Here is a 56,577-nt window from a genome sequence, read left to right on the forward strand (position 1 = left end):
ACGACAAATCGTCCACCGCTTTCGTCGGTCCGTAAACCTTGGTCAATCCCCTCAGTTCAATCATGAGGAGAACTGTGCCCTACCGGCACTGACCAGCACATCGGTCCCGAGGATGACATGAACCCTGAGATGTGAATACGGCAGTTCAGGGAAAACCCTGTGCTCGACCGGAAGTCGGAACTGGCGCGGCATGCGGGTAGGGCGCATCGAAGTCGCCGTCGAACAATCGCCAGTAGAAGTCGTTCATCCTCGCAGCGACGGGCGCGTGCCGTGTCACGATCGCGGCCACCTCTGGTGTCACATCACCTGGAATATGACCTGTGGCGCATCGTCGTACGTACTGGTTGCGGGCGACTGGTCCGCCGCTCGTCGGCCTCGGTACCCCGCAGACCTCGGTCACCAGCCAGTTGACCAGAAGCATGGCGGCGTAGTCGGCGTCATGAGTGGCGTGGCGCCGGACGAAGTCGTGCTCGGCAGTCGACAGGTCGAAGTGTGGGGATGTGGCCAGTCCGAAGTCGGTGAGATAGATCCGCTCCATGTCGGTGCGCATGTTGCCGAAATGTCCGTCCATGTGCAGCAACTGTCGATCGCGCAAGAATGCCACGATCTCCGAAAACTGTCGCTCGACTTCGGCAGCTTTGGCGGACGGGTTGTCTTCCAGCCAATTCGAGATCGGGTGTTCGATGTACTCGCAGAACAGTACGAGGCTGCACGGCGCAGCGGCAAGCGCTTCGAGACGGGTCCGCACTTCACGGCTGGCGCCGGCGGTGTGAACGGAATCGATGTCGGCGTGTTCGGCCGCAACGGGCGAACGTCCGGGAAGTATCCGCCAGTGGTAAAGCATTGGGAACGACTGTGTTTCGCCGGCCAGAACGGCATCGGTGACCACGATGTTCGCGGCCAGTTCTCGCCAGGCGTTGAAGCTTGGGCCACCAATGCCGTACTGGCAGAACGTCGGCAGATCGAAATGGTTGGAAGTAGAGCCCACCTCGGCGATTTCCCGCACGCTCAGTGGGATGCGTTTGGTGAATACCGGAACGCCGTTGAGCCTGTTGTCATAGACCCTGATCACTCCTGCGGCGCCACCTACACCGACACTCGAGATTTGAACGGTGTCGACCAGTCGGGCCAGTTCGACATCGTTCTGGGAAGACAGGAACGCCGACAGCATTCGGTGGCGGTCAATCCTGACGTCTGTCATTCCACGACTGTGCCACAGGCTCGTCCGGCTTCGATTTCGCGGAGCCGCCTGTCGAAGTCACCGATTCTGGCGGTGTCCTCGTAGTAGTCCTCTTGCTCGATGATCTTTCCCACTTGGTCCGAACGAGAAGCACTGTTCGATTTCGATAGATGACGGCGCTGTCGGGGCCGAGGGCTCGGTCGTCGAAACGGGCGAGCAGGGTCATGCGCCAGAGTGGACCACCGAAATACGCTTCGGTGACCGCGCCTTGAAGCCCCGCATCGACAAATTCTTGGAGAAACGTCTCGATTCGGTCCCCATCGTTTCATCTTCGAAGCTTGTCGTGGCATCGAATGCCCTGTCAACGAAATGCCCGGGTCTGCTGATATCTGACAGAGAATTGGATATTGACAGTGACTGTCACAATAGGTGAGACTCGCATTATCGAGAACGGCCGGATCTCGGCCGAGGCGGGAGGACGTTGCTGATGTCACTACGGGAGAGACAGCGGTTGCAGGTGCGAGCAGACATTCAACGTGCGGCATTCGATCTGTTCGCGCGTGACGGTTTCGAGGACGTGACCACCGAGCAGATTGCGGCGGCAGCGGGGGTGTCGGCGAGTACGTACTTTCGGCACGTTCGTAACAAGGAGGATCTGCTGTTGGATCCGGTCAGGCAGGGCGGTGCCGGAATCGTGACGTTGCTCGAGGATCGCCCACCGGCCGAGTCGGCTGATCTTGCGATATCACGGGCAATCCTCGAGCGTTCCAATGCTTTCGAGTCCGCGGAGATCGATCAGTGGCGATCGGCGTTCCGTACCGCGCCGCACCTGATGGATCGTGTCGCTCTGATCGCGCCCGAGCATCGTGATCGGTTGGTCGAGTTGGTGGCGCAACGTATGCAACTCGATCCGGAAAACGACAGCCGCCCAGGACTTCTCGTTCATTTGATGTTGGCGGCGGCGGAGTTCGGTTATCGGCAATGGATACGTAACCCTCACAAGCGCGGGGCATCACTTCCCGTGTGCGTCGAGGGGGCGCTCGACGCTGTTCGAGGATCCCGGTGGCACACGCAGGACGAAGATGACACGAAAGGTCGTGACCAGTGATGGACGAGAACCCTCAGGGCGCCGTGCCGCCCGTAGTGGATGTCGTTGTTGTCGGATCGGGGGCTGCCGGCATGTCTGCAGCCATCACCGCAGCCCGCAACGGACTCTCGACGATACTCGTGGAGAAGTCCGAATACTGGGGCGGTTCGTCGTCCCGGTCCGGGGGCGGCGTGTGGATTCCGGGAAACTCGATACTTCGCCGCGAGGCACCGACAGATGATATCGACTCTGCGCGAACATATCTGAAGAGCATTGTCGGAGAGGATGCAGACGCCGACCGAATCGACACGTATATCGATCGGGGTCCGGAAGCCCTCGATTTCCTGATTCGTCACTCTGCGTTGGAGCTCGAATGGGTGAAGGGGTACTCCGACTACTTTCCCGAGGCACCTGGCGGACGTGCAAGCGGCCGCTCGTGCGAGCCGCGCCCGTTCGACGCGCGAGCTCTGGGCGACGATCTTGCGACACTTCATCCGCCGTACATGAAGGTTCCGCTCAACATGGTTGTCCAACAATCTGATTACCGTTGGCTGAGCACGGGGATCCGGCATTGGCGGGGTCCGGTGCGGATGCTTCGGGTAGGAATGAGATCCCTGGCCGCAAGAGCTCGGAGGAAGAAGCTGATCGGGCTCGGGCCGGCGCTCATGGCCGAACTGATGCTCGGAGTTCGGGACGCCGGAGTGACGGTGGAGCTCGGGACGAGGCTTGTGGATTTGGTGACCGACAGTGATCGTGTCGTGGGTGTGCGACTCGAGTCCGGGGGAGTGCAGACCACCATGCACGCTCGACGCGGTGTCATCCTCGCGTGTGGCGGGTTCGACAACAACGACGACATGCGAGGCGAGTACCAGCGCCGGCCGAGTAGCGCGCAGTGGACTCTCGGGGCACCGACCAATACCGGGGACGGTATCCGTGCAGCTCTACGCGTCGACGCCGCGATTTCGTACATGGACGACGCGTGGTGGGCCCCGTCGATTCCACTGCCCAAAGGCCCGTGGTTCGCCTTGGCGGAACGCTCGTTGCCTCGCAGCCTCATGGTCAACGCCAGCGGTCAGCGCTTCATGAACGAGTCACTTCCCTATGTCGAAGCGGCACACGCCATGTTCGGCGGAAAGTACGGCCGAGGTGAAGGACCCGCTGAGAACATCCCGGCTTGGCTGATCTTCGATCAGACGTACCGTGACCGTTACCTGTTCGCGGGGGTTCCGGCGCGCAGGCCGATACCTCGGTCGTGGATCGAATCGGGTGCGATCGTGCGAGCTGGATCGATTGCCGAACTCGCTGCCGAGATCGGAGTGCCGGGCGATGCGCTGTCCGCGACCATCACACGATTCAACAGTCACGCGCGCGACGGAGTCGATCGCGACTTCGGCCGTGGGACAAGCAGATACGACCACTACTACGGCGACTGCACCAACAAGCCCAACCCCAGCCTCGGAGAACTCACGAAGGGTCCGTTCTATGCCGCGAAGATGGTGCCTGGAGACCTGGGGACCAAAGGCGGCATCAACACGGACGCTCGCGCGCGAGCGTTGCGCGCCGACGGTTCGGTCATCGACGGGCTCTATGCAGCAGGTAACACCAGCTCACCGGTGATGGGTCATACCTATGCCGGTCCAGGTGCAACTATCGGTCCCGCAATGGTTTTCGGATATCTGGCGGCGCTCGATGCGGTCGGACGATCCCACGACGGTAGTGAGCTCGAGACCGAAGGCAGGAATAATGGTTTGGCAGATCGCCGTGGGTAGGGTTCTCTTGACAGCGTGACCCACCTCAACATCGCCGACGTCGACTACTTTCTCCCTGATGGTCGGCAACTGCTCAGCGGTGTCAGCTTTCGGGTCGGCAACGGTGCAAAAACTGCACTGATAGGCCCCAACGGGACTGGTAAGACGACGTTGCTCCGCATTGTCGCCGGAGACGTCGTCGCCGACGAGGGCGCTGTCACTCGATCCGGAACACTGGGCGTGATGCGGCAATTCGTCGGCCAGGTTCGCGACGAGTCCACCGTGCGCGATCTTCTGTTGTCCGTCTCGCCGGCACGGATCCGGGACGCAGCACTGGCGCTCGATACGGCAGAAAACGCGATGATCGAGCGCGACGAGGAATCAACTCAAATGAAGTATTCGCATGCGCTGGCCGATTGGGCCGACGTGGGCGGCTACGAGACCGAAGACTTCTGGGACAAGGTCACTACCGCGGCTCTCGGTGTTCCCTATGACCGTGCGAAGTGGCGCGCGGCTAACTCCCTCAGTGGTGGCGAGCAGAAACGGTTGGTTCTCGAAGCACTGTTCGCTGGGCCCGACGACGCACTCCTGCTGGACGAGCCGGACAACTACCTCGATGTTCCGGGCAAGCGATGGCTGGAAAAGACGATCTCGGAATCGTCGAAAGTGGTTTTGTTCGTCAGCCACGACCGCGAACTGATCGCCAACGCGGCCACCCACATCGTGACGCTCGAGCCCGGAATCAGCGGCGCAACGTCGTGGACGCACGGCGCTGGGCTGGCCAGCTACCACCAAGCCCGCGAGGATCGCAACGCTCGATTCGAAGAACTGCGCCGACGCTGGGACGAGGAGCACGCGAAATTACGGGCCCTGGTTCTGCGATTGCGTGAAAAGGCCAAGTTCAACGACGGCGTCGCTGCGCGGTATCACGCCTCGCAAACCAGGTTGGCGAAGTTCGAGGAGGCAGGGCCACCCGAAGCGATTCCACTTCAGCAGAAGGTGACGGTTCGGCTGGCGGGCGGGCGAACCGCCAAGCGCGCGTTGGTATGTCAAGATCTCGAGCTGACCGGATTGATGAAGCCTTTCGACACCGAGATCTGGTACGGAGATCGGGTTGCCGTGCTGGGCTCCAATGGATCCGGAAAGTCGCATTTCCTTCGGCTCTTGGCGGGTGGGGGGACCGATCCGGGGAGCGAGCATCTGCCTGTCGAGGCGCTCGACATCGCGCCGGTCGAGCACGGGGGTACTGCGACGCTGGGTGCCCGGGTACGTCCCGGATTGTTTGCGCAGACACACTCCAGGCCCGATCTGACCGGAAACACGCTGCTCGAGATCCTGCACATGGGCGACGAACACCGCAGCGGAATGGGACGCGAAGCGGCGAGCCGCGCGCTGGACCGTTACGGATTGTCCCAAGCTGCGGAACAGAAGTACGACGACCTGTCCGGCGGTCAGCAGGCACGATTGCAGATCCTGCTCCTCGAGCTCTCCGGCGCCACGATGTTGTTGCTCGACGAACCGACCGACAACCTTGACCTTCATTCGGCTGACGCGCTCGAGCAGGGCATTGCTCAGTTTGCCGGCACGGTCATCTCGGTCACGCACGATCGCTGGTTCGCGCGCGTGTTCGACAGGTTCCTCGTCTTCGGATCGGACGGGAACGTGTACGAGAGCGAGTCGCCGGTGTGGGACGAGGCCAGGGTCGAACGAGCGCGCTGAGATCGAGCAGCCACTCCCTACCTGGGGAGAGGCGGCAGCTCGTTGATCATCGCGCGAAGGAGGCCCGGATCGCTGCGATCCGATCGAGGCGGGGGACAGCGCGAAAGATCGAGCTGTGTCGGAAAGCGCCACACAACGCGACCTGGATCTACCCTGTTCACCGCCGAGTACCAGTGGGTGAGGGGCTCGGCGAGCGCCGCGTGAAGCTCGAAATGCCGTCGTCGGCGGCTGGGGTCTCCTTCGCGCTGAAGTAGAAGCTGCTCCGGTGACGGTATCGAGATGACGGTCAGATCCGCGAAACCCAGTTCGAGGTGCTCGAAAGCTGTCTCGACTGCCGCGAGCTCGTACTCGAATCGCTCCCGAGGTGCTGCGCCCACCGCAGCGAGACACCAGCTGTAGTGCAGTTTCAGCGGGTCGCTGTCGCAGAGCGCGATACCGGTTCTCGCTTCGAGATCTTCCGCTTGCGACCATCGCTTCGAATTGACCGTTGTCCAGTAACTTGCCTGAAGGTCGAGATCCGTACCGTCCGGCTCGAACCCGGTGGGCTGATACTCGGCGACGAATCTCTCCGCCGCGGATTCGCCACCGAGTTGGGTTCGGCACCAGGTGGTCTTGCCGGCGGCGCTGGGTCCTTCTACTGCGATGATCACCAGTCCATTCTCCATAATGATTGGGGCGGTTGGTTTTTCCCGTTGCCAGGAATCTCTTAACATCCCCAGGATCCTCGTTGGCGGTCCGACACGGCCTGTTTCGGTGTGGTGGGTCACAAAATCACCGTGACGGTTGCCACATAACGGACGGATAACGATCGGTATGGTTGAAGCTCGAATCAATTAGTTGACCTGTGGTTATTGCTCGAGTTTCGACTGAGTCTGGTACAGCAGTGCCGGAAAACTGCCCCGTGACCAATCCGTGACCATCACCTACGGTCGTTGACAGCCCGAAACTACCGGGCAAACACCGACCCGCAACTGCGTGCTTCTGCCCCGCGGGTCCGGTACTCCCGAAACCTTCGCGGGGCAGGAGTGAAACAGACGAGTCGATCGACGAGACGTGAAAGCGTCCGGGCCGACCTCGTCCGCGGTAGCGGAGAGGATTTACCCAATGACCAGCATCACCTTCAAGCGCGCCCTCGGCGCAGTTGCAACCGCAGGCGCAGTCGTCGCGATCCCGCTCGCCATGAGCACCGGCACCGCTTCGGCAGCCGGCCACGACTGGTCCGGAGTCGCAAACTGCGAGTCCTCCGGTAACTGGGCCGCCAACACCGGAAACGGCTTCTACGGTGGTCTGCAGTTCACGCAGAGCACCTGGAACGCATTCGGTGGATCGGGCAACGCTGCCAACGCCAGCCAGGCCGAGCAGATCCGTGTCGCCGAGAACGTTCTCGCAGGCCAGGGCGTCGGCGCATGGCCCGTCTGCGGTCAGTACCTGACCACCGGCACCACCGCAGGCAACTACGAGGCCGCAGCCGCCCCCGTTACCGCTGAGGCTTCCGTCGAGTCGGCTCCGGCAGCAAGCACCGGAAGCGGCAACTACGTGGTCAAGGCAGGCGACACCCTGTCGAAGATCGCTGCTGCACACGGCATCTCGCTCGAGAACCTTGCCAGCCAGGTTCCGAACATCAACCTGATCTTCCCGGGACAGTCCCTCTCGGTCTAGTCTCGTGGCCGTTTAGGTCCTCAATGCGTCGAAATTGTCCGGAGCTGATGCAGCCCCGGACAATTTCGGCGTTTCTGCGTTCGCAATGAGCGTTGCCGCTTCCGTATGGATGGGGTCAAGATCCTGGCGCCACCCAAGAATGTGCAGCGCCGACCCGGCGATGACAGCGGCGTCGGGAATCGGGGTGCCTTCGAGCGCGTCGGCTCGCGCGCTGATCACGCTTTCTACCAGGCGAAACGGAAGCTCGGCCAGGTGCGTTGATGATGGATCGTCAATCGCGTCGAGCACATCCTGGGCGAGTGCCCGGTATTGCTCGCGAAGCCGATCGCGATCGGCTCGGAACGACATGAACCTGTCACTTCTCAGTTCCGGTAAGAGATAAAGGACGCCGAGGTTCCACCGTCCGGTGATCAGTTGTGCCGCGTCGATGTACGAAAGTGCGTACAGCTTGACCTCGGGTGCGGTGTCGAGTGGCCTGAGATTCTCCGCGAAGTCGAGCGCCGGCGTCACGGTGTCGGCGAGAAGTGCAACCAGAATGTCGTCCTTGGTGGCGAAATGGTTGTACAGCGACGCCTGACGCATTCCGACTGCTTCGGCGATGTGGCGTGTGGACGTCGCGGCGAAGCCTCGGATGGTGAACAGTTCAGCGGCTGCATCCAAGATCTCCGCCCGGGCAGTGCCACCCGGGCGTCGGCGAGCGGTCAGGCGGGGTCTTCCGGGGCCGGCGTTGGTCACGCCTTCCATAGTGGCAGGCTGCGGCCTTACGTGCGGGATGGCCGCCGCTGTGAGCATTCGGTCACGTGCTCGAAACGTACTCAACGAGCCTGTTACAGAATCAGGCGAATCGTATACGCGGGCGTCACCTGCGGCGAGTGGATTTCGCGAAAACTATCAATCGACAGTTATTCGCCTCTGAATCGCTTCGCCGAAGGAGTACGCCGTTGAGTGCAACAACCCCGGCTGCGCAGCCCACCACCGCTTCCGCACTCGCCTCTTCGCCTCACGACGACGGTGACCTCGCGGAAATCGGCTACGAGCAGCAGCTGCATCGATCGCTGGGAAAGTTCGCGTCTTTCGCCGCGGGCTTCTCCTTCGTCTCCATCCTCACCACGATCTTCCAATTGTTCGGCCTCGGTTTCGGTTTCGCGGGTCCGGCATTCTTCTGGACGTGGCCGGTCGTCTTCATCGGTCAGTTCATGGTCGCTCTCAACTTCGCGGAACTTGCTGCCAGATATCCGATTTCGGGTGCCATCTACCAGTGGTCGCGGCGGATGGGTGGTGAGATCGTCGGCTGGTTCGCCGGTTGGTTCATGATTCTCGCTCAGATCGTCACTGCATCGGCCGCCGCGATCGCCTTGCAGGTCGTGCTCCCCAATGTGTGGAGCGGGTTCCAGATCATCGGCGAGGACAGCGCACTCACCTCATCGAGTGGTGCCGCCAACGCCGTGCTGCTCGGATCGGTACTTCTGGTTCTGACCACCTTCATCAACTGCATCGGCGTCAACTGGATGTCGCGTATCAACAACATCGGCGTGACCTGCGAAATCGTCGGTGTCATCGCAGTGATCGGGATGTTCTTCACCCACGCTCAGCGCGGACCGGACGTCGTCTTCGACACCGGCAGTGCCGGTGGTCAGCCCGGATACGCCTGGGCGTGGATCATGTCCGGACTGATGGCTGCCTACGTCATGGTCGGCTTCGGTTCGGCAGGCGAACTGGCCGAGGAGACCCGCAACCCCCGACGCGTCGCACCTCGTACGATCCGGCTTGCACTGTCCGCTTCCGCGCTCGGCGGCGGCTTGATGATCCTCGGCGCGTTGATGGCAGCGCCCTCACTCACCGACGGACGCCTGGCCACGGAAGGTTTGCCGTACGTACTGACATCGATTCTCAGTTCCCCGTGGGGCACGGTCTTGTTGATCGACGTCTCGATCGCAGTGTTCGTGTGCACCTTGGCCATTCAGACTGCTGCTTCACGGCTGATGTTCTCGATGGCCCGCGACGGGCGGCTTCCTGCCTCGCAGGTACTGGCAAAGGTCAACCCCCGCACCGGAACACCTATCGCGCCGTCCGTCCTCATCGGTCTGGTCTGCATTGCCGTCCTGGCCGTCAACGTGGGCAACTCGGCAATTTTTGCAACCCTGTCCAGCGTATGCATCATCTTGATCTACTTGGCCTACCTCATGGTGACCGTGCCGCTGCTGGTTCAGCGTCTCAAGGGATGGCCTCGCACGGCAGTCGGCCCCAAGTTCGACGCCGAAGGCAAAAAGCTTTTCTCCCTGGGCATCTGGGGAGTTCCGGTCAACATCGCCGCGGTTGTGTACGGCGCGCTGATGGTGATCAACCTGTCCTGGCCACGAGCCGAGATCTTCAACCCCACCGGGGAGTACCCCATTCTGCAGTGGGCCGCGCCCATCACGGTAGCGCTGGTCGTGGGGCTGGGAGTCGCTTGCTTCCCACGTGGCCGCGCCACCCCGAATCCCGTCACGATCGGAGCCTGACCATGAGTACTCAGACCACCGCCGGAGCGCGCGAGCATGCCCGGTCCCAAGCTGGAACGATCACCGATTCCATGCCCGTATTGCCGGCAACGCGTTGGCCGAACCCACCCGAAGACGTCGCGCCCGAACGTCTGACCTGGGCTGAGACCGTGCCGGGTGGGCGGTACACGACCAAGGTTCTCGCACGTGGAACCCGATTGCGACTTCGCGACATCGCTGGCAGCGCCTGCGCAAACATCTTGCTCTATCGCGCCGACGCCCCCTGGGAGCGTCTCAACGTCGCCGATACCGTCAAGGTGCCATGGCAGGCCTATCTCGGCGTCGGGCACCCGTTGCTCTCCGATCAGGGGCGAGTACTTGCGACCGTGGTCGCAGACACGTCGGGTCACCACGACGCGTTCTGCGGAACGACGTCACGCGCCACCAACGAGGCGAAGTACGGGCAGGGTTCGCTGCACAGTGCCTCACCCGCCGGTCGTGAACTGTTCACCGTCGCTGCCGCGAAGAACGGACTCGGGCCGCAGGACATAGCGCCGCCGTTGTCCTTCTTCCACGGTGTCCGCGTCGAGGCGGACGGCGCTCTCACCAGTACGGGGTCCGCCGGCTCAGGCGCAACGGTCGACCTTCTGATTCACCTGCCCGTCATCGTGATGATCGCCAACACCGCGCACCCACTCGATCCGGCGCCGCAGTTTCCCACCACGTCCCTCGAAGTGCTCGCGTGGAAGGCCGCCGACGAACTCGGCAGCCTTGACGATCTCGGGCCGGAATACCAACGCGCAGTGCTCAATACCGAAGGTGCCTGGACGGCTTCGAACCTGGAGGAGATCGCATGACCACCACCTTGGATGTCCCCGCCCTCGTTCCCGGAACGGTGATCCTCGACGAGATTGCTGACGCATTCGGGCCGTGGTCCGCAGTTGTCCGTGCCGGTGACGTTCTGACCATCGTCGATCTACACGGAAATCAAGCCGTCGACACCCTCGTCTACGCCGGTGACGATCACAGCGTTCGGTACTCGGCAGCAGCGACGGTCACAGCCCAGAAGAACCTGTTTCTGTCCACAGGCTCCGTGCTCCGCAGTGACGACGGAACTCCACTCATGACCCTGGTCGCAGACGAGGTCGGAAACCACGACACCGTCGGCGGCGCGTGCTCACAGGAATCGAACACCCTGCGATACGGACACCACACCAAGCATCAGCACGCGTGCGTCGAGAACTTCCTCGTCGAGGGCGCAAAATGGGGGCTCGGTAAGCGGGACCTGGTGTCCAACATCAACTTCTTCATGAACGTCCCGGTCGACCCCGACGGCACACTCGGAATCGTCGACGGACTGTCGGCACCAGGCAAGCGGCTCGCGTTGCGTGCCGAACGTGACGTGCTCGTCCTCGTGTCCAACTGCCCGCAGATCAACAACCCGTGCAACGGCTTCGATCCCACGGCCGTCCGCATGATCGTCACACGGCCGGGAGCAGACGAATGAACGCAAAACTGACCATCGTGCGTCCCGGAATGCTGACGACGGTTCAGGACTATCCAGGACGCGTCGGATACTGGCAGATCGGAGTCCCACCATCGGGCCCGATGGACGACCTGTCGTTTCGGTTGGGAAACACCGCACTCGGAAACCCCGAAGGCGCCCCCGGCATCGAATGCGCGATGGCCGGACCTGCCATGACGTTCGACGAAGACACCACGGTCTGCATCACAGGTGCCCCGGTGTCGGTGACCGTCGACGGCGTCGTACACGGTCAGTGGCGTCCCGTTCTCGTCCCCGCTGGATCGGTGCTCGACGTCGGAACGGTCAGCGGCCCGGGACTGCGCATCTACGTACTCGTACAGGGCGGAATCGAGACCGACGACTATCTCGGCAGTGCGTCAACCTTCACCCTGGGCAGGTTCGGGGGACACGAAGGTAGGACTCTGCGGGCAGGAGACGTTCTAAAACTCGGACAGGCGACCGGGGTCGCGGGAGCTGTTCCCGCCGAGCATGTTCCGGCGATACACACGTGCTGGGAACTTGCGGTGACCGAGGGCCCGCACGGGGCGCCGGAGTTCTTCACCCGCTCCGACATCGACACGCTGTACGCGACCGAGTACGAGGTCCACTTCAACTCCGACCGCACCGGTGTCCGGTTGATAGGTCCGAAACCAGACTGGGCCAGAACCACCGGCGGCGAAGCCGGACTTCACCCTTCGAACATCCACGACAACGCGTATTCGATCGGTGCACTCGACTTCACCGGCGACACGCCCATCCTCCTCGGACCAGACGGACCGAGCCTCGGCGGCTTCGTCTGCCCGATCACAGTGGTGTCCGCTGATCGCTGGAAGCTCGGACAGTTGGCTCCAGGGAACAAGATTCGCTTCGTGCCGGTCCGCGCCGAACGGGCAGCCTCCCGGCGTGACCTCGGAGTATCGCGTCGAGCCTCCAATTCGGTTGTTCATTCCTCCGGTGGTGACGGCGACGACGGCGTCATAGCCCGTCGTGACGGCGACACCGTGGTCACGTACCGGCGCTCAGGCGATGACAACGTGTTGGTCGAATACGGCGACATGAATCTCGACCTGGCGTTACGTGCGCGTGCTCATGCACTGCATCAGCGACTCGACGCCGAGAAGCCGGCCGGACTACTCGATCTCACCCCGGGAATCCGCAGCCTGCAGGTCCGCGTCGACCCGGACGTGCTGCCCGTCGGCAAACTGATGGGAATGCTCGCCGAGGCGGAGGACACCTTGCCGGCGGCCAACGAACTCGTTGTGCCCAGTCGCACTGTGCGGATGCCACTGTCGTGGGACGACCCGGCTACGCGCGAAGCGATCCAGCGGTACATGCACGGGGTTCGCGCCGACGCGCCGTGGTGCCCGTGGAACATCGAGTTCATCCGCCGGATGAACGGTCTCGAATCCGTGAACGACGTGTTCGACACCGTCTTCGGCGCCGAATACATGGTGCTCGGACTCGGTGACGTCTACCTCGGAGCGCCGGTCGCGACGCCGCTCGACCCACGTCATCGCCTTGTCACGACCAAGTACAACCCCGCCCGCACCTGGACCCCGGAAAACGCCGTCGGGATCGGTGGGGCGTACCTCTGCATCTACGGCATGGAAGGCCCGGGCGGGTACCAGTTCGTCGGACGTACGACGCAGGTATGGAATCACCGCCACCCCGCGAAGTCCGGGCCGTTCGAGGAGGGCACTCCGTGGTTGCTGCGATTCTTCGACCGGATCTCCTGGTACCCCGTCGAGCCGGAAGAGTTGATGGATCTGCGCGCGGACACCGCCGCCGGCCGCGGCGGGGGCGTCGAGATCGAGGACGGCAGCTTCTCGCTGGCCGAGCATCAGGAGTTCCTCGCGTCGAACTCGCGCTCGATCGAGGAGTTCCGCGCGATGCAGTCCGTCGCGTTCGGGGCCGAGCGTCAGCGCTGGTCCGACGCAGGAGAGTTCGCGCTGCCCGGTTGATGGTCGAGTGAGCACCCTTTTCCTCGAGTGAGCACCGCTTCCAGAGTGTCGGAAGCGGTGCTCACTCAGCAGTAAAGGTGTTCAGTCCCCACCGGCGGACATCTTTGGTCGTTGCGCTGGTCGACGACGTGGGCGACACTCAGCCATGCGATTCGTGACACTGCCCCAAGGAAGCCTGGACGCGGACGAGTACGGCAGCCGGAACATCACCATGATGCAGCTCGCCCGTTCGGTGGACGGTGGAGAATTCAGGAGTCACTTCGCGTGGTGTCGGCCGAACAGCCTGTTGGGGAAGCACTCTGCGAACCTCTGGCAGCTGTACGTCGTCGTGGACGGCTCGGGCTGGGTAGCCGAAGACGACGGTCGACGGGTCTCGATGGCGTCAGGCGAGGCAGTGTTGTGGAGCCCTGGCGAGATCCACGAGTCCGGTTCGGATGACGGGATGCTTGTGGTGATAGTGCAAAGCGGCGCTCCGTTAACTGGGCTCGTCAGCGAGTCAGCGCGCGATTGAACAGATCGATGAACGGGCGGGGTGACGGGGTTCCGGTGGGCCGGAAAGGCGCAGAATCCCTCGACGCGGATACCCACTCGGTTCTGCTCACCCGCGACAAGTCGAGCTGATACCGGGTGTCGGCGGCGAGTCGGTGCAGGAAGAGGGTTCCGGTTCGCCCGTTTCCTTCCCGAAACGGGTGGACATGATTGAGCGTCGAGTACACCGATGCGAGCGCGAACGACGCAGCGCCGTGATCGAGTGCTACCCAATCGACGGCGGCGATGATCTCTTCGACCTCGGACAGGTAGTTCCGAATCGCCGAGACCGGAGCAAACGTTGCCGCACCTTTCCTGATGTCGACGGTTCTGATGTGTCCGGCCCACTGGTACAGATCTTGGAAAACGTGCTGGTGAAGTAGGAGAAGTTCGGCTGTGTCTCGCGTGTGCGGTACGAGGTCGCTGCCGAGATGCGCCTCACCCAGACGAAGCGCGGTCGCCGCGAACTCGAGTGATTGCAGTGCGGCGGGATCTCGTACGTCGAAATTGTTCTCGAGAACCGATGTACCGCGATAGACGTACGGCGCTGATCGTCGCCAGCGGATCCGCGGGGGAATCGCAGACGAGAGGCCGACGGCTCGCGCCAATTCCTGCTCGAAATACTCACGCCGAGAGAGCATCCCGATCATGACGGCCTCGAGTTCCGCGATCTGCTCGTTACTCGGATCCCAGCCTTCGAGGCGCTCTGCCGCTAGAACCTGTTCGAGCGCAGTGCGATTCACGGGTCGATGTCGGGTAGCGCCGACGCGGACGCGGCATATTCGAGTCGTCGTTGCACACCTGCGACCTCGCGCACTGCATTGCTCAGCAAGCTCCGCGAGAGCGGAGTGAGTTCGGAGATCACGACTTCGTCGGTCGGTGGCCGACCTGCCGCGAACTGATCGGTCTGGTGGCGGACACGAATCTGCTGCAACACCTCGAAAGATTCGATCAGTACCTGGGCGTCGTCGTCGAGTAGGAAACCGCTTCCCGCTGCAGCCTTGAGGCGTTCGAGTGTCGAACTCGTGCGGGCGCCCACGGAAATCCCCGCCCAACGAGCGATGTTCACGATCGGTTGGACGGCGCTGGCTTTGAGGTCGACGGTTCCGGTCCGACGCGTCATCACGTCCTTGAACGAATGGAGCTTTGCCTTGTCTCCGACGGCTTCGCGAAGGAGCAGTCGCATGACGGCCGGGTGCAGTCGCAGTTGATCCAACGCCGCAGGGCGAGGATCCAACGCCGGATCGCCCGCGACGACGCGGGCATCCGCCAGCATCGACAACATGACCAGGGCCTGGTCCTGGTACGGATTGGATACCCATTTCCGCAGCGCAGTGCGCCATTGTGGGAGCGTCCGAGCGAACCTGGCCTGGGTCGCGACGGCGTTCTTGGTGTCGCGAGGGAACCCGCAGAGATCGAGGATGTCGTGGATCGTCTTCGCGGCGTCGGCTCCCTCGTGATGAGATTCGCCGCCCCACACCAGCGCACTGTCGATATCCGAAGAGGGGAGCGCTTCACGTCTGGCGACGCTGCCGAGCGACAGCCACGCGAAATCCGGTCGCTCATCTCCGCCCACCACCAATTCGATGGCTCGCCTGACCGTCACGTCGATCAGCACGGCCAGCGTCGCGCCGATGTCGAGCGGAGAGACCCGTGACGCCACCAATTCCGTCACCAGAACAGGGACCGCGCGGGCTGTTTCGACGAGGTGGGCGTCATCCTGTGCTGTGGCGAGCGCTGCGCGCAGTTCGAAACCCTGATTGGTGGCCGAAGTCAGGAGGTCGCTGAGTTCGAGCACACCCATCAGTGCGCCTGCCTCGGTCACGACCGGGAGATGGCGCAATCCGTACTCGAGCATGTCGGTCACGGCGTCGGCGCCCAATCGATCCGGATCGACTGTCACTGCTGACGGCGTCATCACCGTTGATACCGGCTGACTGCTGTCGATACCACCGACTACCACGCGAGCACGTAGGTCACCTTCGGTGAAGATTCCGAAACCGGTTGTAGCCGTCGGGATCACGACAGCGCGGCGGCCCGCGTCGGTCATCAACTTCGCGGCCTCGCGGATGGTGGCCTGTTCGCTGCAGACAATTGCGGGTCCGCGCAACAGGTCTCGTACCCGGCGCATGGCGGGACTCTGCATGCCTTGCCCTGCCGAGTGCCCCGTCATGGGGTCATTGTCTCAGGTGTGTCCGTTTCAGGCAGCGGAGGGTGAGATGTCAGAGACCGCCGAGTCGCGAGAGTATGTCGAGAGCGGAATCTGTAGTACGCCAGAGCGCGTCGATCTCCTGTTCTGCGCCGGGACGTGTCTGCGGATTCTGGAGGGCGAACCCGTTGGCCAGCGTGATGGTGTTGTATCCGCTGTCGGCGGCGCGGAGCAACAGTTCCGAGGGCTGCGAGTTTCCGGCCAATCGGTCGAGTCCTTCGCCGACGAAGTAGAAGCGCCAGAGGGGCCCGAGATCGGCGTCGTACTCGGCCTTGGTGAGCGTCACGATCGAACCACCCTTGACGGCAATGGAATCGACGATCTTGTAGAAATCGGGGACATCCTCTGCGGTGGTTCCGGACGTGGCGACGGCGTGAGCGAGGTCGACGGTGAGATGCGCGTTGTAGCCGGCCATGGCGACTCGTGCCGGACTGGCGTCGCACTGACGCGTCAGGGTGAAGTAGTTGTTCCACGCCGGATCTGTGGGAGTGCCGGTGAACTCCGCATGGACGTTCACCAGGTACCTTCGCAGCAATTCGTAGCTGACCGAATGGGCCCACTCGTCATCGTCGAAGGCCGCGGGGTCTCGCTGCAGCGGCATCACCGCCTCGTGTTCGACAGCGTCGAGGCCGACGGAGAACAGGCCTCGCCAATCGTGGTGGGAGACGAGGATCGACGTGATCTCACGATGACGTTCGACAGCGGTCTCGAGGCGAGGTAGCCCGCCGCCGGTCAGTGTCGTGACGTCGCTGAGTTCGGCAATCCTATCGACCTCGGCATTGCTCAGCGGGCTGCCGCAAGCCGTCGAAAGACTCTCGCCCGGTTCTGCGAGTGCAGAGCCGGGCGAGAGGAAAGTGAGGGTGATGCCGAGCGCGAGCGTCAACGGATACAGCCGCATCGGTTTCATCGGCTCAGACTAGGCGCCCACTGTCACAAACGTCCGGATTGGCGATCAGCTGAGGACCGCGTCGGCCTCGATCTCGATGAGCAGAGCGGGGTCGATCAGCGAGCTGACCTCGAGGATGGTCGTGGCGGGACGAATCTCGCCGAACACTTCACCGTGCGCGAGAGCGGCCTGCTCCCACTGCGTCATGTCGCGCAGGTACATGCGAGTGCGGATGACGTCGTCGAGCGAGGCGCCGGCCTCGACCAGTGCTGCCTTGATCGTTTCGAGCGCTGCGCGGGTCTGATCTGTGAGGGTCTCACCAGGAGCGGTGGTGCCGGAGACTGCGATCTGGTTACCGATGCGCACGGCACGGGAGTAACCGATCTTGGGTTCCCATTCGGAACCGGACGAAATATTGATTCTGTTCGACATGCACCGAATTCTGCCAACAACTTCCCGGCCGTGGTGAGGCACGGTCGGGTATTCGCTCCATCTTGACATACCTTAGAACAAGTGTTCGACTTGGGGCCATGAGGTGGTCGGGTCAGGCATTGGATGCAGATGACGGAGCGCTACCCGGACTCGAACGGGCCGGGTTGGTTCGCTCCGTGCAGACTCCCGAGTTCGAGGGAATCACGTTTCACGAGGTGCTCTGCAAGAGCGCGCTCAACAAGATGCCCGAAGAGTCGACGTTGCCGTTCAGCTTCACCGTCAACGCTTTTCGTGGTTGTTCGCACGCATGCCGATATTGTTTCGCGAGACCGAGTCACGAGTATCTCGACCTCGACGCCGGCGCGGATTTCGATTCCCAAGTGGTCGTGAAGACGAACATTGCCGCGGTGCTCCGCAAAGAGTTGGCGCGAAAGTCCTGGAAACGGGAGGCGGTGGCACTGGGTACCAACACCGATCCCTATCAGCGAGCCGAGGGCCGATACCGCTTGATGCCCGGCATTATTCGCGCGTTGACCGAATCCGGAACTCCCTTCTCGATCCTGACGAAGGGAACTCTGCTCCGACGGGACCTGCCGCTGTTGAAAATGGCGGCAGCGCAGGTCGACGTCGGAATCGGTGTGTCGTTGGCGATCAACGACGCTGCACTTCAGAAGCAGATCGAGCCTGGTACCCCGTCGCCGCGGGCGCGTCTCGAGATGATCCGCGCCATCACCGACGCGGGATTCTCGTGCAATGTCATGGTGGCGCCGGTCATTCCGTTCCTCACCGACTCCACCAGTCATCTCGACGGGCTGTTCGAGGCACTGTCCGAAGCCGGTGCGACGAGTGTGACGGTCTTCCCGATGCACCTGCGGGGGAGTACTCGGGGTTGGTTCATGAATTGGCTTGCTCAGGAACATCCGGCGCTCATCCGTCGCTACCGCGAGCTGTACGGGCGGGGCGCGTATGTCACTCCCGAATACAAGCGTTGGCTCGCAAGCCGTGTCGAGCCACTGGTCGAGCGCCATGGGTTGGGTGGTCGTTCGGGGCATCGAGACGTCAGCGCAGCTGGCAGTGAGCCGCGTGAGGCGCCCCGGGAACTGGTGGGTGCGGGAGCAGCTCTCACTTTGTTCTGACGGCCGCGGGCGCGTAAATCGGAGGCGCCCCGGACGTTTGCCGGGCTACATTCGCCTGGTGCTACTCACACTGACGTCCACCCCGACCCCGCAGACTCCTGATGCGACCGCGTTGAGCTACCTGCTGCACAAACATCCCGACCGCGTGCAAAGCTTCGACTTGGCGATCGGCACCGCCACGGTTCTGTACCCGGAGGCCTCAGCCGAAAAGACCACGGTGGCAGTGATTGTGGACGTCGACCCCATCGAACTTGTGCAGAGTAGGTATCGACGCGGCAAGAGTGGCGACAACTTTTCGCTGGGTGAGTATGTCAATGATCGGCCGTATGCGGCGTCGTCCATACTCTCGGTTGCTCTGTCGAAGCTGTTTCGCACCGCGTTGACGGGAACGTGCAAGTCGCACCCGGAACTCGTTGGAACCGAACTCGCGTTGACCGTCTCGATTCCGGTGGTTCCGTGTGGCGGCGATGCGGAATTGCCTCGTCGGTTGTTCGAGCCGCTGGGCTGGGATGTGACCGCGATACCGGTGCAGCTTGATCCGCACCTGCCGACGTGGGGAAACTCCGACTTCGTGTCGTTGACGCTCACCGGGGAACACACGGTGCAGAGTGCCCTTCGGCACCTCTACGTGCTGTTGCCGGTCCTCGACGACGTGAAGCACTACTGGGTGGGACCCGACGAGGCAGACAAGTTGATCCGCGTCGCTGGAGAGTGGTTGGCGTCGCATCCGGATTCCGCGCTGATCATGTCCCGCTACCTGGCGCGTCGACGCGACCTGGTCGAATCGGTGGTCGATCGACTGATTCCCGACCAAGCAGAGGCGCAGATCGAACTACCGCGACCGGATCCGCCGCTGGCACGGCTTCGCGTCGACGCAGTTTTGGCGACGCTTCAGCGACTGCACGTCAGAACGATTGTCGACATCGGTTGCGGCGAAGGCAAACTGATCGAGGCGCTGATGCCGCACGCTCAATTCGACAAACTTGTCGGCGTCGATGTGAGCGCGCGCGAACTGACACGGGCGCAACGCAGATTGAAGTTCACCGAAATGTCCGACGCCCAACGTGATCGTGTGTCTTTGATGCAGTCGTCCGCGACGTACCGCGACGCACGCTTGAAAGGCTTCGACGCAGCCGTGCTGATGGAGGTGGTCGAGCACGTCGACACGGCGCGCCTGCCGGCTCTGGTCAGATCGGTCTTCGTGGACGCAGCACCGCAGTATGTGCTGCTGACTACTCCGAATGCCGACTACAACGTGCTGTATCCGGCGTTGGCAGAGGGAGAGTTCAGGCACCCGGATCACCGGTTCGAGTTCTCACGGACCCAATTCCGCGACTGGGCAACCGAAACGGCCCGAGTCCACGGCTATTGCGTGGAGTTCGAATTTGTCGGAGCAATTGATCCGGTCCTTGGCGGACCGACACAGATGGCAATCTTCACGAAGGAGGCACGAACGTCATGACGGTGTACGAGATTCCAGATCTCGCCCTGGTAGTACTCATCGGCGTCAGTGGCTCGGGAAAGTCGACCTTCGCGGCGCGCCACTTCGGTGAGTTCGAAACTCTCTCGAGTGACACATTCAGAGGGTGGGTCAGTGATGATCCGAACTCACAGGAGTCGACGTCCGATGCTTTCGAAGTGCTGGAGTTCGTCGCGGCCAAGCGTTTGCGACGCGGACGCCTCACGGTGGTCGACGCGACCAACGTCCAGCCCGCCGCGCGCAAGCGACTCGTTGCGTTGGCTCGCGAGCACGACATACTGCCGGTGGCAGTCGTGCTCGATATTCCGGAATCGGTCTGTTCTGCGCGCAACGACGCACGCTCTGATCGGACGTTCGGACGCGACGTCATTCGCCGCCAGCACCAACAGCTGACTCGCTCGCTTCGCGGGTTGGGCAAGGAAGGTTTCCGTTCGGTTCACATACTCAGAGGTGAGGACGCGGTTTCCGAAGCCACATTCTTGCGCCACCCGCTCCGCAGCGATCTGCGTGTCGAGCGTGGTCCGTTCGACGTCATCGGTGACATCCACGGATGTCGAAGCGAGCTCGAGACGCTCCTCGTGAAACTCGGCTACACCGTCGACTACGGGACCGATGGCAGAGCTGTCGATGCGGTGCCGCCGGAAGGGCGAACTGCCGTCTTCCTCGGTGACTACGTGGATCGAGGACCGGATTCGGTCGGTGTGCTGCGTCTGGTCATGGGGATGGTCGCGGCGGGACATGCGATAGCGGTTCCGGGTAACCACGAGAACAAACTCGTCAAGGCCTTGCGCGGTAAGAAGGTCACGGCCAGTCACGGACTCGCCGAGACCCTCGAGCAGATGGCCACCGAGTCGGCGGAGTTCCGCGAAAGCGTCGTCGACTTCTGTGACGGCCTCGTCGCGCACCTCGTCCTGGACGACGGCAAACTCGTTGTCGCGCACGCCGGTCTCAAGGAGGACTACCACAACAGGGCATCCGGTCGAGTCCGGAGCTTTGCGCTCTACGGTGAAACTACCGGTGAGACGGACGAATTCGGCTTACCCGTTCGATACCCGTGGGCGCAGGACTACCGAGGATCAGCGACGGTCCTCTACGGTCACACGCCGGTGCACGAGGTGGAATGGATCAACAACACCGCGTGCCTCGACACCGGGTGCGTCTTCGGTGGATCCCTCACCGCCCTTCGATACCCGGAACGAGAGATCGTGTCGGTTCCGGCGGAGCAGGTTTGGTACGAGCCGGTGGTACCGCTGGCACCGCCGACTCGTGATCCGGATGTGCTCGATCTCGCCGACGTCCTCGAAACGACCGGCGTCGACACCGAACTGCGCGGTCGAGTGTCCGTTCGCACCGACAACGCTGCCGGCGCCTTGGAAGTGATGAGCCGATTCGCGGTCGCGCCGCAATGGCTGCGGTACCTACCGCCGACCATGGCGCCCTGCGCGAGCGCCCAATCCGATGACTATCTGGAACACCCGTCGACCGCGTTCGACGCATACCGGGCCGGCGGAATCGGAACAGTGATCTGCGAAGAGAAGCACATGGGTTCGCGGGCAGTGGTGCTCGTGTGCCGTGATCGATCGGTTGCTCAGTCCCGCTTCGACGCACCGGATGCGCTCACCGGGATGGTGCACACCCGCACCGGCCGCCAGTTCTTCGACGACGACCTGACTCAGCAGTTGATCGACGACATCGCCGCCGCAGTCACCTCCGCTGGGTTGTGGGAAGAGCTGGGCACCGACTGGCTGCTCCTCGACTGCGAACTGTTGCCGTGGAACGTCAAAGCGGAAGGTCTGCTGCGCTCGCAGTACGCGTCGGTCGCGGCGGCCGGGCGATCAGACCTCACAGCTCGCGAGGCCGTGCTGGCGCGGGCCGGGTCGCGGGGCCTGGACGTGGCGGAGATGTTCGAACAGACAACTGTTCGGGCCGCCAGTATCGAGCGCTTCGGCGAGGCGTACCGACGGTACGTGTGGCCGACGAACGGACTGGACGGCGTCACCATCGCGCCGTTCCAGATTCTGGCGGCCGAGGGCCAGTCGTACGGGGAACGGGATCACGAATGGCACCTCGGTATTTCGGACCGCCTGGCCGCGGCCGACCCGAGTCGATTTACCACTACACGTCGCCTGGTGGTCGATCTCGGTTCCGAGGACTCGGTGTTCGAAGCGACGAAGTGGTGGGAGTCGCTCACCGGCGACGGTGGTGAGGGGATGGTCGTCAAACCGCTGGCGAATCAGATTCACGGACCGCGGGGGTACGACGCGAAGGTTCAGCCAGGGATCAAGGTCCGCGGCCGGGAGTACCTACGGTTGATCTACGGTGCCGACTACCTCGAACCGTCGACACTTGCTCGGCTACGCAATCGCAACCTCGGACACAAGCAGTCGATGGCGCTGCGCGAGTACGCGCTCGGCATGGAGGCGGTATCCAGGCTCGTCGACCGTGAACCTTTGTGGCGAGCGCACCAGGCCGTGTTCGCGGTGTTGGCTCTCGAATCGGAGCCGGTCGACCCGCGGTTGTGACGGCCGGTGCGCAGGCTCGGATTGATACCGTCGGGTATGGGTGTGATTGCTCGCGTGGACGGTTTCAACCGACGCCATCCGTGGAGTCACAACGATTACTACGGCCGGTGGGTTCTACGTAATCTGCGCGGGGTCAGGTCCGGTCGCGCTCTCGACGTGGGGTGCGGGACCGGCAATCTGATCGACCTCTTGCGTCGGCGGTTCGACGTGGTGGTCGGTGTGGAACCCGACCTGACAACCTCGGCCGCCGTGCGCGCAAGGTTTGTCGACGACGGGAACGTGATCATCGACGCGCAGCGGATCGAGGACTTTGCATCCGAGGCGAAGTACGACGCGATCACAGTCGTCGCAGCGTTGCATCATCTTCCACTCGAAGAATCGATGAAGCAGCTGAGTAGCCTGCTCGAACCGGGCGGGCGGCTCGTCGTGGTCGGGTGTTATCGGTCGACCACACCCACCGACGCACTCCTGTCGGTGTTGGCGACCGTGTGCAATCCCGTCGTCGGCGTCGTCAAGCATCGACGGGTTGCCTCCGAGCCACTGAAGGCGATGACAGCTCCCACCGCGGAACCGGGTGAGTCGATGGCTGACGTCCGACGCGCGGCCGCGTTGTATTTGCCAGGTAGCCGGATCAGGAGACGACTGTTCTGGCGATACACCCTGATCTACGACGAGAGTCCGGCCGGCGCGTCGGTGGGGGAGTGAGTAGACCGTTCCGGTTCCTGGGGAAACGCGCGTCGGCCGAACCCGACTATCGCCAACGAAGCGATCATCAGAGCGACCCCGATGCCCGCCAGATGTGAGAGCCCGCCACTGTCGACGACGGCCGCACCGAGCAGAGCGCCCGTTGCAATCGCGATCTGGAACACGACGACGTAGATGGCCGAGGCACGGTCGGTCCCGATCGGGACGGCGCGCAGAACCGAGGGCTGGAGGCAGATCGGAACGGTGGTGAACGCCGCACCCCACAAGATCGTGGCGACGACAGCGAACGCTCCCATCGACGGCGCCAAGAGCCAGAAGATGGCCAGCGCGCCTGCCACCGTCGCGATCGAGATGAGCGTGAAGAGGCGCGGTCGGCGGTCGTAGTACTTGCCGGCGACCCACACTCCGACGGCGCCGGCGGCGCCGTAGACCAGAAGCATCGCGGTACGGATGCCACCGGACGAGCCGAGGCTTTCCTCCACCAGAAGTGTGAAGAACGTGTACGAAGCGAATTGCCCAAGGGCGGCAAACAGCGTTGCCGCGCAGATGACGGCGAGTGCCCGTTTCATCGCCGGTGTCGGCTTCGGTTTGTCTCGCTTACTCCGATGGTGTTGATCGACCGGCATTTCTGGCAACGCACGATGCAGTGAGAAAGCAATGCCCACTGCCACCACACCGATTGCCGCCGACGCGGTCCGCCAACCCCAGGACTGGCCGATCGCCGAAGACAGGGGTCCTCCGAGAACAAAAGCGAGAGACGTACCGGCATACACCATCGCGATGGCCTTGCCCTGTTGTCCGCGCGGAACCAGGGTGGCAGCGACCGGTGCAACGACAGCCCAGAACACTCCGTGCGTCGCAGCGCAGAGCAATCGTCCGATCACGAGCATCGGATAGTTGACGGCCAATGCTGCGACCAGTTGCGACACCGCGAGGGTGGCCACCGTCAGAACGACGACGCGTCGTCGCGGCCAGGTTTTGACCGCTCCGATCAGCGGAAGCGTCAAGACCGCGACACCGTATGCGTAGAAGGTCAGCAGTAGGCCGACACGCCCTTCGGTGACGTCGAGGTCCGTCGAGATTTCGCTGAGCAGTCCGACGGGGAGCATTTCGGCCGTCACGTAGGCGAAGGCTGCTCCGGCCAGTGTCATCAGCCGTAGCATGGTTGCCTTCGGCAGTCGAGCAGTCATGTTGTGTAACGATACATGTATCGATACACACCTGCGCAATGGATATTTTTCACTCGCTATGCTGATGCTCATGGCCATACGTGCGCAGCGTTCGAGTCGTCCGACGATGGCCGACGTCGCCAAAGCCGCAGGCGTGTCGGTGATGTCGGTGTCGTACTCCTTCGCGCAGCCCGAGCGCGTGTCTGAATCAACGCGGGCCAAGGTGTTCGCCGCCGCCGAAGAGCTCGAGTACGCGGGCCCGAACCGGGCGGCGCAGTCCTTGCGGAGCGGGAAATTCAACAACATCGCGGTCGTCTTCAGCGAGAAGCTGACGTACGCCTTCGAAGACGCAGTAGCTCGGCGATTCCTCTCGGGAGTCGCCGAAGCGTGCCTGGATGCGAACGCCGGGCTGATGATGCTGCCGAACTCGGGGAAACCGGGAGACGTCGACAGAGTTCGCGACGCGGCAGTAGACGGTTTTGTCGTCTGGACCACCGTCTTCGACGATCCCATCCTCGACGCGATTGTCGGCACCGGAAAACCCGCATGCATCCAGGGTGGTCCGTTGCACGAGGGTGTGGATCTCGTCGGGATGGACGATGTTGCCGGCGCCGTCGCGATCGCGGCAGTCGGGTTGTCGGGGGCGCAGCGGCCCGCGGTGATCAGCCTTCCGTGGGATCGTGAGCGTCGGTCCGAGATTCGGATGGACGTGGATCCAGGTGAAGCGTTCTTTCCGGTGTCCCGCCATCGGCTCGAGGGCTACGAGCGCGCCGTCCGCGACGCGGGCCTCGATTGGCCCTCGGTGCGGGTAGGGGTCGTCACTGTCAACGAGCGGAGCGAGGGTGCGCGGATGGCTCGGTCCCTGCTCGACGTTCCCGAGAGCCGAAGGCCCGATGTCATCTTGGCGATGAGTGACGAACTGGCTCTGGGGGTTCTGGACGCGATCCGTGAACTCGGCCTCGCGCTGCCCGACGATGTCGCAGTCGTCGGATGGGACGACACAACAGCCGCATCGGACGCCGGCCTGACAACGGTTCGCCAGTCCCTGTTCGATCAAGGGCGCAACGCAGCTCGCGTGGTTCTCGGGCTCGACGATGCGGTCGAGCCGGTCGAATGGTCGGTGCGTCGGCGAACCTCGACGCGATGATCACGCCGGTAGTCATCGACGGTCTGCGTTTTCGGTGGTTTGTTCCTCCAGAATTGGGGGAGACCGTCCGGTGGGGACTCTCCTGGAATGTCGACAACCCGCGCCGGTGGGCGGTTGCCGAAGTCGCGGGTGCATTGCACCTACTTGCCGGAACTCCTCGTGACGACCCAAACGCGCGTCAGGCGTGGATAGACTTCGGCGCAGATGCCGCCACGACCGGGGTAGTTCGGCGCCTGCGGCTCATGTCGATGGAGTCCGACATGCTGCCCGACCCGAAGTTTCCGCACGGCCCGAACTGGGGTTGGGCTACGAGGCAATTCGTGCCTGGCTCCGAGCGCTTCTACGAGTTGGCGCGTGCACCTCGTGCGTTGCGCTCGTACCAGCTGACCGATCGTGAATACGGGCCGCGGCGCGAGGACTTCCTCCTGGTCGACCTCGAGACGGCTGCTTGATCGTTGGGACCTGACACCGTTTTTATTCAGTGGACACAGACTCCAGCTGACCGGAACCAGTGTCTGCTCGACGAAACCGGTGCCAGGTGCTGCGACTAGCGCGCTCCACTGGCCACGTTCAGTGAGTATTTGCCGGGCGGCGCCCCGACATGCTTGACGAAGTGCCGCGACAGGTGGGATTGATCGTGGAATCCGACGTCGACGGCCACGTCCGCCAATTCGCGCCCGGCGAGGATTGCGCGTCGCGCCAGATCGATTCGACGTCCCGTCACGTACTTGTGAGGCGGAAGCCCGAAATGCTTCGCGAAGTTCTTGATCAGATACGTGGGCTTCCGCTGCAGGATGTTCGACGCTTCCCGCATCGTGATTCCCGTTGTGAGTCGCGCATCGAGCAGGTCCCGAAGTTGATCGGCAACGCGTTCGTCAACGGTCGGCGTGTGAAGGGATCGACCTGTGGCCGGTGTGAGGATCTCGTTCAATCTTTCAGCGAGGAACCCCAGGCGACTTTCGGCCTCGAGTGATTCGCCGTCCGGGCCGAGTGCAGAGTGCAGTTGATCGATGCGATGGCGCAGCAGAGGGTCTCGAATCTCGGGGCTGTCCACCGCCGGGCCTATGAGGACCTCGCCGAGAACTGACGTGTCGAGGTAGAGGATTCGTTGACGAAATCCGGCCTCGGTGACCGGAACTCCGTCGTGTGCAATGCCTGGCGGCAACAGAGTCACGATCTCTGGTGCTGCGCCATGAGCGCGATGATCGAGGTCGTATGCAATCGTGCCGCGGTCGACGAGCATCAGGGACCACTGATCGTGCGTGTGTTTGGGATAGGCGTGTCCGACGAAATCGGCATGGAAGACCTCGGTGATTCCCGCGAGGCTCGGTGCCCACGCGGTGATCTGTGCGCCGCGGGGGTCCATGTCAGAAACGTACAAGACGCAGCTGCCTCGGGTGACGAAGAGTGGCGGGGTCGTCATCGCAGTGGTGGCGCGCCCGAGGGAGGAACAACATGAACAGTTCGGCAACAGCGGTATCGCTCCGCGAGAAGTTCGGTCAGTTCACCGAGCACTGGTCGCCCAAGAAGATTGCGGCCCTCAATGATTACGAGATCAAGATCGTCAAGATCAAAGGTGAATTCGTCTGGCACTCCCACACCGACACCGACGAAATGTTTCTGGTGACAAAGGGGCAGATCCGAATCCAACTGCGCGACGGAGATGTTTCGCTGGGGCCCGGTGAATTGTTCGTTGTGCCTCGCGGAGTCGAGCATTGTCCCATCGCCGAAGAGGAAGCGGAGGTGATGTTGATCGAACCCGTGGGCGTGGTGAATACCGGGAACGTCGGAGGATCACGAACCGCGGTGCTCGAGGACTGGACGTAGCTAGCGGCTCTTCCAATCCAGGGGATTGGTTCGGAGCGGCAGTGCCATGCCCGATCTCCAGAGCGTCGCCGCGCGAGAGTGCGGACGGAGCTGGACCTCGCGCCTCATCGACTGCGTGAACTCGTCGGTGAACCCTGTTCGCGGGTACTCCGCGATTGCTGCATCAACAGTTGCTCGCGGAATTTCGGGCGCACGCCGACCGGCAACGTCGAAATGCGCTGCGGCATGCAGTAGATAGGCGTCAGCGCCCGCGCCGCGGTCGACGGTCAGATCCATGTGCAGACGGATCGCTTCGCCGATTCGCTGTACCGACCTCTCCGAAGTTCCCACTCGGGTCGCGAGTTCTTCTGCGTCTGCGGCACTGATGTAGGTGAAACACCCGTGCTCGGCCGATCCTTCTGCGCCCAGTCCGACATCGTGAAGGGCGCACGCAGTGAAGAGATCTTCGGGGTCGTACTCGATCGCATCGATCTGCGCGAAGGCGTCGGCCCAGATCCAGCAGCGCAGGCTGTGGTTCAAGACCGCGGGGGAGAGGGTTCCTCTGGCGTGATCGAGCGCTTCGCTGCACAGCTTGGTGTCGGGGAGTGGGCGTTTGCGCAGCTCGGGTGTGCGAGTGGGGTAGCGGCCGAGCCGCAGTCGGAGCATCGACGGAGCACTCATGGCCTGCGCAGCAGCCGCGCGGGCCATGAGTTGTATCTGCTCGAGAGTGGTGAGCTCACCAGGGCGCATCGAATTCCTGTTCTGGGTGGGGGACAGCTGGATACGAATCTAGTTGGCAGGGAAACTTCTTCACAGATGTCCAATATCTGTCAATGACGGAAACACGGAATTATCCGAATATTGGTTGAAAGCAAGTGCCATCCAACGGCAACCCCCAATCTGTAGCCTCACCTCTGCACATCGCAAGAACCATCAAGCAACGACGGTGGGGCTCGGGCTCAGATGACGCCGAACCCGACGATCCCCGGGACTTCCGACGGGACGATGCGATGGAGCATGACCTTGTTGTTCTCGTTGCCGCCGACGGTCGTCAGAGTGCCGGCGTCGTTGACCAGAACGACGTTGACGTGTTGGCCGAAGGGGCTCGAGTCGCCGTACAGGATCGTGTCGCCGACCTTGGGTTGGTAGTCCTGACCGTAGGGGACAAACGCGTCGACGGACTCGTAATACTCCTGCAGCGTGTACACCCCGGGGATGCGCCACGACCCTGAGTTGGGGTTCGAGAACGGCGTGCCGATCTGGTTCATCGACCAGCTCACGAAATCGGCACACCACGATTCTTCGACACCCTCGGCGTATTTGGTGCCGGGACTCCCTGACTCCCACTCCTGCTCGAGGACGCCCAGTAGCGCACTCTGCTGAGCGCTGAGAATGCTGTGGTCGACGGCCGGGAACGAATCGAGATTCTCGCCGGCAAGAGCGTCGTCGCCGCGCGCGAACCACCACAGTGCGCCGGCGACAACTACGACCACCACAACGCCGAATACGCCCAGAACAGCGAGAGTGCGTCTGGGCGTATTCGGTGCGTGCGACATCACGCCACGATAGTCAATTACTCGAGCGGGGGCGCCGAGCGATCGATCGTCGTCGCGAGGGGCTTCTCCTTGACGAAGAGCAACAGGACAACCGCCGCGATGACCAAGGGGACGAGGTACAGGAAGATCGGCGCCAGCGCGTCGTTGTATGCACCGACGATGATCTCGCGAACCTGGCTCGGCAACTTCCAGAGGATTCCCGGGGTCAAGGAGTTCTCGTCACCACCGACCGCGCCGCCATTCGCCGGGAGTCGCTCGGCCAGGAGATTGGTCAGACGCGAGGCGAACAGGCTGCCCACGATCGCGCTGCCCAACGACGCACCGATCTGGCGGAAGAAGTTGTTCGACGCGGTGGCCGTTCCCACTTCGGCCGCGGGGAAGGTGTTCTGCACGATCAAGATCAAGATCTGCATGACGAGGCCGAGTCCGATACCCATGAGTGCGATGTAGCAACCGAAGACCAGCAGTGAGGTCGACGGCGTCAGACGTGAGAGCAGGACCAGAGCAACAGCGACGATGGATGTTCCGACGATGGGGAAGATCTTGTAGCGGCCGGTCTTGCTGACCAGCTGGCCGGACCCGATGGAGGCGACGAGCAGGCCCGCCATCATGGGAATCATCATCAATCCAGCTTCGGTGGCGTTCTTGCCTGTCACCATTTGGATGTAGGTCGGCAGGTAGGCGAGCGCACCGAACATGGCGATTCCGATGATCAGGCCGGCGACGGTGGTCAACACGAAGTTGCGCTGAGCGAACAGGTGCATCGGAATCACCGGTTCGTCGGCACGCTTTTCGACGAAGACAAAAGCCACTGCCGTCACGACGCAGCCGACGATCAACCCGATGATGACGGCCGATCCCCAGGCGTAGGTGTTTCCGCCCCAGGTCGTGAACAGGATCAGACACGTCGCTGCCGTCGCGACGAGAACCATGCCCAGATAGTCGATGCGAGGCTTGCCGAGGTTCGGCTTCCGCAGGTGCAGAAATGCCATCGCGCTCGCGATGGCGAGTAGGCCTAGGGGGATGTTGATCCAGAAGGCCCAACGCCAACCGATGCCCTCGGTGAACCAGCCGCCGAGTAGGGGACCGGCAACCGAAGCCAGTGCGAACACCCCGCCCATCGCACCCATGTACCGGCCGCGTTGCCTGGCGGGGACGACGTCGGCGATGATCGCCTGGGACAGCAGGATCAATCCGCCGCCGCCGAGTCCCTGCACGGCTCGACCAGCGATGAGTGTGGTCATGTCGTGGGACAGACCGCCGATCACCGAACCGACGATGAAAATGCTGATGGCGCCGATGAAGAGGCCCTTGCGGCCGATCAGGTCACCGAGTTTTCCGTACACCGGCATCATGACGGTCGAGGCGAGGATGTATGCCGTCGTCACCCAGACCATGTGGTTGACGCCGTTCAATTCGCCCACGATGGTGGGCAAAGCGGTACTGAAGATCATCTGGTCGAGCGAAGCCAGAAGCATCGTGATCATCAGCCCGACAAAAACGAGGATGATCGACCGTTTGTCCGGCGAGGCCTCGGTGTCGGTATGCGTGCCGTCGGGCTCGACGGTCGCAGCTTCTCGAGTGGACATGTAGTTCCTTAGTTGAGTGACGGCGGGTGCGAGAGTGTGGATCAGCTCTCGGACCTCAGTATTCGAGCCATCAGGAGTAGTGCCGGATCGAGCAAATCTGTTCTGGGGCTTGCCCGTTCACTGTTCTGCCATTTTCGGAAGACGTAACGCATCGCGGCGCCTGCGGTGATGACCGTTGCTGTGGCTTCGTCGGCAGCGGCTGTGTCCGAGTGCAGGCGGCGATACTCGGTTCTGTTCGACAACTCCCGCGTGAGGATCCGGGTGAGCGTGTCTTCAAGATCGTGGAAGGTGGCCAGATGTTGTTGCAACAGCGTGGGATGACGCTCGAACAATTCGCGTCGATGCGCGAGCAGATCGGGTCGCTCGTCGACGATTTGCATCGCCGCCTCGAATACCGCGAGGGCGCCGCGCAGCGGATCGTCCGGGTGGTCGCCGATGAGCGTGAGCATGGTCGTCTCACTTGGCACGACGAGCATGAGCCCACCGATCGCTGCGTCCTTGGTGGGGAAGTAGTTGAAGAACGTGCGTGTCGACAGATTGCAGGCTTCGCAGATTTTCTCGACGGTCACTTCGTCATAGCCCAGGTCGAGAACGAGTTCGACGGCGGTGTGCTCGATCAGCTGCCTCGTCGCAATTCGTTTTCGTTCGCGCAATCCGAGAGTTTCGGTTCCCATTTCATCCATAATTGCACAGAGTGCAAAGTTTCATCGAATGCAATATTTCGCCCAAGAATGTCTCATGAAATGCAAAAATGGGGATCGGGTGCCTGGTGGATAGGATGAACCGCGTGGAAGACACCTTGCCCCCTTGCCCTGAATGCGCCGGCGAATACACCTACGAGATGGGCGCGTTGATGGTCTGCCCGTCCTGCGCGCACGAGTGGGCGCCGACCGATAGTGCCGGCGAGGACCTGGGTGTGGTGAAAGATGCCGTAGGCAACATTCTTGCGGACGGCGACACGGTGACGGTCGTCAAGACGCTCAAGGTGAAGGGCAGTCCGACCGGCATCAAGTCAGGTACGAAAGTTCGCAACATCCGCCTTGTTCAGGGTGTTGGTGACCACGACATCGACTGCAGGGTCGACGGCATCGGACCGATGCAATTGAAGTCGAGCGTCGTCAAGAAGGTGTGACCGGACAGCGATAGTTGTCGGCTCGAAATCCTGTTCAGTTTCGACGGTTCGATAGCCACAATCGAGGTGATTCTCGACCGCTCGAACGAATGGACCGAACTGTGCCGAACTCGATCTGCCTGGCGCCCGCACTCGATAACACCGCACTCGATACAGACGAGCAGTGGAAACGCATCGTCGATGCGCTGACGCGCAGGGGTTTCCTCGGCGCCGGGCTCGGTGCCGCGGCCGCGACCTTGCTGGCAGCGTGCAGCAGCGACGAAAACGGCTTGGAGTCAGGCGGTCTCGTCACGGTGCAGGACGAGACGGGCAGTGTCGAGATCCCTTCGGATCCGCAGCGAATGGTCATCGCCCATGTCAGCGCCATGGCGACGGTGCTCGACCTCGGTGTGCCGCCGGAGAAGATCGTCGGCGGCTTCTTCGGTCTCGAGGGTGTGAGCGGTGACGCGGTGTTGCGCACGATGCCGGAGGCTGCGAACATCCCGAACCTCGGCACGGCGGGAACGTGGAACAAGGAAGCAATCATCGGCGCGTCGCCGGATCTGATCGTCATGCTCCTGACCGCCGGAAATGCTTATGCGGCAAAGTCCTACGACGAACTCTCCGCGACCGGTGTTCCAGTATTCGCCGGCTTCAACGGCTACCTCACGTGGGCCGAGATGAAGAAGTTGGTCACCTCGATGGGCGTCGCGGTCCGACGCGAAGACGCGGCGGCCGAATTGAACGCGCGAACGGAAGACCGACTCCTGGCAATCAAGGATCGACTCTCCGCACTCGGTTCGTTGCCGTCGGTGACCCTCCTCCGCACCGGCGAGAACGGTGTCGTCTACAACCAGGTCGACGCTCTTCTCGACGCCCTCGGTTTCCCCGGCGATCGAGCTACATCGGAGGAGTTCACGCGCACACTCACAGCGGAGCAACTCGATCAGGTGACCAGCGACGTGATCATCGTGGGTGCATTCCAGGACCAGCAGGACGTCCGCGCGCAGTTGGCAATGAACCCGCTCTGGGAGCGTCTTCCCGCTGTCCGCTCGGGGAACGTCCATTACGTCGACGACAGCCTGTGGGGCTCGGGCTATTCTCCTCGCGCCACCGAGCTGCGACTCGACGACATCGAGCGGATCTTCAGCTGACGCCGTCGTGTCACCTCGACTTATCGGTGCATTACCTCGAGAATCATGATCATGGACAAAATCAGGTTCTTCGAGCTGGTCACCGAATGGTTCGAGGTACTCGGTGTTGTCGCCATGGTTCTCGGGTTCCTGTTCGCATTCGTGATCGCGGGGCGCGCATGGAGTCGAACGCGGGACGGTAGTTCGGCGTTTCGTACTCTGCGCGAGACCATGGGCGCGGTCATCCTTCTCGGCCTCGAGATCCTTGTCGCCGCTGATCTGGTGAAGACGGTGACGTCGTCGCCGTCGCTGACAGACGCCGCAGTTCTGGGCATGATCGTTCTTATTCGGACCGTGCTGAGCCTGTCGATTCAGATCGAGATCGACGGGGTACTTCCGTGGCGCAAGGCGTTGGTGTCAAGTCCGGAACTCCTGGTACGCGCAGCGCGCGGATCAGGAGGCCGCACGACGCCCGACGCGTCGAGTTCGTAGCGATAGCCGTTGCGAGTGAAAGGTCGGGCAGATGACAGCAGTGCGTACCGAGCACCTCACGGTCGACGAAAGGCGGGCGCGCGGGCGCCAGGCGCGTAGAGATACGCCATTGGCCGCGCTCGCGGATCTGGCAGAGAGTGACCGTGATCCGATATCACTGCTCGAGTTGCAGGCGAAGTCGCGGGTACAGGATCTGGTGCCCATCCGATACGGGCGGATGTCGGCATCGCGGTTCTCGTTCTTCCGCGGCGCTGCTCTGGTGATGGCCGACGATTTGTCACGCAGTCCGGATTCGGGTCTTGCCAGCCAACTCTGCGGCGACGCGCACCTGAGCAACTTCGGTATCTATGCGACGCCCGAGCGAAAGCTTGCGTTCGACATCAACGACTTCGACGAAACGTACCCGGGACCGTTCGAATGGGACGTCAAGCGTCTGGCCGCAAGTTTGGTGATCGCCGCAAAGGACAACGGATTTTCGGGCAAGGAGCGAAAGAAGATCGTTCGCGGATGCGCGGCCGAGTATCGGGAAACCATGATCACCCAGGCAGGATTGGGAAATCTTGCAGTCTGGTACTCGCACATCGCACCCGAGGACGGGCTCGAGGCTCTCCAGCTCGACCTGAAGAAGCGCATGCTTGCTCGCACACAAGCGACGCTGGACAAGGCTCGTCGCCGCGACAGTGTGCAGGCGGCAGGCAAGTTCACCGAAATCGTCGACGGCCGGCGGCAATTCATCAGTGATCCGCCGCTGATCGTGCCCGCAAACGAGTTGTTCGCAGGGACCGATCTCACGCAGATCGAGGAGTTGCTACGTCAGCGCGTTCGGTCGTATCGGAGCACGCTGCAGTGGGACCGTCGGGTGTTGCTCGAAAGCTTCGAGATGACGCACATTGCGCGGAAGGTTGTCGGTGTCGGGAGCGTCGGAACACGCGCATGGATGATCCTCATGAAAGGAGTCGACGACGACGATCCGTTGATTCTGCAGGTCAAGGAAGCGCAACCCTCGGTATTGTCCGGCTACGTCGACGGTCCGACCTTCAAGAACGAAGGGGAACGCGTCGTCAACGGGCAACGCTTGATGCAAGCGACAAGCGACATCTTTCTCGGCTGGGAACGAGGGCCGGGGCTCGACGAGGGTGAGCACGATTTCTACATTCGTCAACTGCGTGACGGTAAAGGGTCGGCAGTCATCGAAGAGATGGTGCCGCAGGGGCTGGAACTCTACGGGCGCCTGTGCGCCAGGGTCCTTGCCTACGCACACGCTCGCTCGTCCGATCGGATAGCGATCGCCGAATATCTCGGTGACGGAACCGAATTCGATTTCGCGATCGGGGAGTTCGCGGCTGCCTACGCCAAGCGCAATGCTCGCGATCACGCCGCTCTACTGACCGCGATCGACGACGGTCGCGTGTCAGCAGAGCGGGGAGTGTGACGACTCAGGCGAACGCGCCGTCGAGCCAGCCCTGCCACGCTGCCGTTGCTGATGCACCGTCAGCACCCTCTGCGAAGAGGTGATGGGCCGCGTCGACGGTGCCGCCGAAAGCATTTCGGCCGTAGAACCGCAGCAATGCGTCCTGGGTGCGCAAGCCGATGAACCAGTCGTTGATGTAGTCGACAATTGCGTCGACGGTTCCGATTCCGGGGACTTCCACCGACGCGGAGTCACCGACAGCGGCGCCCGAGGTGATTCCGAGGGCGCTGCGAAGCGTTCCCATCGCTTGCGGCGCGGAAGAGGATTCCGGGCCTTCAGCCGAGACATAGGTGGTGGGCCTGCCGGCGAAGTACCGCACGTACTGGCCGAGACTGTGCAGATAGAAGTCCGTGTGCTTGCTCGCGCCGTCGTACTGGTTGTCCCAGTCATCGGCAAACACTCCGGCGTGGACGTAGCGGACAACGGCGGTGCTCTCGTCGCGTGCTTCGACGACGTATTCGAGGTTGTTGAACCAGCCGTCGGGGCCTTGCATGTGGATGGCGAGTTCGCGGGGCGGCTCCCAGGTCGCGATGATCGGGCTGTCCGGGCGGCTGCCGTCGGCGGGGATCTCGAGAGGGGAGGGGAACATCCATCCGGCCGTTTCGGCCGAGATGGCGGCCCAGATCTGCTCGGGGGTTCCTGGGACGACCACCTCGCGGCGGATTTCGAATTTCTCGGACATTGCTACTTCTCCGTTTCGGGCGCGTCGATCGCTTGGGTTGTGATGGTTTGGGGTGTGGTGAGGCTGGGATGCAGGGCGACAACGAGGCGGTGTTTGCGTCCGCCTTCGGAATTGCCGTCGTGATACTTGGCGACGAGTGAGTTGATCGACTCGCCGAGTTCGCCGGCGAAGGCGGCACGGTCGGCCGCCGTGGCAAAGGTGATGTCGCTGTCGATGGCAAAGGACGCCAACGGTTTTCCGGCTGCAGTTGCTCCGGCGATCAGTTCGCCGACCTCTCGGACGATCCGCGCTGCGAGACTGACGAGCCAGCGCGCCGAGAGTTGATCGGGGAACCGGCCCGGGTCCGGGGCGAGCGCCGACATGGCGGCAGGGGATATGACGTACGACGCGGCACTGGCCTGCATGATTCGCTCGGTCATGTTGCCTCGCTTGCGTTCCTCGACGAGCTCGACAAGTCCGTGGTCTTCGAGAGTGCGCAGGTGGTAGTTCACCTTCTGGCGTGTCAGCCCGATCCGGGGCGCCAGCGAGGATGCCGATCCCGGCACCGCCAATTCGGCCAGAATCCGTTGCCGAATCGGATCGAGCGACGCCTCGGCAGCTCCGGGGCGATCGATGACTGCTACGTCCAACATGAGAAAACCATCCCACCGACAACTAAATCTGTCAAGACAGAAAAAATTGTCGGTGGGATGGTTTCGGAGATTCGCTATCGCTTGAGGTCGGGCGGGTTGTTCAGATCCCGCGCCGAGTACGTGTCACACGACGAAATCTGGCCGGTCTGGTATCCGGTCTTGAACCACGCCTGCCGCTGTGCGGAGGAGCCGTGTGTCCAGCCTTCGGGGTTGACCCGACCGGTCGTGGACTTCTGGATGCGGTCGTCGCCCACCGATGACGCCGCCGAGAGGGCGTCTCGAATATCGCTCTCGGACAAGGGCTTCAGGAATGGTTGACCGGTCGCTTCGTCGGGAATCGTGTCCGCAAAATGTGCCCAGACGCCTGCGTAGCAATCGGCCTGGAGTTCGGTGCGAACCGCACCCGACTGCTCACCCTGCGGGTCGGCCTGCGCGCGGCCGATGTCGCCGAGCTGATTCTGGATGTGATGTCCGAACTCGTGCGCGACCACGTACTCCTGTGCGAGCGGTCCGGCGCTGGAACCGAAACGGTCGACGAGTAGTTGGAAGAAACTCGTGTCGAAGTACGCCGTTTGGTCCGCCGGGCAGTAAAACGGACCGACATCACTCGACGCCTGGCCGCAACCGGTGTTGACCGAACCGCTGAACAGAATGACTTCGGGTCGCACGTACGCCGTGCCGGACTGCTTGACCAACTGCTGTTCCCAAACGTCGTCGAGGCTTCCGACGGTCAGCGTTACTCGGCAGTTCACATCGGCGTTGGCCTGAGCGCCGGTGCACTCGTCGACCGACGACAGTCCGGTCGACGAACTCGAAGTCTCGGTGGACGTGCCCAGTAATGAGCCGGGATCGCCGCCGAACAACAGCGCCAGGATCAGAACGATGATGCCGCCCGCGCCACCGCCGATCGCGATTTTGCCGCCGCGGCCACCGCCACCCCCGCCGCCTTGAACCTGAACGCGTCCCGCTTCGCCGCGGGCCCCCTCGTTGAAGGTCATCTATGTCCGCTTTCTGCTGTCGTGAACAAGTGCTTGCCGTCACTTCTGGAGATAGCTTCGCATGCGATGCGGGTCCGCGTTTCCGCTCTGTGCAGTTCGCTCCGTAGGATCGCAGGCAAAGTAGTCGGTCGTCGGTTATTGGAAGTAGTTCGAAAGGAATCCCGTGCTGCGCACACATCTCGCCGGTTCATTGCGACCCGAGCAGGCAGAGCAGACCGTAACGCTCACCGGTTGGGTAGCCAGGCGTCGTGATCACGGCGGAGTGATCTTCATCGATCTCCGTGATGCATCCGGAGTTGCGCAGGTAGTTTTCCGGGCAGGTGACGTGGCCGAGCAGGCGCACCGTCTGCGCGCGGAATACTGCGTTCGCGTGACCGGAACGGTCGAGGTTCGCCCAGAGGGCAACCAGAACTTCGAGATCCCCACCGGAGCGATCGAGGTCAACGCCACAGAACTCGAGGTTCTCAACGAAAGCGCACCGCTGCCGTTCCAGCTCGACGATCAGGTCGGCGAAGAAGCGCGCCTCAAGTACCGCTACCTCGACCTGCGTCGTGAAGGCCCCGGCTCCGCAATTCGCTTGCGCTCCAAGGTAAGTGCTGCAGCGCGCGGCGTTCTCGCGCATCACGAGTTCGTCGAGGTCGAGACTCCGACGCTCACGCGCTCGACGCCCGAGGGTGCCCGTGACTTCCTGGTGCCGTCGCGCCTTCAGCCCGGTAGCTTCTACGCACTGCCGCAGAGCCCGCAGCTGTTCAAGCAGCTCCTCATGGTCGGCGGCATCGAGCGCTACTACCAGATCGCACGTTGCTACCGCGACGAGGATTTCCGCGCCGATCGCCAGCCCGAGTTCACTCAGCTCGACATCGAGATGGCTTTCGTCAACCAGGACGACATCATCCTGCTCGCCGAGGAAATCCTGACGGCGCTCTGGAAGCTCGTCGGCCACGAGATCAAGACGCCGATCGACCGCATGACCTACACCGAGGCAATGCGTCGTTACGGCAGCGACAAGCCGGACCTGCGTTTCGACATCGAACTCGTCGAGTGCATGGACTTCTTCAAGGACACGACGTTCCGCGTGTTCCAAGCGGAGTACGTCGGCGCCGTAGTGATGCCCGGTGGTGCAAGCCAGCCGCGCAAGCAACTCGACGCCTGGCAGGAATGGGCCAAGCAGCGTGGGGCCAAGGGTCTGGCGTACGTGTTGGTCGGTGAAGACGGCACTCTCGGTGGACCTGTTGCCAAGAACCTGACCGACGCCGAGCGTGAGGGCCTGGCGGCTCACGTCGGAGCTCAGCCGGGAGACTGCGTCTTCTTCGCAGCTGGTGCAACGAAGCCGATGCGCGCCCTCCTCGGCGCTGCCCGTGGTGAGATCGCCCGCAAGAAGGACCTCATCGATCCTGACGCGTGGGCGTTCGTGTGGATCGTCGACGCTCCGATGTTCGAGCCGACCGCCGACGCCACTGCATCCGGTGACGTCGCTCTCGGCCACTCCGCGTGGACCGCCGTGCACCACGCGTTCACGTCGCCGAAGCCGGAGTTCTTCGACACGTTCGACACCGATCCGGATTCCGCTCTCGCCTACGCCTACGACATCGTCTGCAACGGCAACGAGATCGGCGGCGGCAGTATTCGTATCCACCGCAAGGACATTCAGGAACGAGTGTTCAAGGTGATGGGTATCTCCGAGGAAGAGGCGCAGGAGCAGTTCGGCTTCCTCCTCGACGCCTTCGCCTTCGGTGCGCCGCCGCACGGCGGAATCGCATTCGGCTGGGACCGCATCACCGCGCTCCTCGCCGGCATGGATTCCATCCGTGAGGTCATCGCGTTCCCGAAATCCGGCGGCGGCGTCGACCCGCTGACGGATGCTCCGGCACCGATCTCGGCTCAGCAGCGCAAGGAATCGGGTATCGACGCGAAGCCCGAGAAGAAGTCAGAGGACAAGAAGTCCGAAGGCGACACCGGCGAAGCCAAGTAGAGCCGACACCGGATCGCCATGCTGCATTTGCGGGTGATCTGCCCGACCGAGCGCACCGAGCAAGTTCTCGGTGCGCTCGCGTCGCAGCGGGGCGCGACACACATCGTCGTGATGCGCGATGTCGCGGTTCATCCTGCCGGCGACATGGTGGAGGCCGACGTCGCCCGTGAGGCGGCAAACGACGTCGTCGATGCCCTGAACGAACTCGGCGTCGCCGAGGACGGCGGAATGACGCTCGTACCGGTCGAGACGGTGTTGTCGGCGTCGGCGCGCAAAGCCGAGCGTGACGTGCCTGGTGATCCCGCGGATTCCGTCGTGTGGGAGGAATTGCTGTCCCGCACTCGCGAAGAGTCGACTCTCAACGGATTGTTCGTCGCGTTCCTGACCATTGCGTGTCTGCTGGCCGCGATCGGCGTCGTCACCGACTCTCAGATCACGATCGTCGGCGCCATGGTCGTCGGTCCGGAGTTCGGTCCGCTGGCTGCTTTGGCAGTCGCACTCGTACGGCGAGATCGACGGTTGCGTCGACGTTCGATTCTCGCGCTTGCCGTCGGATTCCCCATCGCGATGGGCGTGACGCTTGCCGCAACGTTCGTGGTGAAGTTCTTCGGATGGATGGACGTCGTCAGTCTCGAGTCACTCCACGAGGTCGATTTCGTATACAAGGTCGGGCCCATTTCGTTTGTCGTCGCGCTTCTTGCCGGTGCGGCTGGGATGCTGGCACTCGTCTCGTCGAAGTCCGCTGCCTTGGTCGGGGTGTTCATCTCTGTCACCACGGTTCCTGCCGCCGGTTTCGCGGTGGTTGCGGCAGCAAACGGAGAATGGCGGATCGCCGGGTTGTCGTCTCTGCAACTGGCTGTCAACCTGCTTGGGATCGTCACTGCCTGCGTGCTTGTTCTCTGGCTCAGAACCCGGGCCGACGAGGAATTCGAAGCAGCGTTGAAAGGCATTTCTCGATTTGTCGACGAGGACAAAACTCCATGACGTCGCCGGTGCGGAGTTCTGCTCACCGACAGCAAAATTCTCGAGAGAACTGTGTGCCGGTGTGGCGATTGGGGACTTTTGTCATCACCGCAGGTAGTCGGCAATTTCTGTTGCTGTGAGGCCTTGAATTCTCCGCTGCGAGCGGACGAGCTGGGCATGATCGGAGTCACTAACGGGTAAGTTGGTCGGTGATGACCGCATTACTGGCAGACCCCGTTTCCGAAGTCGTCGCAGCTGCTGAGCAGTTGCTGACACGCCGCACAGGGGCACCCGTAACCCTGGTGGATCCCGTAGATCTCGGGGGGAGTGGCCGCACCGTCGTGCTGCGCGTTCGCGTCGCCGAGAACCCTTTCTCCCTGCCCCGAACTTTGGTGATCAAGCAGGTCCGCGACAACTTCCAGGGAGCTACCAAAACAGCGATTGCGCTCCCGTCCGCGTCCGAAGGTGACTTCGACGTCGAGACCGCATTCCTTCGTGAAGCGGTGTCGTATCAGTTCGCCAACGCGCTTGCCAAGGACGCACGCCCCGGCGCCGAACTGTTGGCGTCCGACCTCGATGCTCGCCTCCTGATCCTGAGTGATCTCGGCGACGCCACCGCAATCAGCGTCCGACTCGAAGACTCCGACCCGGACACCGTCACTTACACGTTGATGGCCATGGCTCAGGCAATGGGACGCATGCACGCCGCGACCGTCGGCCGGGAGGACGACTTCACCGCACTGCTGCGTCGAGCCGAGGTTGCCCATTGCTCCGATGAAGTTGCGGATCAGGTGGGACGTGCCGTGGCCGGTGTTCCCGCGATGCTGGTGGAAAGTCTCGGCATCGATGTGAGTTCGGACATTCTCGAGCAGGTTCAGCATGCGCAGACACTGTTCAGCGGTGGCCGGTTCCGTGCCTTCAGTCCGTCGGACCTGTGCCCCGACAACATAATTGTCAACGACGACGGCGTGCAGTTCCTCGACTACGAGTGGGGTGGCTACCGCGATGCCCTCCTCGACATCACCTACGCGTTGGTGTCTTTCCCCGGTTGCCTGTGCAACATCGACCTGACCGAAGAGCGGGCGTCGGCGATGGTCGATGCCTGGCGGGCCGAGGTAGTGGGGATGTGGCCCGCCCTGGCCGACGAGGCCGAATTGGGCCGCCGGATCGTCGAGGCCCAACTCATCTGGGTCTGGCTCAGTACCTATCTGTACCTGCCCGAGGATCATTCGCGTATCGCCGCCGTCCGCGAACATTATCTCTCGATTCCACGCGCCGACGCACTGGTCGGACGCTGGGCCAGGCTCGCACGCTCGGCTCAGCTCGCCGGCAACGCCGCCGTCGAGGCACACGCCCGCGACGTCGTGGCGGCGCTGCGGACCGAGTTCAGCTGAGGCCCTGACCGATCACACACAGAAGGGCGCCCGTGCACGAAGCACGAGCGCCCTTTCTCGGTCGAGTCCGCTCAGTTGTCGGAGACCAGATCGTTCTCGGACAGGTCCGTCGCCGCGAGCGCCGTCGCCAGATCGGGATGCCGGAACGTCGACGTCACCTGGTCGGCCACGACTCGGAAAGCAGAGGCCAGGGTCGCGGACTTGTCCGGTTCGGCCGCCCACGTTGCGGTCTGTTCGACGACGACCACGCCGTGGTGGACGTACATCTTTCCGGGGACGAGCGTGATGCCGGCGTTGGTGGCCCACTCGCGCAGGGCAGCGAGTCCCTGGCTCGCGCCCTTGGGGCCGCCTACCTCGATGTCGTCACTCGACAACTGCAGCAGAGTGTCGACGTCTTGGGAGTTGAGTGCATCGTGCCACGCGAGGACGGTGGCGATCTCGGAGGTGCTCATGGCGACAACGCTATCCAATGCGGATTCACGACTGGGTGAGGGCTGGCGGAACAGCGGATTGTGTCGGGCGTCGGTGGTCTCTAGTAGCGTCGATTCGTGAGCGATTGGCAAGCGGAAGACAGTGTGGGGGCGAAAGACGGCGTGGTGGCGGAAGACGGCCTGTTCGAGGCAACTCCGGAGGAATCCGCGATCGTCGACGAACCAGATGTCGTGTCTGTAGCCGAGCGCGCCCTGTCCTCGGTGCCGCCCGGTGCTCCTCTGGCTGTCCGCATGCGTCCGCTCACTCTTGGTGAAGTTGTCGGCCAACAGCACTTACTCGGGCCCGGCGCGCCACTCCGCAGAATGGTCGAGGGGTCCGGCGCCGCATCGGTACTTCTGTACGGACCTCCCGGCACCGGCAAGACCACGCTCGCATCGTTGATCTCGGGTGCTACCGGCCGCCGGTTCGAGGCTCTGTCGGCTCTGTCCGCCGGAGTCAAAGAAGTCCGCGGTGTCATCGAACTCGCGCGCCGCCGCCTGCTGAACGGCGAACAAACCGTCTTGTTCATCGACGAAGTTCATCGCTTCTCCAAGACCCAGCAGGACGCCTTGCTCGCCGCGGTCGAGAACCGCATCGTGCTCTTGGTCGGCGCGACCACCGAGAACCCGTCGTTCTCGGTCGTCTCCGCTCTGTTGTCGCGCTCGTTGGTCCTGCAACTGCAATCGCTCACCGCTGCGGATGTCCAGGAACTGCTCGAGCGCGCTGTCGCCGACGAACGCGGGTTCGGCGGAGCGATCACGATCGACGACGACGCGATGGAACACCTCGTTCGTCTGGCGGCCGGCGACGCCCGCCGAGCCCTGACGGCACTCGAGGCTGCCGCCGGAGCTGCACTGGACACGGCCGGTGACGCTTCGGGCCCGGTGGTGCTCGACCTCGCGACCGTCGAGGCCAGTGTCGACAAGGCCGCGGTTCGGTACGACCGTGCCGGAGATCAGCACTACGACGTCATCAGTGCATTCATCAAGAGCATTCGTGGATCAGACGTCGACGCCGCCCTGCACTACCTCGCACGGATGCTGACCGCGGGCGAAGACCCTCGCTTCATCGCACGGCGTCTGGTGGTTCACGCCAGCGAAGACATCGGCATGGCTGATCCGATGGCGCTGCAGACTGCCACCGCCGCGGCGCAGGCAGTGCAGCTGATCGGTATGCCGGAGGCTCGTCTGGCGCTGGCACAGGCCACCATTCATCTGGCGACGGCTCCCAAATCGGGTGCGGTCATCGCCGCACTCGGCGCGGCCATGGCCGACGTGGCCGCCGGAAAATCCGGACTGGTACCGCCGCACCTGCGTGACGGGCACTACAAGGGCGCCGAGCAATTGGGCAACGCAGTCGGATACAAGTACCCGCACGACACACGTGATGGTGTTCTGCGGCAACAGTATCCACCGGACGATCTGGTGGGTGTCGACTATTACCAGCCCACCGCGCACGGCAACGAGCGGGAGATCGCCGATCGGGTGAGCAAACTTCGCCGAATAGTTCGTGGCTGACGCCTGCCAGGTTCCACCGGCCGACGCGTTAGTCTGGACACCCATAGCTCGACGCTCTTGAAGGTAAGGACCGGTTAGTGCAAACCCACGAGATCCGCAGGCGATTCCTCGACCACTTCGTCAAGGCCGGCCACACCGAGGTGCCCAGCGCCTCGCTGATTCTCGACGACCCGAACCTTCTGTTCGTCAACGCGGGCATGGTTCCGTTCGTGCCGTTCTTCCTCGGGCAGCAGACGCCGTCCTACTCACGGGCGACGTCCGTGCAGAAGTGCGTCCGCACCCTGGACATCGAAGAGGTCGGCATCACCACCCGCCACAACACCTTCTTCCAGATGGCGGGCAACTTCTCCTTCGGTGACTACTTCAAGAAGGAAGCCATCTCCCACGCCTGGCAGTTGCTGACAGGTTCGGTCGAGGACGGCGGATACGGCATCGATCCCACGCGCCTGTGGGCCACCGTCTACCTCGACGACGACGAAGCGTTCTCGATCTGGCGCGACGAGGTAGGAGTGCCCGAAGAGCGCATCCAGCGCCGCGGCATGAAGGACAACTACTGGTCCATGGGCATTCCCGGGCCGTGCGGCCCCTGCTCGGAGATCTTCTACGACCGCGGCGCCGAATACGGCGTCGAGGGTGGCCCCGAAGCCGACGAGGATCGCTACATCGAGATCTGGAACCTCGTGTTCATGCAGAACGAGCGCGGCGAGGGCACCAACAAGGGCGACTACCCGATCCTCGGACCGTTGCCGAAGAAGAACATCGACACCGGCATGGGCGTCGAGCGCGTTGCGTTCCTCCTGCAGGGCGTCGAAAACGTCTACGAGACAGATCTTCTCCGCCCCGTCATCGACAAGGCCGCCGAACTGACCGGCAGTGTCTACGGGACCGACCACACTTCAGACGTCCGTTTCCGCGTCATCGCCGACCACGCACGCACCGCAGCGATGTTGATCGCCGACGGTGTGAACCCCGGCAACTACGGCCGCGGCTACGTCCTGCGCCGGTTGCTGCGTCGCATCGTGCGTTCGGCCAAACTGCTCGGCAGCGAGCAGCCCACCATGCGCGAGTTCATGGTCGTCGTCCGCGACACGATGGCGCCGTCGTACCCGGTTTTGGAAACCGACTTCACGCGCATCGAGAACGTCGCCGTCGGCGAGGAGACCGCGTTCCTCAAGACGCTGGCTTCGGGTTCTGCTCTGTTCGAGAATGCTGCCGAGACGGTCAAGTCGTCCGGAAAGTCGGTCATCGCCGGCGATCAGGCGTTTGCACTGCACGACACCTACGGCTTCCCGATCGACCTCACGCTCGAGATGGCGTCCGAGGCCGGTCTCACCGTGGACGAGGACGGCTTCCGCACGCTCATGGCCGAGCAGCGCAAGCGCGCCAAGGACGACGCTCAGGCTCGTAAGCACGCCCACGCCGACCTCACGGTCTACAAGGAACTGCTCGACCGAGGCGCCACCGAGTTCACCGGTTTCGACGAACTCGTCTCCGAGGCTCACGTCCTCGCACTGATCGTCGACGGCGTCCGTGTCCCGGTCGCGAAGGCCGGTCAGGACGTCGAGGTCATCCTCGACCGAAGCCCGCTCTACGCAGAGTCCGGTGGACAGATCGCCGACATCGGTTCGCTCACCGCTCCGGGTCTCGAAGCCAAGGTCAACGACGTACAGAAGATCGCCAAGAAGGTCTGGACGCACAAGGTGACGGTGCAGAAGGGCGAGATCACCGAGGGCGACGTCGTGCTCGCGCACGTCGACGCCGAGTGGCGCAAGGGTGCAACCCAGGGGCACTCCGGTACCCACATGGTGCACGCGGCGCTGCGTCAGGTGCTCGGCCCCAACGCGGTGCAGGCGGGCTCGCTCAACAAGCCGGGTTACCTCCGCTTCGACTTCTCGTGGCAGGGCGCGCTGTCCGACTCCCAGAAGCAGGACATCGAGGCACTCACCAACGAAGCCGTGGCGTCGAACTACGCGGTCAACACATTTGTCACGGATCTCGACAAGGCCAAGGCGATGGGTGCGATGGCACTCTTCGGTGAAAACTACGGCGACGAGGTTCGTGTCGTCGAAATCGGCGGCCCGTTCTCGATGGAACTGTGCGGTGGCACTCACGTCGGAAGCTCCGCACAGATCGGTCAGGTAACGCTGCTCGGTGAGCAGTCGGTCGGCTCCGGAATCCGACGCGTCGAGGCGTACGTCGGTTTGGACTCCTACCGCTACCTCGCCAAGGAACGCGCGCTCCTGGCCGGACTCTCCTCCTCGCTGAAGGTTCCTTCGGAAGAGGTGCCCGCCCGCGTCGAGGCGCTCGTCGAGCGACTCAAGGTGGCCGAGAAGGAACTCGAGCAGACAAAGGCCAAGGCGGTGCTGGCGTCGGCAGGCGAGTACGTCGCCAAGGCCAAGCGCATCGGCAGTGTCCTCGTCATCGCCGAGCCTGCTCCCGCCGGAGTCGGCGGAAACGACCTGCGCAGCCTCGTCACGGACATCAAGGGTCGCCTCGGCTCCGAACCTGCCGTCGTAGCTCTGCTCGGTGACGTCGACGGCAAGGTCCCGTTCGTGGTCGCATCCAGCAAGGCAGCCCAGGGTCTCGGTGTGAAGGCCGGCGAGCTTGTCGCGTCCTTCGGTCCCAAGATCGGTGGCCGCGGCGGCGGAAAGCCCGACATGGCCCAGGGTTCGGGTTCGGACTCCGCAGGAATCCCGGCGGCGCTCGATGCGATCCGGGACAGAGTCGGAGAGCTGGCGGGCGGCAGCTGACGGTGGTGGCTACGCAACAGGGTCCCGATCGCCCCGGCATCGACGACCCTGGTCGCGGGCGGCGCATCGCCATCGACGTGGGCAGTGTTCGCATCGGCGTCGCGTCCAGCGACCCCGACGGCATCCTCGCGACACCGGTGGAAACGGTTCCACGCTCGAAGGAGCGTGGGCCCGACGCGCCGGATATCCGGCGCATTATCGCCATCGTGTCCGAATACGAGGCCGTTGAGGTTATCGTCGGACTGCCACAGACGCTGCGCGGTGAGCAAGGTAAAGCCGCCGGTATCGCGACTGCATTCGCCAAACGACTGCAGCGGGCCGTCGAACCGATCCCGGTGAGACTGTCCGACGAACGACTGACGACCGTCACGGCTGCGCGCAATCTCCGCGAAAGTGGAGTCAAGGCACGCGGCCAGCGACCGATGATCGATCAGGCTGCGGCGGTGGAAATCCTGCAAGGCTGGCTGGACGAGCGGAGTAGAGCTGTGAAACCAGGGGAGTCGTCGAAGGACGCTGCACTGGAGGGCGATCTGTGAACGCGCGGTGGGATGAGGGCGGCGGAAGCCGGCCCACCAGTTCGTTCGACTTCGACAACGACGAGACCATGGTCATGCGTGCACTGCCGCAGAACATCGATCCGCCGCACATGTCGCGAGCCGAGGCACGCAAGCAACGCGAAGCGCGCAACAAGCGCGCCAAGCGTGGCAAGAAGGTCGGCGTTCTCGCCCTGCTGGTGTTGGTGATCGCAGTCCTCGGTGTCGGTGCATACGGCGCTCTCTGGTACATGGATCGCAACAAGACCGCGGAGGATTTTGCCGGCCCCGGCGGCGCACCCGTGGTCATCCAGATCAACAGTGGAGAAACCGCATCGGAGATCGGTGCGACGCTCGAGGCGAAGAACGTCGTCGCGAGTTCCGCTGCTTTCTACAACGCGGCGATCGCCAATCCGTCTGAGATCCAGAAGGTGCAACCCGGCTTCTACCAGGTGCCGGTGCAGAGTAGCGCCGCGAGCGCACTCGACACCTTGGTTGCCCCGGACTCCCGAGTCGGCAGTGTTGTCATCGCCGAAGGGCGTCAGCTGCACGACAGTTCGGACGCGCAGACCGGCGCGCTCAAGAAGGGCATCTACAACCTCATTTCCGAGGCGAGTTGTGTCGGCCCGGTTTCCGCTCAGAAATGTGTCTCGACAGACGAATTGAACACTGCGGGAGCATCTTCCGATCTGGCTTCGCTCGGCGTGCCCGAATGGGCGATGTCGTCGGTCAAGAGCGTGCCGGACAAGGACCGTCAGCTCGAAGGCCTGATCGCCGCCAGCAGTTGGGATTTCGATCCCACTGCGACGCCCACCGAGATCCTGCGGTCGTTGGTCGAGGGTAGCGCCGCCAAGTACGAGGCCACGGGAATTCTGACAGCCGGCAGCGGGGTCGGAATGTCTCCGTACCAGTTGTTGGTGGCAGCGTCGCTGGTCGAGCGTGAGGCGTTGCCCGCTGACATGGCCAAGGTCGCGCGGGTGATCGTCAACCGACTCGCAGTCGATCAGCCTCTGCAGTTCGACTCCACGGTCAACTATTCACTCGACACCACCGAGGTCGCAACCACGGATGCCGACCGTGAGCGCGTCACGCCGTGGAACACGTACGCAATGCCGGGTCTGCCTGCAACGCCCATCGCTTCGCCGAGCATCGACGCACTGAAGGCCGTGGAATCGCCGGCGGCCGGTGACTGGTTGTACTTCGTCACGATCAACAAGGAAGGCCAGACGCTCTTCACCAAGAGCTACGAGGAGCATTTGGCCAACATCGAACTGGCACAGCAAAGTGGGATTCTCGACAGTGGACGGTAGTACCGCGACTTCGCTCGCGACGCCACGTAAGGCGGCAGTTCTCGGAAGCCCGATCGCTCACTCGAAGTCCCCGTTGCTGCATCTTGCGGCGTACGCGGCTTTGGGGCTGAGCGATTGGACCTACGAGCGGATCGAATGCACCGGCGAGCAGTTGCCTGCCCTCGTCGACTCACTCGGCCCCGAATGGATCGGCCTCTCGGTGACGATGCCGGGCAAGATCGCAGCACTCGAATATGCCACCGAACGCACACCGCGAGCGGTGACCATCGGCTCGGCCAACACCCTGGTTCGCATCGACGGCGGTTGGCGTGCCGACTGCACGGACGTCGACGGAGTCAGCGGTGCGTTGATCGCCGGCGGTGTCGGCGATCTCAGCGGCACTTCGGCGGTAGTTGTCGGCGCGGGCGGCACCGCGCGGCCGGCATTGGTCGCGTTGGCCGACATGGGAGTTCGGACAGTCACCGTGGTCGCGCGTGATCCGGGGCGCGCATCCGGTGCCATCGAATGCGGTGGTGCGGTCGGGTTGGACATAGATCTGGTCGCCTTCGACGACGCACGGCTAGGCGGGATCTGTGCCGAATCCTCGGTCTTGGTCAGTACCGTTCCCGCGGAAGCGGCAGCGCCCTTTGCCCAGCAATTGGGGAAGGCGCGATTTGTCCTCGACGCGATCTACAACCCTTGGCCGACGCCACTTGCTTCGGTTGTCGAGGCGGCCGATGGCACGGTGATCGGTGGCCTCGAGATGTTGCTCAATCAGGCCTTCGGGCAGGTAGAGCAGTTCACGGGCAAGCCCGCTCCGCGAGAGGCGATGGCAGCCGCTATCGCTTAGGTCTGTTCACAGTGTCGAGGTAGTCCACAAGGCGATTCGTAATCTGCCGCTGGTGAACGGCAGACGCCAAGCTCGAAACCATGTGGACGTTGATGGTCTTGGCAGGCTCGGGGGTAGTCGCTGGTTTCGGTGCTCGGGCGATCGTCGACAATTGGTTGTGGCGACACGGTTATCGACCAGTCGTGACTTTCTGTTGTGTGCCGCAGTGCGCCGTCGCAACAGGCTGGGTTGTCGTCGGTGCGCTGAATACTTCGGTGGTGCAGCTATTTTCCGGTCTCGCCGTGGTGTGGTGGTGCGTCGCGATCTCGACTGTCGACGTGGCTGTGCGTCGGCTGCCCAACAGTTTCACGCTGCCGGGCTACGCCGTCGTGATGGTCTACGCGACGGTGTCGGGAACGGTGTGGGTGGCGGTGGTGGGGTCGGCACTGCTCGCCGGAATCCACCTCCTGGCGCACGTGATGTCGCCTGGTTCCATGGGCGTCGGCGATGTGAAGCTCTCGCTTCCTCTGGGCGCCGTGACCGGATTGGTGGGAGCGGACGCCTGGCTGTGGTCGTTGGTGTCTGCCTCGGTGCTCACCGCAACGCTGGGCACCGCGCTGGAACTGCGAAGACGAGGGCCGGTAGCCCACAATTCGCCCATTGCGCACGGACCCTCGATGTGCCTGGCAGCCTGCGGTTCGATTGCGTTTGCCTGGCTGACGTGACGAGTGCAACATCCGCGAGAAGTCTGGCGTTATTGACCGTTCAACGACGGACGGTGAACTGCAGGAAAGACGTAACCGTCGGTTTCATAAATGCGGGTATTGCCAGCGCGCGGTCCCAATATGCGGCGAGTCGGACTTGCCGAATGTCCACATCCTGACGTTCACTGAGGTTTCGGAAATGGGACAAAACGAATCTCGTTTCGCACTCGATTATCGGGGGAACCTATGCGCACAAGGCTTTTCGTCGCCGCGGCAGCCTGTTTGGCGGCTGTGGCTGCAGGAGCGGGCGTCGCCGGCGCCGCGCCTGCACCTTCATCGGTGGCACTGGGCGGGGGCTCAGGAATCCTGCTGCCGGACGTGGATCACTCCGATCCTGACCGAGTTGCAGCATGCACGTTGACCGCGGTCGGCTACGACAACGCCGGTTCTCTCGTGGCACTCACCGCCGGACACTGCGGAGTTGTCGGGGACCGGGTGTTCGCCGAGTATCTGCCCGAGGCCGGACCCATCGGTCGGTTCTCTTACTCGAGTCCGGTCTCGGACATCGCCGTGATCGATCTCGACGACGCCAAGGTAGCTCCGCTGCGTACCGTCGGCGGCACGACGATCAACGGAATCGGCGCCCCGCCGGCACCGGGCACGATCGTGTGCAAGGAAGGCCGTTCGACCGGCAACACGTGCGGTATCACCTGGGGTTACGACTCCGTCTACGGTGAGATCGTCGAGCACACGTGCTCGATTCCCGGTGATTCCGGTGGACCGCTCGTCGTCGGTGACCGCCTGGTGGGCTTGATCAGCAATGGCTACCCGCCGTACTGCTTCGAGCCGCTTCCGCCGCCGTTCCACGCTCCCGACAACTCGGCGGACATCAACATCGGTTTGGCTGACATCAACGCAAACGGTGGAGGATTCCGCCTGTTCTAGACCCACAGGTACCTCTGAGATGGCCCACACGCCTCGTGCGTGTGGGCCATCTGTGTTCACCGGGAGGACCACTGTGACAACTGAGGTCTGCGACGTGGAAAGATGGTCGGCGTGCTGCGTTGGATAACTGCCGGAGAATCCCATGGTCCCGCCCTCGTCGCGATGCTCGAGGGCATGGTCGCGGGGGTCGAAGTGACCTCTGAGGCCATCTCGTCCGAACTTGCCCGTCGTCGACTCGGTTACGGCCGTGGCGCACGGATGAAGTTCGAGGCCGACAAGGTCACCATCATCGGCGGTGTCCGCCACGGATTTACGCTCGGTGGCCCCGTGGCCATCGAGATCGGCAACACCGAGTGGCCCAAGTGGGAAACCATCATGTCCGCCGACCCGGTCGACCCGGACCTGCTCGCCGATCAGGCTCGCAATGCCCCGTTGACGCGCCCGCGTCCCGGACACGCCGATTACAGCGGCATGCTCAAGTACGGCTTCAACGACGCGCGTCCCGTCCTCGAGCGTGCCAGCGCTCGCGAGACCGCAGCCCGCGTGGCCGCTGGAACCGTCGCACGGTCCTTCCTGCGTCAGGTATTCGGTGCCGAGGTCGTTTCACACGTTATTTCCATCGGTGCTTCCGAGCCGTACGTCGGACCCGTGCCGGAGGGCAAGGATCTCGACGCGATCGACGCGAGCCCGGTCCGCGCATTCGACAAGGCTGCAGAAGAGTCGATGATCGCCGAAATCGAATCGGCGAAGAAGGACGGCGACACCCTCGGTGGCGTCGTGGAGGTCGTCATCCACGGCCTGCCGGTCGGACTCGGCACTTTCGTCAGCGGCGCCGAGCGTCTCGATTCACGACTTGCTGCTGCTCTCATGGGAATTCAGGCCATCAAGGGTGTCGAGGTCGGCGACGGCTTCGAGACCGCGCGCCGTCGTGGCAGCGAAGCTCACGACGAGATCCGTCCGGGCCCGGACGGCATCGTGCGCTCCACGAACCGCGCAGGCGGAATCGAAGGTGGCATGACCAATGGTGAGGCTCTTCGAGTTCGCGCCGCGATGAAGCCGATCTCGACGGTTCCGCGCGCTCTGGCGACGGTCGACATGGAGAGCGGCGAGGAAGCGGTTGCCATCCACCAGCGCAGCGACGTGTGCGCGGTTCCGGCCGCCGGCGTCGTCGCCGAGTCGATGGTCGCGCTCGTCGTGGCTCAGGCCGCACTCGAAAAGTTCGGTGGTGATTCCATTGCTGAAACCACTGCCAACTACCGTCGTTACGCCGAGGGCATCGCAGCCCGACCGCCTCGATAGGACTCACGTATCGATGAAGCCGAAGGCTGTACTCATCGGTCCGCCCGGTGCCGGCAAATCGACCATCGGTCGACGTCTCGCGCAGGCACTCGAACTCGAGTTGGTCGATACCGACGCCGAGATCGAACGGACCACGGGTAGGACGATCCCGGAGATCTTCACCCATGACGGAGAGCCTCGGTTTCGTGAAATCGAGGAATCGGTGGTTCGCGAAGCGTTGCAGGCCACCGACGGAATCGTCTCGCTCGGCGGTGGTGCGATCCTCTCCGATCGCACGCGCGAACTGCTCCAGGGGCACACGGTCATCTACCTCGAGATCAGTGTCGCCGAAGGGCTTCGCCGCACGGGGGCGAACAATCATCGCCCGCTGCTGGCCGGCGGAGATCCCAAGGTCAAGTACCAGGAGTTGATGAGGCGTCGTCGTCCGCTGTACCGGCGTTCGGCCACGATTCGGATTCGGACCGACGGCCGAAGTCCGGCGCGTGTCGTCGGGCAACTGGTGTCGAAACTTCAAGACAAATGAACAACCGGAGCGGAGTAGTGGAGCAGTGACCGAACCCGTACGTGTAGAGGTGAAGACCGCAAGTCCTTACCCGGTCGTGATCGGCCGCGGCCTGCTCGGTGATCTCGTTGCCGAGTTCGACGGCGCGCGCACTGTCGCGATCTTCCATCAGCCGCCGCTGGCAGAGACCGCGGAGGCCGTACGGGCTGCGTTGGCGGAGAAGGGAATCGACGCCCACCGTATCGAGATCCCCGATGCCGAGGACGGCAAGGATCTTGCTGTGGCGGGCTTCTGCTGGGACGTGCTCGGCCGGATCGGCCTGACTCGCAGCGACGCGATCATGAGCTTGGGCGGGGGAGCGGCGACCGACCTCACCGGCTTCGTCGCGGCTACGTGGATGCGCGGTGTCAAGGTAGTTCACGTCCCCACCACCTTGCTCGCGATGGTCGACGCAGCAGTGGGCGGCAAGACCGGTATCAACACCGAAGCGGGCAAGAACCTCGTCGGTTCGTTCCACGAGCCGGGAGCGGTGTTCATCGATCTCGCGACGCTCGAGACTGTGCCGCACAACGAGATCGTTGCAGGCATGGCCGAGGTCATCAAGACCGGATTCATCGCCGACCCGGTGATCCTGGATCTCATCGAAGCCGATCCCAAGGCAGCTCTCGATCCGTCGGGAACTGTTCTGCCCGAGTTGATTCGGCGCTCCGTGGAGGTCAAGGCCAAGGTCGTGGCCGCGGATCTGCGCGAGTCGGATCTGCGCGAAATCCTCAACTACGGCCACACCCTCGGCCACGCGATCGAACGTCGTGAGCGCTACAAGTGGCGCCACGGTGCCGCTGTCTCCGTCGGCCTGGTTTTCGCTGCCGAACTCGGACGGCTCGCGGGCCGACTCGACGACGCCACCGCGGATCGTCACAAGTCGATCCTCGATCTCGTCGGGCTGCCGACGTCGTACGACGGTGATGCGTTCGGCGATCTGATGAAGGGAATGCAGACCGACAAGAAGAACCGTGCCGGGCTGCTGCGTTTCGTGGTCCTCGACGGACTGGCCAAGCCGGGTCGCCTCGAGGGGCCGGATCCGAGTCTGCTGGTTGCGGCGTACTCCGCGATTGCCCGCGATGCGCGGCCGGCCGGCGGAACGGTCCTGTTGTGAGGATCAACGTCGTCAACGGACCCAATCTGGGGCGTCTGGGTAAGCGTCAGCCCGAGGTCTACGGCGCGACCACACACGACGATCTGATCGAATTGTGCGTCGCGGCAGGCAAGGAGCTCGGCGTCGAGGTGATCGTCCGTCAGAGCGATCACGAAGGCGATCTGCTCGGTTGGATCCACGACGCGGCGGACGCGGGGGAACCGGTGATCCTCAATGCCGGTGGCTTGACGCACACGTCGGTGGTCCTGCGAGATGCATGCGCCGAACTGACCGCAGGTCTCGTCGAGGTACACATCTCGAACGTTCATGCGCGAGAAGAGTTTCGGCACCACTCCTACCTGAGTCCGATTGCGACCGGAGTGATCGTCGGACTCGGCGTCGCCGCGTATCCGCTGGCGATCAGGTTCCTCGCCGAGCGAGGCTGAACGAGGGAAGTCGAAAAAACAGCCACACGAATGCGGCCCCGAGGAAAATATCCTCGGGGCCGCATTCGGTTGTGTGGACGGTGGGCGTTACTGCTCGCGCTTGCCCAGATCGATCGCCGGGAAGACCGCGGTATCGGCGTCGGATTCCTCGACGGACATGGCGGCTCCGCTGTATGCGTGCTGCTCGGTGGGGGAGTCGTAGCCCTCGCTGACGGGCACCGGTTCGTGGTGACGCTCGTGGGACGGGGTCTGCGGAGCTGTTCCGTTCTTGCGCTGTTCACGGCTGACGAAGAAGCGTCCGACGGTGATGGCGATCATGGCGGGGACGAAGATGAGAAGGATCGTGAACGCCGCACCGGAGGTCACCTCGAAGAACAAGCCCTGCTGGGTCAGTTCGAGGGAGGGGACGAGGCTGAGTGCCCAGCTTGCAGCGCCGGCGACGAACCCGCCGACCAATGCGGCCTTGAGCCACAGCATGGTCAGATCGGCGCCGTCCTCGGGTTCGGGGAAGTTCCGGCGGTCACGAATGCCGTCGATACCACCCCAGATCGCGGCGAAGACGATGACGATCAACAGGGACAGCCAGCGCAGGGTGGACCCCTGAAGTGGCCACTGTGCGATCGCTGCACCGAGCAACGCACGAAACACAACATGTATCAGGGCCATGCCGAGGCCACGTACCAACCACGCATTCATGGGTACAGCCTAACTAGAACCCATTACACCTTGTGGCCTAACCCACAGTTATTGCTGTAACCGCGAGTTTCGAGTTGATCGGCAGGTCTGCGCGGGCGGTAGGTTCGAGGGATGCCGGTCGACTTCAGAACACGCCGTGAATCCCTCAGACGCCTCCTCTCGGACCGCGAACTCGACGCGATTCTCGTCACAGATCTCCTCAACATCAGATACCTCACCGGTTTCACCGGTTCCAATGCGGCGCTCGTCGTCAGTGCATCGGATTCAGCGTCCGACGAGCGTGAGACGGTGATCTGCACCGACGGCCGCTACGTGACGCAGGTGTCAGAGCAGGTGCCGGACCTTCGGGCCGAAATCGCCCGTTCGAGTGCTGCGCACTTGATCGAGAAGTCCACGGCGCCCGTTCTCGCGTTCGAGTCACATGTGGCGACGTTCGCCGAACATCGGGCTTGGACCGAAGCAGCGCCGAAGATCCGGTTCGAACCGGTGAGCGGACTCGTCGAACAATTGCGCATGGTCAAGGACGAGTACGAGGTGGAGTTGTTGCGAGCCGCGTGCACCGCAGCCGATGTCGCGTTGGCGCAGTTGATCGCTCGCGGTGGCCTGCGACCTGGCCGAACGGAACGAGAGGTCGGCCGCGAGCTGGAAAATCTGATGCTCGACAACGGGGCGGACGGTATTTCCTTCGAGACGATCGTGGCGGCCGGCGCCAACTCGGCGATTCCGCATCACCGACCGACCGACGCGATCCTGGCGTCGGGTGACTTCGTCAAACTCGACTTCGGCGCCCAGGTCGGTGGGTACCACTCGGACATGACACGGACCTACGTGCTCGAGTCCGTTTCCGATTGGCAACGGGAGATTTACGAGCTCGTCGCGCGTTCGCAAGCTGCCGGTTGCGACGCGCTCGCGCCGGGTGTCGAATGTGCGGCAGTCGACGCCGTCGCCCGTGCGGTGATCGACGATGCAGGCTACGGCGAGTTGTTCCTGCACGGCCTCGGCCACGGTGTGGGGCTCGAAATCCACGAAGCACCGGGGATCGGCAAGCTCGGCACCGGTACACTTCTTTCCGGCGCGGCGGTGACCGTCGAGCCGGGCGTGTACTTCTCCGGGCGCGGAGGTGTACGGATCGAGGACACGCTCGTTGTTCGTGAGCAGGGGCCAGAGCTGCTCACACTGACCGCAAAAGACCTTACCGTCGTCTGAGACGGTTTCCCGACCCCTAGGAGACGCGAAGCAAGTGGCTTCCACCAGTGATTTCAAGAATGGTCTGGTTCTGCAGATCGAAGGCCAGCTGTGGACGATCATCGAGTTCCAGCACGTCAAGCCCGGCAAGGGCCCTGCCTTCGTGCGCACCAAGCTCAAGAACGTGCTCTCGGGCAAGGTAGTGGACAAGACGTTCAACGCCGGTGTGAAGGTCGAGACCGCCACGGTCGACCGTCGTGACATGACGTACCTGTACCACGACGGCAGCGACTACATCTTCATGGACGGCGACACCTACGACCAGGTGTCGATCAGCGAATCCACCGTCGGCGACCAGTCGCGTTTCCTGCTCGAGAACATGGCAGTCCAGGTCGCGACCCACGAAGACGTTCCCCTCTTCGTCGAGCTTCCGGTCACCGTCGAGCTCGTCGTCAAGCACACCGATCCGGGCCTGCAGGGCGACCGCTCCACCGGCGGCACCAAGCCTGCCACCCTCGAGACCGGTGCCGAGATCAACGTCCCGCTCTTCATCAACACCGGTGACAAGCTCAAGGTCGATTCCCGTGACGGCAACTACCTCGGGCGTGTGAATTCCTGAGTGTCCGGCACACATAAGAAACTCGGTGCACGCCACAAGGCGCGCAAGCGTGCCGTCGACTTCCTCTTCGAAGCCGAGGCACGTGACCTCGATCCGGTCGCACTGGCGTCGGAGCGTTCCGATCTGTCCGTCAAGGACGACGCGGTAGCACCCGTCGCGGCCTACACCGTCACGTTGGTGTCCGGCGTTGCGGAGAATCTGGACCGGATCGATCAGGTCATCTCCTCGCATCTGCAGGACTGGACGCTCGAGCGTCTGCCCGCCGTCGACCGTGCGATTCTGCGT

The 56,577-nt window shown here is 63.0% G+C and carries 55 protein-coding genes (1 of these 55 only partly in view); 37 read left to right on the forward strand and 18 right to left on the reverse strand.

What is annotated here, in order from left to right; all coding sequences use genetic code 11:
• Window positions 1-145: 145 nt before the first annotated feature.
• Complete coding sequence (locus tag P3G66_RS16905; protein WP_065455701.1) at window positions 146-1,201, reverse strand: serine/threonine protein phosphatase; 1,056 nt, start codon at window positions 1,199-1,201, stop codon at window positions 146-148.
• Between the two features lie 466 nt (window positions 1,202-1,667).
• On the opposite strand from P3G66_RS16905, the gene P3G66_RS16910 reads away from it, so the two are divergent.
• Genes P3G66_RS16910 through P3G66_RS16920 form a run of 3 tightly spaced genes read left to right on the forward strand, consistent with a single transcriptional unit; the run spans window position 1,668 to window position 5,734 of the window.
• Window positions 1,668-2,288, forward strand: coding sequence for a TetR/AcrR family transcriptional regulator (locus P3G66_RS16910; RefSeq protein ID WP_054781208.1), 621 nt, complete (start codon window positions 1,668-1,670; stop codon window positions 2,286-2,288).
• Window positions 2,288-4,036 carry a 3-oxosteroid 1-dehydrogenase gene (gene kstD, locus P3G66_RS16915; protein ID WP_065455702.1) on the forward strand — a complete coding sequence of 583 codons (1,749 nt, stop codon included), beginning with the start codon at window positions 2,288-2,290 and terminating at the stop codon, window positions 4,034-4,036. Before P3G66_RS16910 ends, kstD begins: the two co-directional genes overlap by 1 nt.
• Window positions 4,037-4,051: 15 nt before the next feature.
• Window positions 4,052-5,734: an ATP-binding cassette domain-containing protein gene (locus P3G66_RS16920; RefSeq protein WP_276116902.1), complete on the forward strand. Its 1,683-nt coding sequence runs from the start codon at window positions 4,052-4,054 to the stop codon at window positions 5,732-5,734.
• Window positions 5,735-5,751: 17 nt separating this feature from the next.
• Here the strand turns inward: P3G66_RS16920 and P3G66_RS16925 are convergent, their stop codons facing one another.
• Window positions 5,752-6,399, reverse strand: a complete 648-nt coding sequence (locus tag P3G66_RS16925; protein ID WP_007728105.1) for a hypothetical protein — start codon at window positions 6,397-6,399, stop codon at window positions 5,752-5,754.
• Between the two features lie 439 nt (window positions 6,400-6,838).
• Here P3G66_RS16925 and P3G66_RS16930 point away from each other — a divergent pair, with 439 nt between their 5' ends.
• Window positions 6,839-7,393, forward strand: a complete 555-nt coding sequence (locus P3G66_RS16930; protein WP_003944949.1) for a transglycosylase family protein — start codon at window positions 6,839-6,841, stop codon at window positions 7,391-7,393.
• 12 nt (window positions 7,394-7,405) lie between these two features.
• Here the strand turns inward: P3G66_RS16930 and P3G66_RS16935 are convergent, their stop codons facing one another.
• Window positions 7,406-8,137, reverse strand: a complete 732-nt coding sequence (locus P3G66_RS16935; RefSeq protein WP_007728104.1) for a TetR/AcrR family transcriptional regulator — start codon at window positions 8,135-8,137, stop codon at window positions 7,406-7,408.
• A 281-nt stretch (window positions 8,138-8,418) separates the two neighbouring features.
• Here P3G66_RS16935 and P3G66_RS16940 point away from each other — a divergent pair, with 281 nt between their 5' ends.
• The 5 genes from P3G66_RS16940 to P3G66_RS16960 all read left to right on the forward strand — a co-directional run bounded on the left by P3G66_RS16940 (window position 8,419) and on the right by P3G66_RS16960 (window position 13,870).
• Entirely contained in the window at window positions 8,419-9,894 is a 1,476-nt protein-coding gene (locus tag P3G66_RS16940) for an amino acid permease (RefSeq protein WP_276116974.1), read from the forward strand.
• Between the two features lie 2 nt (window positions 9,895-9,896).
• Window positions 9,897-10,730, forward strand: coding sequence for an urea amidolyase associated protein UAAP1 (locus P3G66_RS16945; RefSeq protein ID WP_007728101.1), 834 nt, complete (start codon window positions 9,897-9,899; stop codon window positions 10,728-10,730).
• The gene (locus tag P3G66_RS16950; protein WP_007728099.1) at window positions 10,727-11,380 is read left to right on the forward strand and encodes an urea amidolyase associated protein UAAP2; all 654 of its coding nucleotides are present in this window, start codon (window positions 10,727-10,729) and stop codon (window positions 11,378-11,380) included. The genes P3G66_RS16945 and P3G66_RS16950 overlap by 4 nt, the downstream gene beginning before the upstream one ends.
• Window positions 11,377-13,359, forward strand: coding sequence for a 5-oxoprolinase/urea amidolyase family protein (locus P3G66_RS16955; RefSeq protein ID WP_276116905.1), 1,983 nt, complete (start codon window positions 11,377-11,379; stop codon window positions 13,357-13,359). The genes P3G66_RS16950 and P3G66_RS16955 overlap by 4 nt, the downstream gene beginning before the upstream one ends.
• Window positions 13,360-13,504: 145 nt before the next feature.
• The gene (locus P3G66_RS16960; protein ID WP_276116906.1) at window positions 13,505-13,870 is read left to right on the forward strand and encodes an AraC family ligand binding domain-containing protein; all 366 of its coding nucleotides are present in this window, start codon (window positions 13,505-13,507) and stop codon (window positions 13,868-13,870) included.
• On the opposite strand, the gene P3G66_RS16965 is transcribed toward P3G66_RS16960, so the two are convergent.
• Genes P3G66_RS16965 through P3G66_RS16980 form a run of 4 tightly spaced genes read right to left on the reverse strand, consistent with a single transcriptional unit; the run spans window position 13,848 to window position 17,414 of the window.
• Window positions 13,848-14,630, reverse strand: a complete 783-nt coding sequence (locus P3G66_RS16965) for a Fic family protein (RefSeq protein ID WP_276116907.1) — start codon at window positions 14,628-14,630, stop codon at window positions 13,848-13,850. The genes P3G66_RS16960 and P3G66_RS16965 overlap by 23 nt on opposite strands.
• The gene (locus P3G66_RS16970; RefSeq protein ID WP_003944791.1) at window positions 14,627-16,060 is read right to left on the reverse strand and encodes a putative nucleotidyltransferase substrate binding domain-containing protein; all 1,434 of its coding nucleotides are present in this window, start codon (window positions 16,058-16,060) and stop codon (window positions 14,627-14,629) included. The genes P3G66_RS16965 and P3G66_RS16970 overlap by 4 nt, the downstream gene beginning before the upstream one ends.
• A 49-nt stretch (window positions 16,061-16,109) precedes the next feature.
• Window positions 16,110-16,994 carry a DUF5995 family protein gene (locus P3G66_RS16975; RefSeq protein ID WP_346349160.1) on the reverse strand — a complete coding sequence of 295 codons (885 nt, stop codon included), beginning with the start codon at window positions 16,992-16,994 and terminating at the stop codon, window positions 16,110-16,112.
• Window positions 16,995-17,048: 54 nt separating this feature from the next.
• Window positions 17,049-17,414: a RidA family protein gene (locus P3G66_RS16980; protein WP_007728089.1), complete on the reverse strand. Its 366-nt coding sequence runs from the start codon at window positions 17,412-17,414 to the stop codon at window positions 17,049-17,051.
• A gap of 98 nt (window positions 17,415-17,512) precedes the next feature.
• On the opposite strand from P3G66_RS16980, the gene P3G66_RS16985 reads away from it, so the two are divergent.
• The 4 genes from P3G66_RS16985 to P3G66_RS17000 are packed head-to-tail and all read left to right on the forward strand — an operon-like array spanning window position 17,513 to window position 23,257.
• Complete coding sequence (locus tag P3G66_RS16985; protein WP_030536442.1) at window positions 17,513-18,550, forward strand: Rv2578c family radical SAM protein; 1,038 nt, start codon at window positions 17,513-17,515, stop codon at window positions 18,548-18,550.
• A 37-nt stretch (window positions 18,551-18,587) separates the two neighbouring features.
• A complete protein-coding gene (locus tag P3G66_RS16990; RefSeq protein ID WP_007728080.1) occupies window positions 18,588-20,012 on the forward strand; it encodes a 3' terminal RNA ribose 2'-O-methyltransferase Hen1 in 1,425 nt (474 codons plus the stop codon).
• On the forward strand, window positions 20,009-22,552 hold the full coding sequence (locus P3G66_RS16995; protein ID WP_208689552.1) for a polynucleotide kinase-phosphatase: 2,544 nt from the start codon (window positions 20,009-20,011) through the stop codon (window positions 22,550-22,552). The genes P3G66_RS16990 and P3G66_RS16995 overlap by 4 nt, the downstream gene beginning before the upstream one ends.
• Before the next feature lie 36 nt (window positions 22,553-22,588).
• The gene (locus P3G66_RS17000) at window positions 22,589-23,257 is read left to right on the forward strand and encodes a class I SAM-dependent methyltransferase (protein ID WP_208689551.1); all 669 of its coding nucleotides are present in this window, start codon (window positions 22,589-22,591) and stop codon (window positions 23,255-23,257) included.
• Here the strand turns inward: P3G66_RS17000 and P3G66_RS17005 are convergent.
• Window positions 23,218-24,447 carry an MFS transporter gene (locus tag P3G66_RS17005; RefSeq protein ID WP_276116909.1) on the reverse strand — a complete coding sequence of 410 codons (1,230 nt, stop codon included), beginning with the start codon at window positions 24,445-24,447 and terminating at the stop codon, window positions 23,218-23,220. The genes P3G66_RS17000 and P3G66_RS17005 overlap by 40 nt on opposite strands.
• Window positions 24,448-24,517: 70 nt before the next feature.
• On the opposite strand from P3G66_RS17005, the gene P3G66_RS17010 reads away from it, so the two are divergent.
• Both P3G66_RS17010 and P3G66_RS17015 read left to right on the forward strand, forming a co-directional pair.
• Window positions 24,518-25,573 carry a LacI family DNA-binding transcriptional regulator gene (locus P3G66_RS17010; RefSeq protein ID WP_228232709.1) on the forward strand — a complete coding sequence of 352 codons (1,056 nt, stop codon included), beginning with the start codon at window positions 24,518-24,520 and terminating at the stop codon, window positions 25,571-25,573.
• A complete protein-coding gene (locus tag P3G66_RS17015; protein ID WP_228232707.1) occupies window positions 25,570-26,025 on the forward strand; it encodes a hypothetical protein in 456 nt (151 codons plus the stop codon). Before P3G66_RS17010 ends, P3G66_RS17015 begins: the two co-directional genes overlap by 4 nt.
• 95 nt (window positions 26,026-26,120) lie before the next feature.
• Here the strand turns inward: P3G66_RS17015 and P3G66_RS17020 are convergent, their stop codons facing one another.
• Complete coding sequence (locus P3G66_RS17020; protein ID WP_042919858.1) at window positions 26,121-26,939, reverse strand: AraC family transcriptional regulator; 819 nt, start codon at window positions 26,937-26,939, stop codon at window positions 26,121-26,123.
• 89 nt (window positions 26,940-27,028) lie between these two features.
• Here P3G66_RS17020 and P3G66_RS17025 point away from each other — a divergent pair, with 89 nt between their 5' ends.
• Window positions 27,029-27,400, forward strand: coding sequence for a cupin domain-containing protein (locus tag P3G66_RS17025; RefSeq protein ID WP_030536435.1), 372 nt, complete (start codon window positions 27,029-27,031; stop codon window positions 27,398-27,400).
• On the opposite strand, the gene P3G66_RS17030 is transcribed toward P3G66_RS17025, so the two are convergent.
• The 4 genes from P3G66_RS17030 to P3G66_RS17045 all read right to left on the reverse strand — a co-directional run bounded on the left by P3G66_RS17030 (window position 27,401) and on the right by P3G66_RS17045 (window position 31,198).
• On the reverse strand, window positions 27,401-28,129 hold the full coding sequence (locus P3G66_RS17030; RefSeq protein ID WP_050656334.1) for an HD domain-containing protein: 729 nt from the start codon (window positions 28,127-28,129) through the stop codon (window positions 27,401-27,403).
• A 209-nt stretch (window positions 28,130-28,338) separates the two neighbouring features.
• A complete protein-coding gene (locus P3G66_RS17035; RefSeq protein ID WP_176742021.1) occupies window positions 28,339-28,935 on the reverse strand; it encodes a CHAP domain-containing protein in 597 nt (198 codons plus the stop codon).
• A gap of 17 nt (window positions 28,936-28,952) precedes the next feature.
• The gene (locus P3G66_RS17040; RefSeq protein ID WP_003944867.1) at window positions 28,953-30,524 is read right to left on the reverse strand and encodes an MDR family MFS transporter; all 1,572 of its coding nucleotides are present in this window, start codon (window positions 30,522-30,524) and stop codon (window positions 28,953-28,955) included.
• Window positions 30,525-30,565: 41 nt separating this feature from the next.
• Entirely contained in the window at window positions 30,566-31,198 is a 633-nt protein-coding gene (locus P3G66_RS17045; protein WP_042449167.1) for a TetR/AcrR family transcriptional regulator, read from the reverse strand.
• A 113-nt stretch (window positions 31,199-31,311) separates the two neighbouring features.
• Between P3G66_RS17045 and P3G66_RS17050 the strand changes: the two genes are divergently transcribed.
• The 4 genes from P3G66_RS17050 to P3G66_RS17065 all read left to right on the forward strand — a co-directional run bounded on the left by P3G66_RS17050 (window position 31,312) and on the right by P3G66_RS17065 (window position 34,692).
• Entirely contained in the window at window positions 31,312-31,656 is a 345-nt protein-coding gene (locus tag P3G66_RS17050) for a zinc ribbon domain-containing protein YjdM (RefSeq protein ID WP_042449170.1), read from the forward strand.
• A gap of 101 nt (window positions 31,657-31,757) precedes the next feature.
• The gene (locus P3G66_RS17055; protein WP_276116910.1) at window positions 31,758-32,789 is read left to right on the forward strand and encodes an ABC transporter substrate-binding protein; all 1,032 of its coding nucleotides are present in this window, start codon (window positions 31,758-31,760) and stop codon (window positions 32,787-32,789) included.
• A gap of 51 nt (window positions 32,790-32,840) precedes the next feature.
• Complete coding sequence (locus P3G66_RS17060) at window positions 32,841-33,260, forward strand: DUF1622 domain-containing protein (protein WP_276116911.1); 420 nt, start codon at window positions 32,841-32,843, stop codon at window positions 33,258-33,260.
• A gap of 31 nt (window positions 33,261-33,291) precedes the next feature.
• Window positions 33,292-34,692, forward strand: a complete 1,401-nt coding sequence (locus P3G66_RS17065) for a DUF2252 domain-containing protein (protein ID WP_276116912.1) — start codon at window positions 33,292-33,294, stop codon at window positions 34,690-34,692.
• Window positions 34,693-34,696: 4 nt separating this feature from the next.
• Here P3G66_RS17065 and P3G66_RS17070 read toward each other — a convergent pair whose 3' ends face one another.
• From P3G66_RS17070 to P3G66_RS17080, 3 genes are all read right to left on the reverse strand, one after another.
• Window positions 34,697-35,413 (reverse strand): SRPBCC domain-containing protein, encoded by a 717-nt coding sequence (locus P3G66_RS17070; protein WP_193595315.1) that lies wholly within the window; start codon window positions 35,411-35,413, stop codon window positions 34,697-34,699.
• A gap of 2 nt (window positions 35,414-35,415) precedes the next feature.
• Complete coding sequence (locus P3G66_RS17075) at window positions 35,416-36,045, reverse strand: helix-turn-helix domain-containing protein (protein ID WP_007728048.1); 630 nt, start codon at window positions 36,043-36,045, stop codon at window positions 35,416-35,418.
• A 74-nt stretch (window positions 36,046-36,119) separates the two neighbouring features.
• Window positions 36,120-37,043 (reverse strand): neutral zinc metallopeptidase, encoded by a 924-nt coding sequence (locus P3G66_RS17080; protein ID WP_030536430.1) that lies wholly within the window; start codon window positions 37,041-37,043, stop codon window positions 36,120-36,122.
• Window positions 37,044-37,206: 163 nt separating this feature from the next.
• Here P3G66_RS17080 and aspS point away from each other — a divergent pair, with 163 nt between their 5' ends.
• From aspS to P3G66_RS17095, 3 genes are all read left to right on the forward strand, one after another.
• Entirely contained in the window at window positions 37,207-39,015 is a 1,809-nt protein-coding gene (gene aspS / locus P3G66_RS17085) for an aspartate--tRNA ligase (protein WP_003944808.1), read from the forward strand.
• A gap of 18 nt (window positions 39,016-39,033) precedes the next feature.
• Window positions 39,034-39,999 (forward strand): DUF389 domain-containing protein, encoded by a 966-nt coding sequence (locus P3G66_RS17090; protein ID WP_042448764.1) that lies wholly within the window; start codon window positions 39,034-39,036, stop codon window positions 39,997-39,999.
• Window positions 40,000-40,190: 191 nt separating this feature from the next.
• Window positions 40,191-41,372 carry a kinase gene (locus tag P3G66_RS17095; RefSeq protein WP_231783349.1) on the forward strand — a complete coding sequence of 394 codons (1,182 nt, stop codon included), beginning with the start codon at window positions 40,191-40,193 and terminating at the stop codon, window positions 41,370-41,372.
• A gap of 71 nt (window positions 41,373-41,443) precedes the next feature.
• Here P3G66_RS17095 and P3G66_RS17100 read toward each other — a convergent pair whose 3' ends face one another.
• Window positions 41,444-41,824, reverse strand: coding sequence for a nuclear transport factor 2 family protein (locus P3G66_RS17100; RefSeq protein WP_003944973.1), 381 nt, complete (start codon window positions 41,822-41,824; stop codon window positions 41,444-41,446).
• 210 nt (window positions 41,825-42,034) lie between these two features.
• On the opposite strand from P3G66_RS17100, the gene P3G66_RS17105 reads away from it, so the two are divergent.
• The 11 genes from P3G66_RS17105 (at window position 42,035) to aroQ (ending at window position 53,792) form a co-directional block, all read left to right on the forward strand.
• Window positions 42,035-43,360: a replication-associated recombination protein A gene (locus tag P3G66_RS17105; RefSeq protein WP_223304671.1), complete on the forward strand. Its 1,326-nt coding sequence runs from the start codon at window positions 42,035-42,037 to the stop codon at window positions 43,358-43,360.
• Between the two features lie 77 nt (window positions 43,361-43,437).
• Window positions 43,438-46,110: an alanine--tRNA ligase gene (alaS, locus tag P3G66_RS17110; protein WP_030536427.1), complete on the forward strand. Its 2,673-nt coding sequence runs from the start codon at window positions 43,438-43,440 to the stop codon at window positions 46,108-46,110.
• Window positions 46,111-46,112: 2 nt separating this feature from the next.
• Window positions 46,113-46,646 carry a Holliday junction resolvase RuvX gene (gene ruvX, locus P3G66_RS17115; protein WP_003944838.1) on the forward strand — a complete coding sequence of 178 codons (534 nt, stop codon included), beginning with the start codon at window positions 46,113-46,115 and terminating at the stop codon, window positions 46,644-46,646.
• Complete coding sequence (gene mltG / locus P3G66_RS17120; RefSeq protein WP_276116914.1) at window positions 46,643-47,953, forward strand: endolytic transglycosylase MltG; 1,311 nt, start codon at window positions 46,643-46,645, stop codon at window positions 47,951-47,953. Before ruvX ends, mltG begins: the two co-directional genes overlap by 4 nt.
• On the forward strand, window positions 47,943-48,782 hold the full coding sequence (locus P3G66_RS17125) for a shikimate dehydrogenase (protein WP_003944839.1): 840 nt from the start codon (window positions 47,943-47,945) through the stop codon (window positions 48,780-48,782). Before mltG ends, P3G66_RS17125 begins: the two co-directional genes overlap by 11 nt.
• Before the next feature lie 80 nt (window positions 48,783-48,862).
• Window positions 48,863-49,486, forward strand: coding sequence for an A24 family peptidase (locus P3G66_RS17130; RefSeq protein WP_276116916.1), 624 nt, complete (start codon window positions 48,863-48,865; stop codon window positions 49,484-49,486).
• 225 nt (window positions 49,487-49,711) lie between these two features.
• A complete protein-coding gene (locus tag P3G66_RS17135; protein ID WP_007728030.1) occupies window positions 49,712-50,410 on the forward strand; it encodes a S1 family peptidase in 699 nt (232 codons plus the stop codon).
• 111 nt (window positions 50,411-50,521) lie between these two features.
• On the forward strand, window positions 50,522-51,709 hold the full coding sequence (gene aroC / locus P3G66_RS17140) for a chorismate synthase (protein WP_003944974.1): 1,188 nt from the start codon (window positions 50,522-50,524) through the stop codon (window positions 51,707-51,709).
• Window positions 51,710-51,722: 13 nt separating this feature from the next.
• On the forward strand, window positions 51,723-52,232 hold the full coding sequence (locus P3G66_RS17145; protein ID WP_030536425.1) for a shikimate kinase: 510 nt from the start codon (window positions 51,723-51,725) through the stop codon (window positions 52,230-52,232).
• Window positions 52,233-52,257: 25 nt separating this feature from the next.
• A complete protein-coding gene (gene aroB / locus P3G66_RS17150; protein WP_003944873.1) occupies window positions 52,258-53,367 on the forward strand; it encodes a 3-dehydroquinate synthase in 1,110 nt (369 codons plus the stop codon).
• Window positions 53,364-53,792 carry a type II 3-dehydroquinate dehydratase gene (aroQ, locus tag P3G66_RS17155; protein WP_003944916.1) on the forward strand — a complete coding sequence of 143 codons (429 nt, stop codon included), beginning with the start codon at window positions 53,364-53,366 and terminating at the stop codon, window positions 53,790-53,792. The genes aroB and aroQ overlap by 4 nt, the downstream gene beginning before the upstream one ends.
• An 87-nt stretch (window positions 53,793-53,879) precedes the next feature.
• Here aroQ and P3G66_RS17160 read toward each other — a convergent pair whose 3' ends face one another.
• A complete protein-coding gene (locus tag P3G66_RS17160; RefSeq protein ID WP_019748369.1) occupies window positions 53,880-54,488 on the reverse strand; it encodes a B-4DMT family transporter in 609 nt (202 codons plus the stop codon).
• Between the two features lie 111 nt (window positions 54,489-54,599).
• Here P3G66_RS17160 and P3G66_RS17165 point away from each other — a divergent pair, with 111 nt between their 5' ends.
• The 3 genes in view from P3G66_RS17165 to nusB are tightly spaced (at most 34 nt apart) and all read left to right on the forward strand, a layout consistent with a single transcriptional unit that may run on beyond the window.
• Window positions 54,600-55,694, forward strand: a complete 1,095-nt coding sequence (locus P3G66_RS17165; RefSeq protein WP_276116918.1) for a Xaa-Pro peptidase family protein — start codon at window positions 54,600-54,602, stop codon at window positions 55,692-55,694.
• A 34-nt stretch (window positions 55,695-55,728) separates the two neighbouring features.
• Window positions 55,729-56,292, forward strand: coding sequence for an elongation factor P (gene efp / locus P3G66_RS17170; RefSeq protein WP_003944958.1), 564 nt, complete (start codon window positions 55,729-55,731; stop codon window positions 56,290-56,292).
• Window positions 56,293-56,577: the 5' portion of a transcription antitermination factor NusB gene (gene nusB / locus P3G66_RS17175; RefSeq protein WP_007728014.1), read on the forward strand. 213 nt of this gene lie beyond the right edge of the window; 285 of the gene's 498 nt are visible here — the first part of the coding sequence; the start codon lies at window positions 56,293-56,295; the stop codon falls past the right edge of the window.

It is taken from the genome of Rhodococcus sp. C3V, assembly GCF_029269915.1.
Classification (GTDB): domain Bacteria; phylum Actinomycetota; class Actinomycetes; order Mycobacteriales; family Mycobacteriaceae; genus Rhodococcus_F; species Rhodococcus_F qingshengii.

Excerpts from the sequence above, each read along its gene's own strand:
- P3G66_RS16945 (WP_007728101.1), top strand. The coding sequence starts at position 9,897 with ATGAGTACTCAGACCACCGCCGGAGCGCGCGAGCATGCCCGGTCCCAA.
- kstD (WP_065455702.1), top strand. The coding sequence starts at position 2,288 with ATGGACGAGAACCCTCAGGGCGCCGTGCCGCCCGTAGTGGATGTCGTT.
- P3G66_RS16980 (WP_007728089.1), bottom strand. The coding sequence starts at position 17,414 with ATGTCGAACAGAATCAATATTTCGTCCGGTTCCGAATGGGAACCCAAG.
- P3G66_RS17030 (WP_050656334.1), bottom strand. The coding sequence starts at position 28,129 with ATGCGCCCTGGTGAGCTCACCACTCTCGAGCAGATACAACTCATGGCC.
- P3G66_RS17035 (WP_176742021.1), bottom strand. The coding sequence starts at position 28,935 with ATGTCGCACGCACCGAATACGCCCAGACGCACTCTCGCTGTTCTGGGC.
- P3G66_RS17040 (WP_003944867.1), bottom strand. The coding sequence starts at position 30,524 with ATGTCCACTCGAGAAGCTGCGACCGTCGAGCCCGACGGCACGCATACC.
- P3G66_RS17020 (WP_042919858.1), bottom strand. The coding sequence starts at position 26,939 with ATGGACCCCCGCGGCGCACAGATCACCGCGTGGGCACCGAGCCTCGCG.
- P3G66_RS17015 (WP_228232707.1), top strand. The coding sequence starts at position 25,570 with ATGATCACGCCGGTAGTCATCGACGGTCTGCGTTTTCGGTGGTTTGTT.
- P3G66_RS17165 (WP_276116918.1), top strand. The coding sequence starts at position 54,600 with ATGCCGGTCGACTTCAGAACACGCCGTGAATCCCTCAGACGCCTCCTC.
- P3G66_RS17045 (WP_042449167.1), bottom strand. The coding sequence starts at position 31,198 with ATGGGAACCGAAACTCTCGGATTGCGCGAACGAAAACGAATTGCGACG.
- P3G66_RS17130 (WP_276116916.1), top strand. The coding sequence starts at position 48,863 with ATGTGGACGTTGATGGTCTTGGCAGGCTCGGGGGTAGTCGCTGGTTTC.
- P3G66_RS16975 (WP_346349160.1), bottom strand. The coding sequence starts at position 16,994 with ATGCGGCTGTATCCGTTGACGCTCGCGCTCGGCATCACCCTCACTTTC.
- P3G66_RS17095 (WP_231783349.1), top strand. The coding sequence starts at position 40,191 with ATGACCGCATTACTGGCAGACCCCGTTTCCGAAGTCGTCGCAGCTGCT.
- P3G66_RS17160 (WP_019748369.1), bottom strand. The coding sequence starts at position 54,488 with ATGAATGCGTGGTTGGTACGTGGCCTCGGCATGGCCCTGATACATGTT.
- P3G66_RS17100 (WP_003944973.1), bottom strand. The coding sequence starts at position 41,824 with ATGAGCACCTCCGAGATCGCCACCGTCCTCGCGTGGCACGATGCACTC.
- P3G66_RS17025 (WP_030536435.1), top strand. The coding sequence starts at position 27,029 with ATGAACAGTTCGGCAACAGCGGTATCGCTCCGCGAGAAGTTCGGTCAG.
- P3G66_RS17090 (WP_042448764.1), top strand. The coding sequence starts at position 39,034 with ATGCTGCATTTGCGGGTGATCTGCCCGACCGAGCGCACCGAGCAAGTT.
- P3G66_RS17080 (WP_030536430.1), bottom strand. The coding sequence starts at position 37,043 with ATGACCTTCAACGAGGGGGCCCGCGGCGAAGCGGGACGCGTTCAGGTT.
- P3G66_RS16995 (WP_208689552.1), top strand. The coding sequence starts at position 20,009 with ATGACGGTGTACGAGATTCCAGATCTCGCCCTGGTAGTACTCATCGGC.
- P3G66_RS17065 (WP_276116912.1), top strand. The coding sequence starts at position 33,292 with ATGACAGCAGTGCGTACCGAGCACCTCACGGTCGACGAAAGGCGGGCG.
- P3G66_RS17135 (WP_007728030.1), top strand. The coding sequence starts at position 49,712 with ATGCGCACAAGGCTTTTCGTCGCCGCGGCAGCCTGTTTGGCGGCTGTG.
- P3G66_RS16910 (WP_054781208.1), top strand. The coding sequence starts at position 1,668 with ATGTCACTACGGGAGAGACAGCGGTTGCAGGTGCGAGCAGACATTCAA.
- P3G66_RS16935 (WP_007728104.1), bottom strand. The coding sequence starts at position 8,137 with ATGGAAGGCGTGACCAACGCCGGCCCCGGAAGACCCCGCCTGACCGCT.
- P3G66_RS17005 (WP_276116909.1), bottom strand. The coding sequence starts at position 24,447 with ATGACTGCTCGACTGCCGAAGGCAACCATGCTACGGCTGATGACACTG.
- P3G66_RS17060 (WP_276116911.1), top strand. The coding sequence starts at position 32,841 with ATGGACAAAATCAGGTTCTTCGAGCTGGTCACCGAATGGTTCGAGGTA.
- P3G66_RS16905 (WP_065455701.1), bottom strand. The coding sequence starts at position 1,201 with ATGACAGACGTCAGGATTGACCGCCACCGAATGCTGTCGGCGTTCCTG.
- P3G66_RS16955 (WP_276116905.1), top strand. The coding sequence starts at position 11,377 with ATGAACGCAAAACTGACCATCGTGCGTCCCGGAATGCTGACGACGGTT.
- P3G66_RS17000 (WP_208689551.1), top strand. The coding sequence starts at position 22,589 with ATGGGTGTGATTGCTCGCGTGGACGGTTTCAACCGACGCCATCCGTGG.
- P3G66_RS16970 (WP_003944791.1), bottom strand. The coding sequence starts at position 16,060 with ATGACGGGGCACTCGGCAGGGCAAGGCATGCAGAGTCCCGCCATGCGC.
- P3G66_RS17075 (WP_007728048.1), bottom strand. The coding sequence starts at position 36,045 with ATGTTGGACGTAGCAGTCATCGATCGCCCCGGAGCTGCCGAGGCGTCG.
- P3G66_RS16930 (WP_003944949.1), top strand. The coding sequence starts at position 6,839 with ATGACCAGCATCACCTTCAAGCGCGCCCTCGGCGCAGTTGCAACCGCA.
- P3G66_RS17010 (WP_228232709.1), top strand. The coding sequence starts at position 24,518 with ATGGCCATACGTGCGCAGCGTTCGAGTCGTCCGACGATGGCCGACGTC.
- P3G66_RS17070 (WP_193595315.1), bottom strand. The coding sequence starts at position 35,413 with ATGTCCGAGAAATTCGAAATCCGCCGCGAGGTGGTCGTCCCAGGAACC.
- P3G66_RS16985 (WP_030536442.1), top strand. The coding sequence starts at position 17,513 with ATGAGGTGGTCGGGTCAGGCATTGGATGCAGATGACGGAGCGCTACCC.
- P3G66_RS16960 (WP_276116906.1), top strand. The coding sequence starts at position 13,505 with ATGCGATTCGTGACACTGCCCCAAGGAAGCCTGGACGCGGACGAGTAC.
- P3G66_RS16950 (WP_007728099.1), top strand. The coding sequence starts at position 10,727 with ATGACCACCACCTTGGATGTCCCCGCCCTCGTTCCCGGAACGGTGATC.
- P3G66_RS16925 (WP_007728105.1), bottom strand. The coding sequence starts at position 6,399 with ATGGAGAATGGACTGGTGATCATCGCAGTAGAAGGACCCAGCGCCGCC.
- P3G66_RS17145 (WP_030536425.1), top strand. The coding sequence starts at position 51,723 with ATGAAGCCGAAGGCTGTACTCATCGGTCCGCCCGGTGCCGGCAAATCG.